The organism is Marivita lacus (assembly GCF_014637725.1).
Classification (GTDB): Bacteria; Pseudomonadota; Alphaproteobacteria; order Rhodobacterales; family Rhodobacteraceae; genus Marivita; species Marivita lacus.
The window spans coordinates 1-56,409 of sequence record NZ_BMFC01000010.1 but is presented as its reverse complement, the minus strand read 5'-3'; the positions used below and the strand labels follow the sequence as shown (position 1 = coordinate 56,409).

55 protein-coding genes, 1 tRNA gene and 1 pseudogene (1 of these 57 only partly in view) are annotated in these 56,409 nt (G+C 62.8%); 27 read left to right on the top strand and 30 right to left on the bottom strand.

Annotated features, from left to right (window positions below; all coding sequences use genetic code 11):
• On the top strand, window positions 1–1,571 hold the 3' portion of the coding sequence (locus tag IEV82_RS16590) for an enoyl-CoA hydratase-related protein (RefSeq protein WP_188483145.1). Its footprint begins 403 nt before the window's first position; the window shows 1,571 of its 1,974 coding nt (coding positions 404–1,974); the start codon falls outside the window, past its left edge; the stop codon is at window positions 1,569–1,571.
• Window positions 1,572–1,573: 2 nt separating this feature from the next.
• Here the strand turns inward: IEV82_RS16590 and IEV82_RS16585 are convergent, their stop codons facing one another.
• The gene (locus IEV82_RS16585) at window positions 1,574–1,789 is read right to left on the bottom strand and encodes a hypothetical protein (protein WP_188483144.1); all 216 of its coding nucleotides are present in this window, start codon (window positions 1,787–1,789) and stop codon (window positions 1,574–1,576) included.
• Window positions 1,790–1,912: 123 nt separating this feature from the next.
• On the opposite strand from IEV82_RS16585, the gene IEV82_RS16580 reads away from it, so the two are divergent.
• The 5 genes from IEV82_RS16580 to IEV82_RS16560 all read left to right on the top strand — a co-directional run bounded on the left by IEV82_RS16580 (window position 1,913) and on the right by IEV82_RS16560 (window position 7,286).
• Complete coding sequence (locus tag IEV82_RS16580; protein WP_188483143.1) at window positions 1,913–2,173, top strand: DUF2312 domain-containing protein; 261 nt, start codon at window positions 1,913–1,915, stop codon at window positions 2,171–2,173.
• Window positions 2,174–2,904: 731 nt separating this feature from the next.
• A complete protein-coding gene (locus IEV82_RS16575) occupies window positions 2,905–3,597 on the top strand; it encodes a TetR/AcrR family transcriptional regulator (protein WP_188483142.1) in 693 nt (230 codons plus the stop codon).
• Between the two features lie 3 nt (window positions 3,598–3,600).
• Window positions 3,601–5,697: an alpha/beta hydrolase gene (locus IEV82_RS16570; RefSeq protein WP_188483141.1), complete on the top strand. Its 2,097-nt coding sequence runs from the start codon at window positions 3,601–3,603 to the stop codon at window positions 5,695–5,697.
• A 138-nt stretch (window positions 5,698–5,835) separates the two neighbouring features.
• Window positions 5,836–6,480 carry a DUF1326 domain-containing protein gene (locus IEV82_RS16565; protein WP_188483140.1) on the top strand — a complete coding sequence of 215 codons (645 nt, stop codon included), beginning with the start codon at window positions 5,836–5,838 and terminating at the stop codon, window positions 6,478–6,480.
• Complete coding sequence (locus IEV82_RS16560; protein ID WP_229747879.1) at window positions 6,480–7,286, top strand: DUF2182 domain-containing protein; 807 nt, start codon at window positions 6,480–6,482, stop codon at window positions 7,284–7,286. Before IEV82_RS16565 ends, IEV82_RS16560 begins: the two co-directional genes overlap by 1 nt.
• A 68-nt stretch (window positions 7,287–7,354) precedes the next feature.
• Here IEV82_RS16560 and IEV82_RS16555 read toward each other — a convergent pair whose 3' ends face one another.
• Window positions 7,355–8,290, bottom strand: coding sequence for a LysR family transcriptional regulator (locus tag IEV82_RS16555; RefSeq protein WP_188483139.1), 936 nt, complete (start codon window positions 8,288–8,290; stop codon window positions 7,355–7,357).
• Window positions 8,291–8,427: 137 nt separating this feature from the next.
• On the opposite strand from IEV82_RS16555, the gene IEV82_RS16550 reads away from it, so the two are divergent.
• Complete coding sequence (locus tag IEV82_RS16550; protein WP_188483138.1) at window positions 8,428–8,712, top strand: DUF4242 domain-containing protein; 285 nt, start codon at window positions 8,428–8,430, stop codon at window positions 8,710–8,712.
• A gap of 174 nt (window positions 8,713–8,886) precedes the next feature.
• On the opposite strand, the gene IEV82_RS16545 is transcribed toward IEV82_RS16550, so the two are convergent.
• On the bottom strand, window positions 8,887–9,798 hold the full coding sequence (locus IEV82_RS16545; protein ID WP_188483137.1) for a LysR substrate-binding domain-containing protein: 912 nt from the start codon (window positions 9,796–9,798) through the stop codon (window positions 8,887–8,889).
• Window positions 9,799–9,910: 112 nt separating this feature from the next.
• Between IEV82_RS16545 and IEV82_RS16540 the strand changes: the two genes are divergently transcribed.
• The gene (locus IEV82_RS16540; RefSeq protein ID WP_188483136.1) at window positions 9,911–10,450 is read left to right on the top strand and encodes a DUF6647 family protein; all 540 of its coding nucleotides are present in this window, start codon (window positions 9,911–9,913) and stop codon (window positions 10,448–10,450) included.
• A 22-nt stretch (window positions 10,451–10,472) separates the two neighbouring features.
• Here IEV82_RS16540 and IEV82_RS16535 read toward each other — a convergent pair.
• From IEV82_RS16535 to IEV82_RS16520, 4 genes and pseudogenes are all read right to left on the bottom strand, one after another.
• Window positions 10,473–10,795: pseudogene (locus tag IEV82_RS16535) on the bottom strand (transposase); the annotation flags it as partial.
• Window positions 10,792–11,361: an RNA 2'-phosphotransferase gene (locus IEV82_RS16530; protein ID WP_188483135.1), complete on the bottom strand. Its 570-nt coding sequence runs from the start codon at window positions 11,359–11,361 to the stop codon at window positions 10,792–10,794. The gene IEV82_RS16530 and the pseudogene IEV82_RS16535, both read right to left, overlap by 4 nt.
• The gene (locus tag IEV82_RS16525; protein ID WP_188483134.1) at window positions 11,259–11,735 is read right to left on the bottom strand and encodes a hypothetical protein; all 477 of its coding nucleotides are present in this window, start codon (window positions 11,733–11,735) and stop codon (window positions 11,259–11,261) included. The genes IEV82_RS16530 and IEV82_RS16525 overlap by 103 nt, the downstream gene beginning before the upstream one ends.
• Before the next feature lie 86 nt (window positions 11,736–11,821).
• Window positions 11,822–12,703 (bottom strand): hypothetical protein, encoded by an 882-nt coding sequence (locus tag IEV82_RS16520; RefSeq protein ID WP_188483133.1) that lies wholly within the window; start codon window positions 12,701–12,703, stop codon window positions 11,822–11,824.
• Window positions 12,704–12,849: 146 nt separating this feature from the next.
• On the opposite strand from IEV82_RS16520, the gene IEV82_RS16515 reads away from it, so the two are divergent.
• The 3 genes from IEV82_RS16515 (at window position 12,850) to IEV82_RS16505 (ending at window position 13,572) form a co-directional block, all read left to right on the top strand.
• A tRNA-Thr gene (locus IEV82_RS16515) sits at window positions 12,850–12,925 on the top strand.
• 61 nt (window positions 12,926–12,986) lie between these two features.
• On the top strand, window positions 12,987–13,238 hold the full coding sequence (locus tag IEV82_RS16510) for a DUF6538 domain-containing protein (RefSeq protein ID WP_229747877.1): 252 nt from the start codon (window positions 12,987–12,989) through the stop codon (window positions 13,236–13,238).
• A gap of 139 nt (window positions 13,239–13,377) precedes the next feature.
• Window positions 13,378–13,572 (top strand): hypothetical protein, encoded by a 195-nt coding sequence (locus IEV82_RS16505; RefSeq protein WP_188483132.1) that lies wholly within the window; start codon window positions 13,378–13,380, stop codon window positions 13,570–13,572.
• A 51-nt stretch (window positions 13,573–13,623) separates the two neighbouring features.
• Here IEV82_RS16505 and IEV82_RS16500 read toward each other — a convergent pair whose 3' ends face one another.
• From IEV82_RS16500 to IEV82_RS16470, 7 genes are all read right to left on the bottom strand, one after another.
• Window positions 13,624–16,665, bottom strand: a complete 3,042-nt coding sequence (locus IEV82_RS16500; protein WP_188483131.1) for an efflux RND transporter permease subunit — start codon at window positions 16,663–16,665, stop codon at window positions 13,624–13,626.
• A 10-nt stretch (window positions 16,666–16,675) separates the two neighbouring features.
• Entirely contained in the window at window positions 16,676–17,707 is a 1,032-nt protein-coding gene (locus IEV82_RS16495; protein WP_188483130.1) for an efflux RND transporter periplasmic adaptor subunit, read from the bottom strand.
• Between the two features lie 147 nt (window positions 17,708–17,854).
• A complete protein-coding gene (locus IEV82_RS16490; RefSeq protein ID WP_188483129.1) occupies window positions 17,855–19,351 on the bottom strand; it encodes a TRAP transporter large permease in 1,497 nt (498 codons plus the stop codon).
• On the bottom strand, window positions 19,348–19,932 hold the full coding sequence (locus IEV82_RS16485) for a TRAP transporter small permease (RefSeq protein ID WP_188483128.1): 585 nt from the start codon (window positions 19,930–19,932) through the stop codon (window positions 19,348–19,350). Before IEV82_RS16485 ends, IEV82_RS16490 begins: the two co-directional genes overlap by 4 nt.
• 62 nt (window positions 19,933–19,994) lie before the next feature.
• Entirely contained in the window at window positions 19,995–21,029 is a 1,035-nt protein-coding gene (locus tag IEV82_RS16480; RefSeq protein ID WP_188483127.1) for a TRAP transporter substrate-binding protein, read from the bottom strand.
• A 66-nt stretch (window positions 21,030–21,095) separates the two neighbouring features.
• Complete coding sequence (locus tag IEV82_RS16475; protein ID WP_188483126.1) at window positions 21,096–21,827, bottom strand: SDR family oxidoreductase; 732 nt, start codon at window positions 21,825–21,827, stop codon at window positions 21,096–21,098.
• An 83-nt stretch (window positions 21,828–21,910) separates the two neighbouring features.
• Window positions 21,911–23,692, bottom strand: coding sequence for an IlvD/Edd family dehydratase (locus IEV82_RS16470; RefSeq protein WP_188483125.1), 1,782 nt, complete (start codon window positions 23,690–23,692; stop codon window positions 21,911–21,913).
• Window positions 23,693–23,782: 90 nt separating this feature from the next.
• Between IEV82_RS16470 and IEV82_RS16465 the strand changes: the two genes are divergently transcribed.
• Window positions 23,783–24,124, top strand: a complete 342-nt coding sequence (locus IEV82_RS16465; protein ID WP_188483124.1) for a RidA family protein — start codon at window positions 23,783–23,785, stop codon at window positions 24,122–24,124.
• On the opposite strand, the gene IEV82_RS16460 is transcribed toward IEV82_RS16465, so the two are convergent.
• The 3 genes from IEV82_RS16460 to IEV82_RS23685 form a co-directional block, all read right to left on the bottom strand.
• Complete coding sequence (locus tag IEV82_RS16460; RefSeq protein WP_188483123.1) at window positions 24,115–25,095, bottom strand: 2-dehydropantoate 2-reductase; 981 nt, start codon at window positions 25,093–25,095, stop codon at window positions 24,115–24,117. The genes IEV82_RS16465 and IEV82_RS16460 overlap by 10 nt on opposite strands.
• Before the next feature lie 123 nt (window positions 25,096–25,218).
• Window positions 25,219–26,748, bottom strand: a complete 1,530-nt coding sequence (locus tag IEV82_RS16455; RefSeq protein ID WP_188483122.1) for an acyl--CoA ligase — start codon at window positions 26,746–26,748, stop codon at window positions 25,219–25,221.
• 35 nt (window positions 26,749–26,783) lie between these two features.
• A complete protein-coding gene (locus IEV82_RS23685; protein ID WP_229747876.1) occupies window positions 26,784–27,284 on the bottom strand; it encodes a hypothetical protein in 501 nt (166 codons plus the stop codon).
• On the opposite strand from IEV82_RS23685, the gene IEV82_RS24050 reads away from it, so the two are divergent.
• Window positions 27,171–27,452, top strand: coding sequence for a short-chain fatty acyl-CoA regulator family protein (locus IEV82_RS24050; protein ID WP_373285244.1), 282 nt, complete (start codon window positions 27,171–27,173; stop codon window positions 27,450–27,452). The genes IEV82_RS23685 and IEV82_RS24050 overlap by 114 nt on opposite strands.
• A gap of 237 nt (window positions 27,453–27,689) precedes the next feature.
• Window positions 27,690–29,858, top strand: a complete 2,169-nt coding sequence (locus tag IEV82_RS16440; RefSeq protein ID WP_188483120.1) for a selenide, water dikinase SelD — start codon at window positions 27,690–27,692, stop codon at window positions 29,856–29,858.
• On the opposite strand, the gene mnmH is transcribed toward IEV82_RS16440, so the two are convergent.
• The 8 genes from mnmH to betI all read right to left on the bottom strand — a co-directional run bounded on the left by mnmH (window position 29,840) and on the right by betI (window position 39,175).
• A complete protein-coding gene (gene mnmH / locus IEV82_RS16435) occupies window positions 29,840–30,895 on the bottom strand; it encodes a tRNA 2-selenouridine(34) synthase MnmH (RefSeq protein WP_188483119.1) in 1,056 nt (351 codons plus the stop codon). The genes IEV82_RS16440 and mnmH overlap by 19 nt on opposite strands.
• Window positions 30,896–30,900: 5 nt before the next feature.
• Window positions 30,901–31,473 carry a PqiC family protein gene (locus IEV82_RS16430; protein WP_229747874.1) on the bottom strand — a complete coding sequence of 191 codons (573 nt, stop codon included), beginning with the start codon at window positions 31,471–31,473 and terminating at the stop codon, window positions 30,901–30,903.
• 15 nt (window positions 31,474–31,488) lie between these two features.
• Complete coding sequence (locus IEV82_RS16425; protein WP_188483118.1) at window positions 31,489–33,942, bottom strand: MlaD family protein; 2,454 nt, start codon at window positions 33,940–33,942, stop codon at window positions 31,489–31,491.
• On the bottom strand, window positions 33,939–34,571 hold the full coding sequence (locus IEV82_RS16420; protein ID WP_188483117.1) for a paraquat-inducible protein A: 633 nt from the start codon (window positions 34,569–34,571) through the stop codon (window positions 33,939–33,941). Before IEV82_RS16420 ends, IEV82_RS16425 begins: the two co-directional genes overlap by 4 nt.
• Complete coding sequence (locus IEV82_RS16415) at window positions 34,538–35,161, bottom strand: paraquat-inducible protein A (protein WP_188483116.1); 624 nt, start codon at window positions 35,159–35,161, stop codon at window positions 34,538–34,540. The genes IEV82_RS16420 and IEV82_RS16415 overlap by 34 nt, the downstream gene beginning before the upstream one ends.
• 310 nt (window positions 35,162–35,471) lie before the next feature.
• Window positions 35,472–37,130, bottom strand: a complete 1,659-nt coding sequence (betA, locus tag IEV82_RS16410; RefSeq protein ID WP_188483115.1) for a choline dehydrogenase — start codon at window positions 37,128–37,130, stop codon at window positions 35,472–35,474.
• A 9-nt stretch (window positions 37,131–37,139) separates the two neighbouring features.
• Complete coding sequence (betB, locus tag IEV82_RS16405; RefSeq protein ID WP_188483114.1) at window positions 37,140–38,597, bottom strand: betaine-aldehyde dehydrogenase; 1,458 nt, start codon at window positions 38,595–38,597, stop codon at window positions 37,140–37,142.
• Window positions 38,594–39,175, bottom strand: coding sequence for a choline-binding transcriptional repressor BetI (gene betI, locus IEV82_RS16400; protein ID WP_188483260.1), 582 nt, complete (start codon window positions 39,173–39,175; stop codon window positions 38,594–38,596). Before betI ends, betB begins: the two co-directional genes overlap by 4 nt.
• Window positions 39,176–39,299: 124 nt before the next feature.
• On the opposite strand from betI, the gene choX reads away from it, so the two are divergent.
• The 7 genes from choX (at window position 39,300) to IEV82_RS16365 (ending at window position 44,430) form a co-directional block, all read left to right on the top strand.
• Entirely contained in the window at window positions 39,300–40,214 is a 915-nt protein-coding gene (gene choX / locus IEV82_RS16395) for a choline ABC transporter substrate-binding protein (RefSeq protein ID WP_188483259.1), read from the top strand.
• Between the two features lie 53 nt (window positions 40,215–40,267).
• Window positions 40,268–41,104 (top strand): choline ABC transporter permease subunit, encoded by an 837-nt coding sequence (gene choW, locus IEV82_RS16390; RefSeq protein ID WP_188483113.1) that lies wholly within the window; start codon window positions 40,268–40,270, stop codon window positions 41,102–41,104.
• On the top strand, window positions 41,101–42,153 hold the full coding sequence (gene choV, locus IEV82_RS16385; protein WP_188483112.1) for a choline ABC transporter ATP-binding protein: 1,053 nt from the start codon (window positions 41,101–41,103) through the stop codon (window positions 42,151–42,153). The genes choW and choV overlap by 4 nt, the downstream gene beginning before the upstream one ends.
• Before the next feature lie 108 nt (window positions 42,154–42,261).
• Window positions 42,262–43,125, top strand: a complete 864-nt coding sequence (locus tag IEV82_RS16380; RefSeq protein WP_188483111.1) for an MBL fold metallo-hydrolase — start codon at window positions 42,262–42,264, stop codon at window positions 43,123–43,125.
• Between the two features lie 4 nt (window positions 43,126–43,129).
• On the top strand, window positions 43,130–43,555 hold the full coding sequence (locus tag IEV82_RS16375; RefSeq protein ID WP_188483110.1) for a YeeE/YedE family protein: 426 nt from the start codon (window positions 43,130–43,132) through the stop codon (window positions 43,553–43,555).
• Window positions 43,555–43,989 (top strand): DUF6691 family protein, encoded by a 435-nt coding sequence (locus IEV82_RS16370; protein WP_188483109.1) that lies wholly within the window; start codon window positions 43,555–43,557, stop codon window positions 43,987–43,989. Before IEV82_RS16375 ends, IEV82_RS16370 begins: the two co-directional genes overlap by 1 nt.
• A gap of 9 nt (window positions 43,990–43,998) precedes the next feature.
• Window positions 43,999–44,430 (top strand): protein tyrosine phosphatase family protein, encoded by a 432-nt coding sequence (locus IEV82_RS16365; RefSeq protein ID WP_188483108.1) that lies wholly within the window; start codon window positions 43,999–44,001, stop codon window positions 44,428–44,430.
• Here the strand turns inward: IEV82_RS16365 and IEV82_RS16360 are convergent.
• From IEV82_RS16360 to IEV82_RS16340, 5 genes are all read right to left on the bottom strand, one after another.
• Entirely contained in the window at window positions 44,427–45,458 is a 1,032-nt protein-coding gene (locus tag IEV82_RS16360; protein ID WP_188483107.1) for a flagellar motor switch protein FliM, read from the bottom strand. The genes IEV82_RS16365 and IEV82_RS16360 overlap by 4 nt on opposite strands.
• A gap of 84 nt (window positions 45,459–45,542) precedes the next feature.
• Window positions 45,543–48,230: a sensor histidine kinase gene (locus IEV82_RS16355; protein ID WP_188483106.1), complete on the bottom strand. Its 2,688-nt coding sequence runs from the start codon at window positions 48,228–48,230 to the stop codon at window positions 45,543–45,545.
• Window positions 48,227–48,508: a hypothetical protein gene (locus IEV82_RS16350; protein WP_188483105.1), complete on the bottom strand. Its 282-nt coding sequence runs from the start codon at window positions 48,506–48,508 to the stop codon at window positions 48,227–48,229. The genes IEV82_RS16355 and IEV82_RS16350 overlap by 4 nt, the downstream gene beginning before the upstream one ends.
• A complete protein-coding gene (locus tag IEV82_RS16345) occupies window positions 48,505–48,873 on the bottom strand; it encodes a response regulator transcription factor (RefSeq protein ID WP_188483104.1) in 369 nt (122 codons plus the stop codon). Before IEV82_RS16345 ends, IEV82_RS16350 begins: the two co-directional genes overlap by 4 nt.
• A gap of 92 nt (window positions 48,874–48,965) precedes the next feature.
• Complete coding sequence (locus IEV82_RS16340; protein ID WP_188483103.1) at window positions 48,966–50,282, bottom strand: helix-turn-helix domain-containing protein; 1,317 nt, start codon at window positions 50,280–50,282, stop codon at window positions 48,966–48,968.
• Between the two features lie 219 nt (window positions 50,283–50,501).
• Here IEV82_RS16340 and IEV82_RS16335 point away from each other — a divergent pair, with 219 nt between their 5' ends.
• The 6 genes from IEV82_RS16335 to IEV82_RS16310 all read left to right on the top strand — a co-directional run.
• The gene (locus IEV82_RS16335; protein WP_188483102.1) at window positions 50,502–51,881 is read left to right on the top strand and encodes a substrate-binding protein; all 1,380 of its coding nucleotides are present in this window, start codon (window positions 50,502–50,504) and stop codon (window positions 51,879–51,881) included.
• A gap of 108 nt (window positions 51,882–51,989) precedes the next feature.
• Entirely contained in the window at window positions 51,990–53,021 is a 1,032-nt protein-coding gene (locus tag IEV82_RS16330) for a branched-chain amino acid ABC transporter permease (RefSeq protein ID WP_188483101.1), read from the top strand.
• A 3-nt stretch (window positions 53,022–53,024) separates the two neighbouring features.
• A complete protein-coding gene (locus IEV82_RS16325; RefSeq protein ID WP_188483100.1) occupies window positions 53,025–54,224 on the top strand; it encodes a branched-chain amino acid ABC transporter permease in 1,200 nt (399 codons plus the stop codon).
• Window positions 54,225–54,236: 12 nt separating this feature from the next.
• The gene (locus tag IEV82_RS16320; protein WP_188483099.1) at window positions 54,237–54,992 is read left to right on the top strand and encodes an ABC transporter ATP-binding protein; all 756 of its coding nucleotides are present in this window, start codon (window positions 54,237–54,239) and stop codon (window positions 54,990–54,992) included.
• A gap of 52 nt (window positions 54,993–55,044) precedes the next feature.
• The gene (locus IEV82_RS16315; protein WP_188483098.1) at window positions 55,045–55,800 is read left to right on the top strand and encodes an ABC transporter ATP-binding protein; all 756 of its coding nucleotides are present in this window, start codon (window positions 55,045–55,047) and stop codon (window positions 55,798–55,800) included.
• 86 nt (window positions 55,801–55,886) lie between these two features.
• On the top strand, window positions 55,887–56,409 hold a 523-nt coding region (locus IEV82_RS16310), incomplete at its 3' end, for an AMP-binding protein (RefSeq protein WP_188483097.1).

Genomic DNA, 56,409 nt, shown 5'->3' with positions numbered 1-56,409 from the left:
GAGCCACGCAGCGCCTTCCCCGCCTGATCGGCGCCCAGGTGGCGCTTGATCTGCTGATCGGTGGCGCGCTCATGCCGGTATCAGCGCCCAGACTCGCCCCGCTGGCGGACATGCTCTTTGACGACGCGCCCAACGACGCGCTCAACCGCTTTGTCACCGACCTGCGCAGCACCGATGCCAGGCCCAGACCCACCGCCGATCTGCGCACAGGCTTTGCCGACGCCAGCGCCTATCAGGCCACCATCCACCGCATGCGCACAGCCATCGACGCCTCCCCCGAAATCGCGCCGCGCAAAATCCTTGCGGCGATCGAGGCGGCCATCCTCCTGCCCATCGACGCCGGGCTCGCCTTCGAAGCGGCCGCCGCCGAGGATTGCGCCGATACTGAACAATCCAAGGCGCTGTCCCACCTCTTTCACGCCGAACAACAGGTCACCGCGCAGATACGGCGCAACGACCTGCCCGACATCTCGGCCATCGGCGTTCTGGGCGGCAGCGCAATCGCCAGCCAGATCGTGCTGGCAGCGATCGAAGCCGGAGTGGCGGTGCGGTGGTTCATCAAGGATCCGGCACAGCAGCGCGATGCGGTGGGCCATGTACGCAGCGTGCTGCAACAGGCGGTCCAGACCGGGCGGATGAACAGCGAACGCGCCCAGCGCGGTCTTCAGACCCTGCGCCACGGCGACGCGCCGGATGTGCTGGAGGATGTGCAGATTGTCCTGCGGGCAACACGGGGCCAACGCGGCGCGCCGGTGCCCGAGGGCATCACCGTGGCGCATTGCCTGCCCGACGCCGATCCGCGCCTGTCGCTGCAATTCGCGGCCCCCGCCGCCACGTCCCGGCTGGTCGAGGTGATCCTCGGCCCGGAGGCCACAGAGGATCACCGGCGCCTCGGCCTAGCCCTTGCCCGGAAGCTGAACAAGCTGGCCGTGGTGCAGACTACCCCCGGCACGGGGCTGCACGACCGGCTGCTCCAGACGCTCTGGCGCGCGGCCGATGCGCTGGTCGATCTGGGGCAATCGCCCTACACCATCGACACCGCCCTGCGAGACTGGGGCATGGTCCACCCGCCGTTTGAACTGGCCGACATGGCCGGTCTCGACGTGGTCTCGCGCCATGCCCGTGCCGACGGTGCGCAGAACTGGTCCGGGCTGCTCTTGCAACTGGGGCGGCAAGGCCGGGCCACCGGGCGCGGGTTCTACCACCACGCAGGCACTGACCCCACGCGCGATGCCGAGATCGAACACAAGATCAACGAACGCCGCGCCCCGCAATCGACTCTTCCCGCGGCTCAGGTCGCACGGCTGGTGATCGGCGCACTGGCCAACGAAGGTGCCAAGGCGCTGCGCGACGGCGTTGTGCCCCGCGCTGCCGAGATCGACGTGCTGTCGGTCTTTGCCCATCTCGTCCCCAACTGGCGCGGCGGCGTGATGCACGCAGCAGCCAAAGGCGGTCTGCTAGGCACCACCCGCGCCATGCACGCGCTGGAGCACCCCGATCACGATCTCTGGACACCGGATCCGGTCTTTGCCGAACTGATCAAATACGGGCGGACATTCGACGATCTGTAGGCTCAGCCGAGGAAGATCCCCACGATCACCAGCATCAGCCCCAGCACCGACACGAAGAGCGACCCGAGGTTGATCGGCATCACCTTTTTGACCTCGTCCCGCAGCGCCTCGTCGCTCAATCCGGCCTTGCGCGACTTGTTGACCCGAAGGATGCAATAGACCAGCCCGCACAATCCCGCCAAGGACAGGGCTGCGCCCGACCAGATCAGTATGTCCATGATGTGCTCCCGTGATGGTCTTTGCCCAAGGGCGCGGTAATTCATCCCCCGCCCTCTGACAAGCCCTTGAAGGCACGCGCCGCCCTCGCTACGACGACGCACAAACCGGACAGGAGACCCAACATGGACGACAGCGCACTCGAAGCCAACTACCGCGTCACCGCTGATGAGCTGCGCCAGTTCATCGAACGGATCGAACGGCTGGACGCGGAAAAGAAAGACATCGCCGAGCAGCAGAAAGAGGTCATGGCCGAAGCAAAGGGCCGTGGTTACGACACCAAGGTCATGCGCAAGGTCATCGCGCTGCGCAAGCGCGAACCCGATGACATCGCCGAGGAAGAAGCGATTCTGGAGATGTACAAAGAGGCTCTGGGGATGAGCTGAATTTACCCTAACATTCTGATATATAAAAAAATAATTCCGGCATCTTGTGATGCCCGAATTTTCTTTTGTGAAGACCCACGAAAAAACGGTGTCAAAGTCGAACAATCCAGCGCTAAGAAGTTACAAGAGGCAGTGAGCCGTGCTTTCTAGCTCCAAAGGCGCACTGACCAGATAACAAATTGTTATTATTGTATTTTTCTTGATTTCAGACGCGCCTTCTCTATGTCAATGACACGATTTTCCTGATTTTTTATATATGTTTCAATAAGTTATCTAATGTCTCGTCTTGTGCCATCGCGTGTGCCAAGCCGTAATTTTCCGTGCCATGCTTCAGTGTGCAAACAACTTTGTTTTGCACACTGAAGGATGATTCGATGGAACAGATTAAATACTTGATATCATTCAATAAATCTTCCATCGCGCCAACACGCCTTTGCCGAAGGTCAAGGGCGTTTTTAGCGACCATTCACTGTTCATATGATCGTCACCTGCGCGAGATTGCCCGACATGTGCTGGGGTGAAGACGCGCGTCGCGCGTTGCTTCTGAGCCCCGGGTTCCGGAAAATTCGCATCCCGGCGGTCAACGCTGGTACGTTGAGCGTCCTGTGAGCGATCGCATCTTCAAATCAAATCGTAGTATTGCAGCTCAGTCCGTCAGGGGGGTGCCAGGCATGCGTGGCCCTACTCCCGACAAGCGCGACCCCTGCGATAGCAGGCTTTGAAAATTTACAATGTTGTGGTATCATTCGTTCGAACGAATTAGAATCATTGTCCACCAATTTGGTGCCTGCGCCAGCTTCGAGAGACTGTTCATGCAAACCGTCGTGCAACATCGTCGAGACCCGAAGGTTGATTTATTGGACGCAGCCAAGCGTGTTCTTATGGCGGAAGGATACGCCGGACTGTCGACCCGGGCGGTTGCAACTGAAGCCGGCACGCAAATGAGTCAGATCCGCTATCATTTCGGATCCAAGAAAGGGATGGTCCTCGCCCTTTTCGAATACATGAACGATGCGTTGATCGCGCGTCAGGCCGAAACCTTTCACCGGACCGACCTTAGCGTTTCGCAAAAATGGGCGCGTGCCTGCGACTATCTGGAGGAGGATCTGGCCTCTGGCTATGTGCGCGTGTTGCAGGAGTTGATGGCGGTGGGCTGGTCCAACCCGGCGGTCGGCGATGCCGTGCGCCGCGCCATCGCGCAATGGCAGGGGCTGATCCTGGAACTGGTCCGCGACGTGGAACGGCAGACTGGCTCGCTTGGCCCCTTCCGCGCCGAGGAAATCGCCACTCTGATCGGCGCGGCCTTCATCGGGTCTGAATCCCTCATCCTGCTGGGCTTTGACGATGCCCAACATCCCATGCGTGCGGCCCTGCGTCGCGTTGGAGACCTGATCGCCCTTGCGGAGACTCAACAGGAGGATTGAAAGATGCGCGCGGCACAGCCCCAAAAAACAGGCCGGATCGACCGCGACGGGGTCGGGTTGTATTACGAGGTCTACGGCGAGGGCGACCGCACGATCCTTTTCGTGCCGACCTGGGCGATCATCCATTCGCGCTGCTGGAAGGCGCAGGTCCCCTATTTTGCGGAACATTTCCGCGTGATCGTGTTTGATCCGCGTGGCAACGGCAAGTCTGATCGCCCCGACGCGCCCGACGCCTACAGCTTCGATGCGGTGATTGAAGATATCACTGCGGTCATGGATGCAACGGGAACAGATGCTGCGACGCTGGTCGGATTTTCGTTCGGCAGCGCGGTGGCTTTCGCCGCGGCCGCCCTATGGCCAGACCGGGTCGATGCAGTGGTGTCCACGGGGGCCTGGGCACCGATTGTACCGCCCTACCCGGAACGCGGCGCCCATTGGGAGGCCGAGGTGGAGGCTCCCGAGGGTTGGCAGAAATACAACCGCCGCCATTGGCGGCGCAACTATGCCGATTTTCTGCGGTTCTTTTTCGACAAGGTCCACAACGAGCTTCATTCGACCAAGCAACAGGACGACGCGCTGGCTTGGGCGCTTGAAGGCGACGGCGAAATGCTTGCCATGACACTGGACAGTCGAGCAGAAGGCGCAGCCCTTATCGACGAGGCGATGTATGCCCGCGTCCAGTGCCCGAGCCTGATCCTGGTCGGTGATGCCGACGCGATAACACCACCCGAATGCTCATATCGCATTGCGCAAATCACCGGAGGGGAATTGCAAATCCGTTCCGGCGGTGGGCATGCCGTCCACGCGAGGTATCCGGCGTGGTTCAACGTGACGATGCGCGATTTTCTCGCCCGACACCTGGGAACCTACGCGCCCGCGCCGAAACCGCGGCCAAGGCGTCAGAAGCGCGCCCTTTACATGTCGTCCCCTATCGGGCTGGGACATGCCCGTCGCGATCTGGCGGTGACGCGGGAGTTGCGCAAACTGCATCCTGATCTTCAGGTAGACTGGCTGGCGCAAGACCCTGTCACGCCGTTTCTTGCCGCAAATGACGAAGCGCTGCACCCGGCAAGCCGCCTGCTCGCCAATGAATCCGCGCATATCGAGGCTGAAGCCGGCGAGCACGACCTGAACGCCTTTCAGGCGATCCGCAACATGGACGAAATCCTTATCAAGAACTTCATGGTCTTCCAGGATATTCTGGAAGCGGACCGCTACGACCTCGTGATCGCCGACGAGGCCTGGGACGTCGATCACTACTGGCACGAACATCCCGACCTCAAACGCAGCCAGATCGCCTGGTTCACCGATTTCGTAGGCTGGGTGCCGTTCGCCGGGAACGGCCCGCGCGAGGCGTTCCTGACCAGAGACTACAATGCCGAAATGATCGGGCATGTCGAACGGAACCCGCTGGTGCGGGACCGTGCGATCTTCGTGGGTGGGAAGGAAGATATTGCCGATCTGACCTTCGGCGACGGCCTGCCGCACATGCGTGACTGGGTCCCTCGGCACTACGAGTTTTCCGACTACATCATAGGCACGCACCCCGCCGACTTTGGCGCGCGCGCCGACCTGCGCGCCGAGTTCGGCTATGACGATGGCCGCAAGACCTGCATTGTCGCCGTGGGCGGGTCAGGCGTCGGGGCGCAGTTGATCCGGCGGATTCTGGCCGCTTATCCGTTTGCCCGCGCCCGCATCCCCGAGTTGCGCATGATCGTCGTCACCGGCCCCCGGCTCGACCCCGCCGGTTTCGACTGGCCCGAGGGGGTGGAGGCGCGCGCCTTCGTGCCGGACCTCGACCGCCATCTGGCCGCCTGCGACCTCGCACTGGTGCAGGGGGGCTTGACCACCTGCATGGAACTGGCCGCCGCCGGCACCCCGTTCCTCTATTTTCCGCTGCGCAATCACTTCGAACAAAACTTCCATGTCGCCGCCCGGCTCGACCGCTACAACGCTGGCCGTCGCATGAGTTATGCCGAGAGCAGCCCCGAGCGGATTGCCGAGGCGATGCAGGATGAACTGCTCAACCCCCGCATCCCGCACCCGGTCGCGCGGGACGGTGCCGCCCGCGCAGCCTCGATGCTGGGGGAGCTGTTGTGAACTGTCAGGACACTTCCTGCGGCATCGATTTCAGGCTTCTTTCCAGAGCTGAAAACAATGAACAACCCGCGTCAAGCGGGCAAAGAAGACGACACCGACGAAGCATTTCAACATCACAAAATTTAGGAGGAACACGAGATGACACCTTGGGAAATTCACGGTCTGGAACTGGCCAATTGCAACTGCAATTTCGGCTGCCCCTGTCAGTTCGGTGTCCTGCCGAACCGCGGAAATTGCGAGGCGGCCATCGTTTTTGACATCGAGAGCGGCCATCACGGAGACACCGGCCTGGCAGGTCTGCGCGCAGCCGGGATCTATCATTGGCCCGGCGCGATCCACGAGGGCAACGGCCAGATGCAACTGGTGATCGATACCGCCGCGACCGAGGCGCAGGCCGCCGCGCTGGAGCGGATCATGACCGGGCAGGACACCGACGAGATGAAGACGATGTGGTTCGTCTATGCAAAGATGAGCCCGACGAAGTATCCTACCCTGCGAAAGCCCATCGACCTCACACTCGACATGGATGCGCGTACCGGCCGGATCAGGATCGATGGCATCGCCGACATCGATGTGCAGCCCGTTCCCAATATCGTCACCGGCGAACCGCACCGTGCGCTCCTGAAGCTGCCCAATGGGTTCGAGTTCCGCGAGGCTGAAGTCGCCAGCGGGCGCACGACATTGACCGGAGGAGAGATCGCCTTCGACCCCCTTGTGGACACCCACACCCATTTTGCACGCCTGCACATGTCCCAGGCCGGGGTGATCGAAGGCGCGGCCTGATGCAGGGCGGCGGCTGGCTGATTGCAGCACTTCGGCAAGATCGGTGGCTGTTTCTGGGTGGCCTCGCCATGATCGAGCTTGCGGCGGTGATCTACACCGTCGCGGGCATCGGCATGGACATGAGCGCGCTCGACATGACGCGCATGGCACGCCTGCCGGGTCAACCGATGGAGATGGGGCATGCAATGGCATGGACGCTGCCCTATGCCGCGCTGATGTTCCTGATGTGGTGGATCATGATGATCGCCATGATGGTGCCGAGTGCCGCACCGACGATCCTGCTGCACCACAGCCTGACGCGCAGGCCGGAGGCGCCACAAGAACTCCGGTCAACATGGGCTTTCGTCGCCGGTTATCTGGTGGTTTGGGCGTTCTTTTCTGCCCTCACCGCCACCCTGCAATGGGCGATGCAGCCGCTTGGTCTGATTGCACCCGGAATGATGAGCCTGCGGGGTGGCTGGCTTGCCGGCGCCGTCCTGATCCTTGCCGGGCTTTACCAGTTTACACCGCTCAAACGTGCCTGCCTGAGCCACTGTCAGGCTCCCGCGGTCTTTCTGTCAAACCATTGGCAGCCCGGCGCTCGCGGCGCTTGGTCAATGGGGCTGCGGCACGGAGTTTTCTGCCTTGGCTGCTGCTGGGCACTCATGCTGCTGCTTTTCGTGGGTGGTGTGATGAACCTCTACTGGATTGCAGGGCTGGCACTTCTTGTTGCAGCAGAAAAATTGGCAGTCTTCGGGAAAGCGACAGTGGCCGTCACTGGCGGAATGCTGATCCTGTCCGGCATTGCCGTGCTCCTGCCAACATGAGAAACGATCCAAAAAACGCAATGCCTGTCAGCAAGCATGAAGTCCTTGATACGAAATTGGAGATCGCATCACTCTTGCTTCGGCTTTGCGCCGGCTGTTCTGCTAATCCACTCCTGTGATTCCCGCGCCTGTTCCATCAACCAGTCTGCAAACCGCCGCACCTGTGCCGTCATCCGGGTTTCGTTGCGTAGAAACATCCTGAAGGGTGCCACCTCCGATAGGTGCCGGTCAGCCGGATACACGAGAACGACGTTGCCGGCTTCGATATCCTGTCGGGCAAGGCACAGCCCGCAGATGAGGAACCCCACGTTTTCACGCACTGCTGCCAAAGCCTGTCTCAGATGGCGGTAGTTGACGCCCCGGTCAGCACCTTCGCGCCGCATTCCATGCTGTGCGACCCATTCCGGCCATCCCGGCAGGCAGGACTCTTTCTGATCCGGATCGATATGCAACAACGGCAATCCTTCGAGTTCAAAGTCACGATCCCAATCTCCCAAGCGGCGAAGATTGTCGGGCCCCGTGATCGCGACATGCAGATCACGGAACAGGATGTCGCCCTTGGCATCCTCTGAACGGCTTATGCGAATGTCCGGAGCGCCGAGTCGCACCGGGACATCGCCCTCTCCGTTGATGCAAAAACAGATGTAGGGATGCGCTTCCCGGAAGGCAGGCAAGCGTGGCAACAGCCAGAGTTCGGTCCAGTCGGGATCAGCGACCAGGTGGATTTCAGAGATGCGCTGGAAATCCAGGGTCTCGCTGACCCGGTCCAATGCGGCGAAGGCGCTGCGCAGGTCTGGCAGTGCATGTTCGAGCGCGGGCGTCGGATGCAGCCCTGACCGTCCGCGCAGCAACAGGTCAGTTCCCAGATAATCCTCCAACGCGCGAATGCGTTGCCCGGCTGCTGCGGGTGTGATCGCCAATTCCTCGGCCGCACGCCGGATCGAACCGTGACGAACCGCAAGTTCAAGCGCCTGAAGGGCGCGGAGGTGCTGGGTTCCAGCCATTGCTAAAGATTACCTTAAGTCAGCATCAAATTCATCTGTTTTGCGAAGGTCAGGTTTTCCGATGCAAAGAAAATCTCGTTAGGGAATCCGCGATGTGACGCGCAAGCTTGACGGGTCAGTCACAGGAGGAACCAGACATGGCACAGATGAAACGCTTCATGATCGAAAGAAGCATTCCCGGGATCGGCAGCTTTTCGATGACCGAACTTTGCGGTGCGGCCCGCGCCTCGAACCAGGCGCTGGAAACACTTGGCCCGGACATTCAATGGCAACACAGCTATCTGGCAGGCGACAAGTCGTTCTGCGTCTACCTGGCCAAGGACGAGGATGCCGTGAAGAAACACTCCGAACTCAGCGGCATTCCGGTCTCGTCGATCACCGAGATCCCTCAGATCATCGATCCGTTGACCGCGAACAACTGAAATGTTGCCCGCCGGCACACAGCGGGTGCTGGCGGGGCTTCGATCTCGTCGGTGTGCTGCCGGCTGTTTTCGGAAGACAGACAAACCTTTGGCTATGCGCTTTTCGCGAAACACTCCAACGACCGCCGCCTTGCGGTCTGGTCCGAACTTCCTTGTGCGGCGTCGAAGCTTTATTTATTCGGCCGCTGCCCGGTATCTTTGGGGCAGCACCCCCTCCATCTCCGCCTCGGCCCTGAGCCACTGGCGAAATGCGGTGATCCGCGGCTCGTCGGAGCGGGTCTCCAGGCAAGCCACCGAATAGATCGCCATCGGCAAGGTCACGGCCTCAAAGAGCCGTTCCAGCCGGCCCGACGCCAACGTGCCCCGAACCACCGCATCATAGGCGAGCGACACGCCCTGTCCCTGCTCCACCATCGTCGTCGAAAGCTCGCAATTCGGAAAAGTCGGCCCTTGCGGCAGCTGCACCCCGGCAAGGCCGACCGCGTCGAACCACTGCGGCCACGCATCATCGGTTTCATCGTAGCAAAGCGTCAGCCGCAAGAGGTCCTCGGGACGTGTCACGTTCTCGCGCGCCTTGAGCGCGGGCGAGATTACCGGATAGCGCGTCGACGCCATCAACGGCTCGACCAGAAGACCCGGCCTCGGCTGGTCGGCCCACTGGATCACCACGTCAGCGTCGTTCGTTGCGAAATCCAGGGAAGGTGCCCCGTTCGACACGCGCAGCCGGACGTCCTGCGCGAATTCGAGCCGCGAAAGCCTCGGCACAAGCCAACGCGCGGCAAAGCCCGGAGTAGACAAGACGCGCAGGCGTCGCGGCGCTGCATGGATCGCCTCCGTCTCGTCCAGAAAGCTGTCAAGAAGATGGGTCAGTTTGCCTGCATAAGCCTCGCCCGTCAGTGTCAACGCCAGCCGATTTCCGAAGCGCTCGAAAAGTTGGGTGTCGAGAAACCCCTCAAGTGCCTTGATCTGGTGACTGACGGCCGACGGTGTCAGGCAAAGCTCATCAGCCGCGGCCTTGACCGACATGTGCCGTGCTGCCGCTTCAAAAGCGCGGACGGCTGCGAAGGGGGGTAACTTTCGTCCCATGTCTCTGCCTGAATTCAGTTCATGCGAGGCTGAAAAGCGATCGTTCGGCGCGTATCCATTCGGATTGTAACATCGGACCACGAAATCTCAAAATCCAACGTCGGAGGGTCCCATGCCCCGCATCCGCATTGCCGTGGCGCTCGCCACGGCCCTTGTCGCTCTTTGTCCATCACAACTGCCTGCAGAAACCGAAATCCGGTTCGACCCTGCGCCACAATGGCGCGCCGCTGCAAACATGTCCGCGCTGGTGGACACGCTTGACGACTGGCTTGACGTCAACAGTGACTGGCAGCGACGGAAGACATCCCCACGCATCCGAGTGGTCAGCGAATGGGTTGCAGCAGAGCGACAAGGCACGACATCAAGCTTTCAGAGAGGTCGCCTTCGTGGCCTATATGATCCCGAGCGGCAGGAAATCCTGTTGGTCCAACCGTGGAACGCCCGATCCGCACAGGACGTGAGCGTTCTGCTGCACGAATTGGTGCATCACCGTCAATCGACGCATCACTGGTATTGTCCCGCAGCGCAGGAACTGCCTGCTTACCGGCTTCAGGACGCCTGGCTCGCTGAACGGGGCCTGGACGCAGAGGTCAACTGGGTGGCTGTCGTTCTCGACGCAGGCTGTACCCCGCGCGACATTCATCCGGACTGATCAGTTGGATCAGTCGATTTGAGAAGGTCGTCTGAATGGCCAGGGTCTTTTGCCTGCGGCACAGGGTGGACAAGTCAGGAGCCGGCCAGTCCAGCCCCGCCAGCTTCAGCAGGCTCGCCACCCGCCCGGCGGTCTGTCGCAAGGGAGGGTTGAACAGCACTTTGGTTGACAGGCAGAACTGGAGGGCCGCATCGGAAAAGCCGGCGGATGTCCGGGCCGGCCGTCACGCGGCGCGCCAGGTCATGTCCTTGTCGACCAAATCAGCCGAGACCCCCGCTTGCGCAGCGATGCGTTGCAACTGGGCCCGTTCGTCATACGATAGCAGGCGGGAGATGGTTTGCTCATGGAGTGCGTCTTACCGCATGGATTCGCGAAGTGACCGCTCCGTCGTCAGACTTTTGCAACAACGCCCGTAATGGGTCATCGACGCGCACCCAGCCCTGTGGATCGAGCTTGAGGCCAAGCGCCTCCGGTTCATGCCGAAGGATACGGGCGAGGGACTTACAGTAGCGGCTCAGTGTACTTGGTTTTTCCCGCCTGTGCTGTTTGGCAACAGCCCTCGTTGCTTCGAGTTCGAATGCAGGCCGTTCACAAGCTTCGTCAACTGAACAAACAGGCAAATTCTCTAAGTATCTGTTTTTGCTTGTAGCGTGGGCTGCGGCAAACCTCAATATCACATGGAGCAGAGGTTCTTGAGATGTACAAGGAAGCGCTCGGCATGAACTGAGCGACCCGGCGGCGCATCGCTTCAGGTGTGCCGCCACTCCAATTCCGGGCCTGGCGTGGGTCCGGCGGTGCCAGATCGCGCTCAGTCGCCCAGCAGCCCGCCGAACACCCCCCCGAACGTGTCGCGCAGGGCGTACAAGACGCCCACGAGCACCACCCCGCCGACAATCATCCCGATTGTCCATGCAAAGAATTGCACCGCCATCGCAAGGCCGCCCAGCGCAATGCCCGACATCGCGGCGCGCTTCTGTTCGTGCCGGACAAACGCGGCAACGCCGATCAGGATGGCGAACCCCGACAGCACACCCACAGCAATCTCCAGATATTTGTCGATGGTCCACGGCACCGCGACCGGTGCAGGTTGCTCCTGCCCCGCCACCGACCGCGCTGCTGCCTTGGCAATGTCGGCCGCAAGCTCCCCCAGCGTGACGCCCGCAGCCTGTTGCGGCGCAAACGGCCCCGCCCAGAAGGTGACAAGCGTCAAGACAAGCGCTGCCGCGCCAACGGCAAAGCCGATCCAGCCAAAGGTTGCGTCTTGTGTCGGTGCCGTTTCAGCCATGTCTGACCCTCCGGTTGCGTCGTCCCCCGGTTAATCCACCTCTTTGGCCTAAGTTGGGCACAAATGTGCAGCCCTGCCCGCGCGGTTCAGGGCGCGATCAGCGTGACGCCGGGAATCCGGCCCAGATCGAACAGGTCTTCCTCGTATTGCTCGGTCAGATCCTGCACCAGATGCGCATCCCAACCGGGCAGATCGAACACGTCATCCACTTTCGACGCATCGGCGTATTTGTCGAGAAACGCCACCATCACGCGTCGGATTTGCACCTCGGTCAGCTCAGGCTTTTCGGCCAGGTAGGCGCGGAACCGGGTCATGCCCTCCTGCGAGGTGATGTCGGCCATGCGGGAATAGGCTCCGATGATCGGATAGGTCGGTTCGACCCCGGCGAATTCGCGGATCAGCTCGCCCCAGATCAGCGGACTGTCCTCGTCACACCACACCGTCACCGGCACACCGGGCAGCGCCGCCGTGATCCGTGCGATCAGGTCCGACCAGCGGATCTGCGCCGGATCAAGCCCGTGCAGAAGCTGCGCGATATCGCCATGCGGCGTCGCCTTGAGAAGCGCCGGCAAAAAACTCGCCGGATTGCGAAGCCCGATGAAGACCTCGAAAGAATCCTGCATGAAAATATTGCGCAGGGTCCGCAGGCGCTGTTCCGCCTTGCGATAGACCGCCCCCCCCTGGAATGCGATCTTTGGCACCGAAAACAGATGCTCATGCGACAGGATCAACCGGTCAACATGCCCCGTCGCATCGTCGAGGATGCTGTCGAGCAGGATCTCCCGCGTGTCGGGCGCAGGCGGCGCATCCCCCAGCGTGTTCAGCATCTCCGAAATCAGCTGCCGGTACTTGCCTGGTCCGGGAATCGCGACCCCCTCACCGCGCAGCGCCTCGCGGTTGCGCAACAATGTCTTGAACAGCCGGTCGCTGTCGGTCTCGTGAAGGCCCGTGTGAAGGACAAGCTGCATGTGTTTTCAATGGTCTCGCTGTCTGGCTGCAGTATACGCCCGCTCCCGCCGATGGAAACCGTGTTTGAGCGCCGGTTGCAATTCGCAAATTTTCCCCAGATTGCCTCTTGCACAGCCGCGCGACACTCAGTAATCACGCCTCCGGAGCCCCTATAGCTCAGCTGGTAGAGCAACTGATTTGTAATCAGTAGGTCCGCGGTTCGAGTCCGTGTGGGGGCACCATTTCTTCAGTTAACCCATTGGTATCACTCCAGCTTTTAGCCACTGCTAGGAGCCGTAGACCATGTCGGAGACCATTTCACGCCCGTTCACTTTCACCAAAGACGGGGTTTTCTACTTCAGCCGACGCATCCCGAAAGAGCTGAAGCACCACTATTCCTCCCCTCGGATCGCATATTCTCTGCGCACCAAATCACCTAAGGTAGCTGAAGCGCGGGCAAGAAAAGCTGCTGAACAGCTCGACGAGTACTGGTATCTGTTGCGTTCCCGTGACGCTGACCCTGACGCCGCAGGATCTTTCGACGGGGTGCAATGAGTGGTCTCGAGGACGTCCGATGACGTGCCTCCAGATTAGGCAACTGCAATTTGAAGCCATCCAACAGGACGTTTACCTTAGGTAAGTCATTTGTCGCTGTGTTATCCTGACCATGCTTTTCAACGCTTCGGAATTTCCCATGCTTTTCAAATTGAATGCTCGTTTTGCCCTTTCGGTCGCAGTCGGCTCTTTGGTCCTGTCTGGCTTTCTCACACCAGTCGCCGCGTTCCCGAACATGCCGATCCTCGAATTCCCCCCGTCAGGCCCGTCGGAAGAGGCCGATGTGACCCGCACATGTTCGGGGGTCACTCAGGTGTGCCCCGAGGAAAGCTGACAGCCGGTTTCTTCGATCTGCTGGTCCGGCATGGCCAGCGGCCCACCTCCTTTATCCCGGCACGGCGTTCTGCCGGGCCTCCCGTTTGAAGAACGCGTAGTAGAACACAGGCGCCGCGACCAGCGTGAGGATCGACGCAAAGGCGAGACCGCCCATGATCGTCACCGCCATCGACCGGAAGAAAGCGTCCCAGATCAGCGGAAGCATCCCGAGGATCGTCGTCGCCGCTGCCAGAACCACCGGGCGCAGACGTGACGTGGACGCCTCCACGATCGACTCGGTCAGCGACTGTTCGGGCTTTTCGGCCCGAACAAGGTCAATCTCCTCGACCAGGACGATCCCGTTCTTGATCAGCATGCCCGACAGCGACAGAAGCCCCAGAAGCGCCGTGAACGTGAACGGAAAGCCCGTGCCCAGCAGCGTAAGGCTCACCCCGTTGACCGACATCGGCACCAGCAGCCAGATGATCAGCGGCTGCCGCAACGCGTTGAACAGCAATACGGAAATCACCACCATGATGATCAGGCTCATCGGCAATTGCCGCCCGAGGCTGGCCTGTGCTTCGGACGAGCTTTCCAGTTCCCCGCCCCATTCCATCTTGTAGCCGCGGGGCAGATCCATCGCCTCGATGGTCTCGGTCACCTCGGCCTGAACCTGTGCAGCGGTCAGCCCCTTGACCACATCCGCGCCCACGGTGATCGTCAGCAGCCTGTCGCGCCGCATCAGCAGCGTGTTCTGGGCCTCGAAGGTCAGGCCGTCCGTGACCTGTTCCAGCGGCACAAAGGCCTGTGCGTTCTGCGAATAGACCACGTGATCGGTCAGCGCCATGTCCGCCTCCGGATCGGCGCGCAGCACGATGGGAATCTGCCGGTCGCCTTCGCGGTACACCCCGGCGTCGATGCCCGTGGTCGCAAAGCGCAGGATCGTCGTGATCTCATCGCGGGTGATCCCCGCCTCCTGCGCGCGGTCGGTGGCATAGACGGGCTTGAGCACGAGTTCCTGTTCCCGCCAGTCGATGCGCGGAGCCACGATATTGTCGGACGCGTCGATCAGCCGTTGCATCGCCTCATCCGCCAGATTCCGCAGCACCTCGGGGTCCGACCCCGAGAACCGCACCTGAATCGGATCACCGCCACCGGGGCCAAAGGCCAGACGCTTGGCGCGGAACTCGCCCTGCGGCAGGGTCTGCGCGGCGAACGCCTCCAACTCGGCGATCAGCGGCGCGATCTCGTCGATGGTGTTTGTCCGAACGATGATGTGCCCATAGCTCGGGTTCGGATCCTCGGCCTGATAGGTCAGCATGAACCGGTCCGCACCGCGCCCGACAAAGGCGGTGGCGGACACCACGTCCTCCTGCCCGGCCAACCAGTCTTCGAACACCACCAGATCGCGCGAGGTTTCCTCGATCGAAGCGCCCTGCTCCAGCTTGTAATGCACAAAGAACAGCGGCGTGTTGCTGTCGGGAAAGAACTGCTGCTTGATCTGCCCGAACAGCATCAGACAGACCACGGTGATCGCCGCCAGACCGACAATCACCAGCCACCACACCCGCAACGCACCGCGCAGGATGCTGCCATACATCCGGAACAGGACCCCGCCATAGGCGTCGTCTTCGCCCCCGGTGCCGCGCTTGAAAAAGTAATGCCCCAGAAGCGGCGTTGCCGTCAGCGCCAGCACCCACGACAACAGCAGCGAGATCCCGATCACCGCAAAGAGCGAAAACAGGAATTCCCCCGTCGCATCCGGGCTGAGCCCGATCCCGGCAAAGGCCATGATGCCGATCACCGTGGCCCCCAACAGCGGGATCTGTGTCTTGCTTGCCGCCTCGTCCGCCGCCGCGCGTGAATCCTTGCCGCGTCGCATGGCGATCTGCATACCCTCGGCCACGACAATGGCGTTGTCCACCAGCATTCCCATGGCGATGATCAACGCGCCCAGGGAAATCCGCTCCATCTCAATGGAAAAGATCGCCATGAAGAACAGCGTGCCCACGACCGTCAGCAGCAGCGTCACCCCCACCACGACAGCCGCACGCCAGCCCATGAACAGCGCCAGCACGATCACCACGATACTGACCGACATGGCAAGGTTGATCAGGAACGCGTTCGACGCTTCCTCGACCACCACGTGCTGCTGGTAGATCGGCTGCAACTCGACCCCCACGGGGATCTGCGACGACAGCTCCGCCAGCTTGGCATCGGCGCGTTTGCCCACATCGACGATGTTTTCCGACCCGATCCCCGCGATGCCGAGCGTGAACGCCTCAACCCCGTTGTGGCGGATGATCAGGTCCGGCGTGTCCTCGCGGGCGCGCCGCACCTCGGCGAAATCGAACAGGTTGAGGATCTCTCCGCCAACCCCCACGGTCAGACCAGCGATCTCCTGCACCGTGTCATAGCCGTCGGGCCCCTGAATGAGCGTGCGCCCGTCCACGTCCTGCAAGGACCCGCCATCCACAACCGAATTGGCGTTCGCCAGCGCGCTCTGGATCGCGGCGGGCGGGATGTTGAGGTTTGTGCTCAGAACAAGGCTCGGCTCGACATAGATCACCTCGTCGGGCACGCCAGACAGCGCCACATCCGCCACGCCCTCCACCGTCAGCAATTCGCGCCGCAGGAAGGTGGACAGCTCGTAGATCTCGGCATCCGAAAATCCCGGCGCGGTCACGGCATAGTAAATACCGTAGACATCGCCGAACCCGTCATTGACAAAGGGACGCCCGACCCCGCCGGGCAGCCGCGCCGCCGTCACACGGTTGCGCAGCTTGGTCCAGATCTCGGGCAGTTCCTCGCCATCATACTGGTCCTTCATGTCGACGGTGATCCGCGACAGGCCGGGCTGGTTGACCGACCGGACCTCCTTGACCTCGGACATCTTCTGGATCTCGGATTCCAGCGGTTCGGACACTTCGCGCGCCACCTGCTGTGCGCTGGCACCGGGATATTCGGTGACCACCACGGCGGTCTTGATGGTAAAGGCCGGGTCTTCCAACCGGCCAAGGCTGAAGAACCCCCAGATGCCGCCCAGCAGGGCCGCCAGCATGATCAGCCATGTGAGGATCGGGCGGTCGATGGACGCTTTTGCGATGTTCATGATGCGCGGCTCAGTTCGAGAAGCCGGTGAACCGCCTGACGCGATCCCCGTCATCAAGCTGGCTGGTGCCGCTGGCGACGATCTCTTCGCCACGCTCCAACCCGTCGGTCACCCGCACGTCGCCACGACTGGTCGGCTCCACCGTCACCGAACGGTGCGCCACCGTGCCCTCGTCCGCGCCGGTAGGGGTAAAGACCATGACGTTCGGACTGCCATCATTGGACGTGCTGACCGCAGAGGCCGGAATCACGATGACCTCGGCCCCGCCGTTCAGCGTCGCGTAGACCGTCACCGACGACCCCGGCAGGATCGTCTGACCCTCGGGCGGAGCCATGCCCAGCGTGATCTGGTAGGTCTGGCCGACCTGTGATGTCTCGGCGTTGAATTCGCGCGGCGTCACCTGATAGCGTGTCTCGTCGGTGGGGAACTGCGCCAAAAGCGCGATATCCGGATCGGTTCCGGCACGCTGGAACAAGACCTCGGGCACCTCGATCTCGATCCGCAATTCGGACATGTCGTGCAACCGCGCCACCGATGTGCCCGCCGAAATGGTCGAGAAATTGGCCACGTTCCGCGACGCGACCAGAGCGTCGAAGGGCGCCAACAGCGTGGCATTCTTCAACTCGCGCGTCGCATTGCGCACCGCGATCTCCGCCAGTTGCAACGCCGTTTCGGCATCGTCCACCGACACCTGGCTCACCGTACTGCCCTGCAATCGCTGCAAGCGTTCCAGAGTGCGTTCCGCCTGATCCTTGCGCACCCGCGCCTGGTCCAGCGCCAATTGGAACGGCTCGAGGTCAAGCTGCGCCACCACCGTGCCTTCGGCGATCCGTTCGCCCTCGATCAACGGCAACTCGACAATCTGGCCGCCCACCTGGAACGCAAGACCCACGGTCTCCTTGGCCACCACATGGCCGAAAAACTGCCGCGTCACGTCGCCATCCGCCGATTGCACCGCAATGATCTTGGCCAGCGGCACGTCCTGCGCAACCACCATCACCGGGGCAAACATCACCAAAAAGACTGCAACAAGACGGCGCATCACGACACTCCACAACTGGCTCCGGGCGGACAGGGGAATCGCCTTCAAAAGACAATCCCCCGCCTGATGCGTGCAATCTAAACTGATCGGTTCAGTTTTCCAGACCAAATCTTGTGCATTTGCACAGACCCCGCTGTGCGGTGCCCGTCAATACAGCCAGAACAACGTGATCGCCGGGAAAAGCACCAGCAAAACAACGCGCACCAGATCGGAGGCCACGAACCAGATCACCGCCTTGTACGTCTCCATCATCGGGGTGTTGCGATCCATCGAGTTGATGATGAACAGGTTCATCCCCACGGGCGGCGTGATCAGCCCCACCTCGACCACGATCAGCACGAGGATGCCGAACCAGATCGCCACCCATTCCGCCTCGATCCGGTTCGCCATGCCCTGCGTCACGCGAATGTCCAGCGCGCGCATCTGGTCGCGGGTCAACTCGATCCCGCTGGCAATCGCGGCCTCGATCGACGCCAGCATGTCTTGCGTCATGCCCTCGGGAATACCCGCCGCCAGCACGGCGCGCGCCGCATCCGCCTGCATCACTGCCAGATCGACAAAGCCGAAATCCATGACCGAGATCACCGGGAAAAAGATCGGGATGGTCAACAGGATCATCGACAGGCTGTCCATCAGGCAGCCGAACACAAGGTAGAAGAGCAGGATCAGCGACAGCACCATGAACGGGCTGAGGCCCATCTCGACCACCCAGTTCGACAATTCCTGCGGCACCTGCGTCAGCGCCAGAAACCCGTTGTAGAACGCCGCCCCCAGCACGATGAAAAAGATCATCGCCGTGCTCACGGCGGTCTGGATGATGCTCTGCTTGAACATGGACCAAGTCAGGTTGCCCGACACCAACGCGATCAACCCGGTGCCCGCTGCACCCACAGCCGCGCCCTCAGTGGGTGTGAACCAACCAAGATAGATGCCGCCCACGACCAGCCCGAAGACCAGAAGCACCGGCCACACGTCGATCAGCGCGCGCACCCGTTCGGCATGGGGCACAGGGTCACGATGCCCCGCCGATTCGGGATAGCGCCGCACGTACAGCGAAATCGTGATCATGTAGCCAATGGCGGCCAAAACGCCCGGAATGAACGCCGCCAGAAACAGCTTGGCGATGTTCTGCTCCGTCAGGATCGCGTAGATCACAAGGATCACCGATGGCGGAATAAGAATGCCCAGCGTGCCGCCCGCCGCCAGGGTCGCTGTCGAAAACCCACCGGAATAGCCCGCGCGCCGCAACTCGGGAAGCGCCACCCGGCTCATCGTCGCTGCGGTGGCCAAGGACGACCCGCAGATCGCCCCGAACCCCGCACAGGCACCCACCGACGCCATGGCAACCCCACCCCGGCGATGGCCCAGACAGGATTCCGCCGCCCGGAACAGCGCCTGCGACATGCCCGACAGGGTCGCGAACTGGCCCATCAGCAGGAAGATCGGAATGATCGACAGGGAATAGCTGGAAAACGTTGAATAGGTCTCGGATTTCAACCGCGCGAGGATCACGTCCGGGCTGCCCAGCGCCAGCCACAGCCCGCCGATCCCACAGAGCATCATCGCAAGCCCGATGGGCGCGCGCAGAAAGATCAGCACCAACAGGACCGGAAAGGACCAGATGCCCAGCTCGAGCATGCTCATGCCGCATCAGCCCCCGGCACCGGAAGGATCGACCGCCCGGTCGCGGCCTGGCCCAGCCGCCCGACCGAGCAGTACAGCGCCGTCACCGACGCCACGAGCGCGGCCACAAAACTGGCCGCATAGGCCCACCAGATCGGGAATTGCAGCAGGAACGATGTCTCGCCATTGGCGAACTTGTCCGTGAGCCCCGCGAACAACCGCCACGTGATCAGCCAGATCACCAGCGTCAGCACCACGTCCCAGAACGCCACCAGCCAGGCATTGGCCCGATCCGACAGGCGCGACGTGAACACATCCACCGTCGCATGACCCGCATAAAGCTGACAGATCGGCAGGAAGGCAAAGATCGCAAAGGCGATGCCTGCCTCCACCAGTTCGAAATCGCCCGTCACCGGCCCCACGCCCGACGCGATCAGCCCGTCGGCCAGGTTTTGCGACAGCCCGGTCAGCCACGCGCTATGGCCGATGGAATTGAGCCCCCGGCCCAGAACCGACACGCAGGTCAGCAGCACAAGCCCGGTCAGGACCAGACCGCCAAGAATGGCCATCGCCCGCGCAAGGCGCTCAATCGCCGTGGTCATGCCGCTCTGCCCCCTGCTCTGGTCGCGCCGCCCGGATCATGACCCGGACGACGCGCCACGCTTTACTGCGTGTTGTGCTTTTCCAAAAGCGCATTCGCGCGCGACAGCAGCGCCGCGCCATCAATGCCGCTGGCATCCATCTCGGCGATCCATTCGGCGGTGGTCGCTTCGGCCGCGACGCGCCACGGTGCGGCATCCGCCTCGGAAATCGTGATCACGTTGTTGCCCATGTCCAGCGCCAGATCGCGCGATGGCCCGTCATCCGCCTGCATCTGGGTGCCCGCCAACCGGCTGAACGCCGCGCCCGACTGCGAATCGATGACCGCCTTGAGGTCATCCGGCAGGCTGTCGTATTTCGCCTTGTTCATCGCGAAGATGAAGGTCGTGGTGTAGATCGCGTTGCCGTCGAACTCGGTGTGGTTCTCGACCAGCTCGGCCACCTTGAGCGCGCCCGTCACCTCCCAGGGGATCACCGCACCGTCCACGACCCCTTTCGACAGCGACTCCGGAATAGCCGGAACCGGCATCCCCACCGTGGTCGCGCCCAGATTGGTGAACAGCTTGTTGGTCACCCGCGTCGGCGCGCGCAGCTTGACCCCGTTCAGGTCCTCCGGCGCAGTGATCGGATCGGCGGAATGGATCACGCCGGGGCCATGCACCCAGACGCCCAGAACCTTGAAATCGGCAAAGTCCTGATCCATCATCTGTTCTTCGACCAGTTCCCAATAGGCGGCCGACATGTCGCCCGCATCGGTCATCAGGAACGGCAGTTCGAACACCTCCGCGCGCGGGAAGCGCCCCGGCGTATAACCCGCCACGGTCCAGATGATATCGGCCACGCCATCAATCGCCTGGTCAATGAGCTGCGGCGGCGTGCCGCCCAGCTGCATCGACGGGAAATGCTGGATCTCGATCCGGCCTCCCGAGGCCTCCATCACCCGCTCCGCCCAGGGGACCAGCACGTTCTTGGGCACATTGGCCTGCGCGGGCAGGAACTGGTGCATCCGCAGCGTGACCTCCTGCGCAAAAGCGCCCGTGGCCAGCGTTGCCGCCAGCGCCGTGGTTCCGGCGAGCTTGAGAAAGGCGCGCTTGATCATGGTAAAATCCTCCCTGATTTTATCCCGCCATAAACGCACAAAGCGCCTGCCGAATCCAAGGAGTTTCTAGCCGCGCCCGATATAGGGCATCGCGCTTGCCATCACCGTCAGGAACTGCACATTCGCATCAAGCGGCAGGCTGGCCATGTGCAGCACCGATGACGCGACATGCGCCACATCCATGACCGGCTCCACCTCTTTGCCCGCCTCTTCGGCCTGCTTGCGCAACCCGTGCACGATCTCGGTTTCCGCATTGCCGATGTCGATCTGACCGCAGGCGATGTTGAACGGCCGCCCGTCCAGAGAGATCGTCCGCGTCAGCCCGGTGACGCCATGTTTCGACGCCGTGTAAGGTGCCGACCCCCAGCGCGGGACATGCGCCGACACCGAGCCATTGTTGATGATGCGCCCGCCCTGCGGGTCCTGTGCCCGCATCCGGGCAAAAGCCGCCTGCGCACAGAGAAAACTGCCCGTCAGGTTCACGTCGATGCAGCGTTTCCAATCCTCCAGCGGGATCTCGTCGATGGTCGCGCCGAACACACCCGCGCCGGCGTTGTTGAACAGCGCATCCAGCCGCCCCCAGCGCTCCATCACCACGCCGAAGGCCGCCGCCACCTGCGCCTCGTCAGTCACATCGCACGGGAGGGGCAGCGCGTTTGCCGACGCCGCCGCAATCTCCTCGAGCGGCGCCGCCCGGCGGCCGATCAGCCCGACGCGCCAGCCCGCGTCCAGAAACGCCTCCGCGCAGGCCTTGCCGATCCCGCTGCCCGCCCCGGTGATGATGATGCTCTGTGTCATGTCGCTGTCCCGTGCTTCTCTGGTTTCCAAATACCGCGGGGGAGTCCGCCGCAGGCGGGCGGGGGCAGAGCCCCCTGGCCCTCTCAATGATTGTCGCGCGGCAAATCCTTGGCGATCCGCCGATACGCCGTCGCCAGTTCCAGACAGCCCCCATCGGCCAATTGTCCGACATGCTGGCGGTACATCTCCTGCCAGGGCGTCTGGTTGACGATCTCGGGCGGCTCCCACGCCGCCTTGCGCGCCTCCCATTCGGCCTCCTCCACCAGCGCGTTCAGGGTCGAGGCATTCAGATCCAGTCGCACCCGGTCACCCGTCCGCAGATAGGCCAGACCGCCGCCAACCACAGCCTCGGGCGACGCGTTCAGGATCGACGGGCTCTCCGACGTGCCCGATTGCCGTCCATCGCCGACGGTGGGCAAATGGTTGATCCCCGCTTTCACCAGCGCATCGGGCGGCTGCATGTTCACCACTTCGGCGGAACCGGGATATCCGACACAGCCCACGTTGCGGATGAACAGCATGCACCCCTCGTCGATCCCCAACTCGGGATCGTTGATCCGGTCGTGATAATCTTCCGGACCTTCAAAGACGATCGCCCGCGCCTCGAACACGCCCTCGGCGCCGGGCGTCGACAGGAACCGCGCCCGGAAATCCGGCGAAATCACCGAGGTTTTCATCAGCGCCGAGTCAAAGAGGTTCCCCGACAACACCTTGAACCCCGCCTTCTCGCGCAGCGGTTCGTCATGGGTGGTGATCACAAACCGGTCAAGGCTCTCCCACGACGCCAGAACATCGCCAAGCGTCTGCCCCGACGCGGTCATCACCCCCTCGTGCAACTTGCGCGCTTTCAGCAATTCGCCCATCACCGCGGGCACCCCACCCGCACGAAAGAAACTCTCGCCCAGGAATTCGCCCGCAGGCTGCATGTTCACCATCAAGGGCACATCGAACCCGATTTTCTCCCAATCGGTCACGTCCAGCTCGACCCCCGCATGCCGCGCGATCGCCTGCAGATGCGGCGGCGCGTTGGTCGATCCGCCAATGGCCGAGTTGACCACAATCGCGTTCTCGAACGCCTCGCGGGTCAGGATGTCCGACGGCTTCAGATCATCGAGCACCATCTGCACGCAGCGCTTGCCGGTCTCATAGGCCATCGCCATGCGTTCGCGGAACGGCGCCGGGATCGCGGCATTGCCCGGCAAGGACATGCCCAGCGCCTCGGCCATGGCGTTCATCGTGCTCGCCGTGCCCATCGTGTTGCAATGCCCCAAGGACGGCGAGGACGCACAGGCGAGCTCCATGAACTCGGCGTACCCGATCTCGCCGCGCGCCATCAGCCGCCGCCCTTCCCAGATCACCGTGCCGGACCCCGCACGCTTGCCCTTGTACCACCCGTCCAGCATCGGCCCGCCATTCAGCGCAATCGCCGGAATATCCACCGTCGCCGCCCCCATGAGCTGCGCCGGCGTGGTCTTGTCACAGCCCGTGGTCAGGACCACCCCGTCGATGGGATAGCCGTGCAGCACCTCGACAAGGCTCAGATAGGCCAGATTTCGGTCCAGCGCCGCCGTCGGCCGCTTGCCGGTCTCCTGGATCGGATGCACCGGAAACTCCATCGGAATGCCCCCGCCATCGCGGATGCCCGCCTTGATCCGGTCCATCAGGAACACGTGGATCTTGTTGCAGGGCGCCAGATCCGACCCGGTATTGGCAATCCCGATGATCGGCTTTTCCGCCTGCAACTCCCCTTGGGTGAAGCTCTGGTTCTGATAGCGCTCAAGATAAAGCGCGGTCATGCCGGGATTGTTCGGGTTGTCGAACCATTCCTGTGACCGGAACCGCTTGTTCGCGCGCGTGTCGGACATCTGATCTCTCCCCTCATCTGTCCCAAGCGTTCTGGACAATCCGCGCGGCAACAGCAAGTGTCAGCGCAAACATTGAACAGGAGAGACCCCATGATCGAACGCCAGGAAACCGCCCAGCGGATGAGCAAGATCGTCAAACACAACGGCACCGTCTATCTCTGCGGTCAGGTCGGCAGCGGCGACACCGTGACCGAACAGACGCAGGATTGCCTCGCCCGTGTCGATGCGCTGCTAAACCAGGCCGGGTCGTCGCGCGACCAGATCCTGCAAGCGATCATCTGGGTCGCAGACATGGCCGATTTCGCCGAGATGAACGCGGTCTGGGATGCCTGGGTGCCCGCAGGCCATGCCCCCGCCCGCGCCTGCGGGGAGGCCAAGCTGGCCCGCCCCGAGCTCAAGGTCGAAGTGATCGTGACCGCCGCCTACGCATAAAGCCCGGCGGTCCGCGCCCGAAGCTGCACCAGCGCCAGCACCGTGTCGATCGTCGGTGTTGGCACATTCACCACGCGGCCCAGCTCCTGCACCGATCCGACCAGCGCGTCGATCTCCATCGGACGGCCCTGATCCAGATCCTGCAACATCGACGTCCGGTGCGCGCCCACGGCCGCACCGCCGTCGATCCGCCGCTCCACGTCGATGGGGAACTTCACGCCCAGCGCCTCGGCAATCTCCTGCGCCTCGAGCATCATGCCGCGTGCCACCGCCCGCGTGCCGGGATCGGTACAAAGCACATCCAGCGTCGCATGGGTCAGCGCCGAGATCGGGTTGAACGACAGGTTCCCCCACAGCTTCACCCAGATCTCGTCCCGCAAGCGCGGCCGAACCGGTGCCTTGAGCCCCGCCGAGGACAAGGCCTGCGACAGCGCCGTGGCGCGCTCCGATTTCGACCCGTCTGGCTCGCCCAAAGAGAAGCGGTTGCCCTCGATATGCTTGACCACACCGGGCGCGATCACCTCCGCCGCCGGATAGACGACGCAGCCCAGCACCCGGTCCGGCCCGAACCCGTCCCATTGCGCATTGCCCGGGTCCACGCTCTCAAGCCGCGTGCCTTCATGCGCGCCACCGATCTTGTGGAAATACCACCACGGCACGCCGTTCACGCCCGACACGATCGTCGTGTTCGGCCCGATCAGCGGCGCCATCTTGTCCACGATGGGCGGCACCGAATGCGCCTTGAGCGTGACGATGATGTAATCCTGCACACCCAGATCCGCTGGATTGTCAGACGCGGTCACCGAAACCACGGTCTCTTCGCCGCCCTCTTCGATCAGCTTCAAACCGTTGGATTTCATCGCCGCCAGATGCGGCCCGCGCGCGACAAGGCTCACATCCGCCCCCGCCTGCGCCAGTTTCACACCCATATAGCCGCCGATGGCGCCCGCTCCGAATACACAGATTTTCATGATGTCTCCCCGATGCGCCCGACCCGGTCAGCGCGCATCCCCTGCTTCTTCTTGTTCCAAATACTCGAAATCGACGGTGCCACCCAAGGCACCGTCGATCATGGGCACCCGCCCGGCGTGCATTTACGCAGGCTCCACCAGCCCCAGCTTTTCAGCCAGACCGATCCGCTGCATCTTGCCGGTCGCCCCTTTGGGGATCTCGTCAAGGATGATCACCTTGCGCGGCACCTTGAAATCGGCCATCCGCGCGGCAGCGAAATCGCGGATCTCGCGCTCGGTCACTTCCGACCCTTCGATCAGGACCACCGCAGCCGCCACTTCCTCGCCCAGCTTGGGATGGGGCACCGCAAAGGTCACCACCTGCGCAATCGCCGGGTGATCCAGAAGCACGCCATCCACCTCGAGCGGCGAGACCTTCTCGCCGCCGCGATTGATGATCTCCTTCAATCGTCCCGTCAGATGCAGGAACCCGTCCTCGTCGAACGCGCCCTGATCGCCGGTCCGGAACCAGCGCTGGCCATCCGCCTCGAAGAAGTTCTTGGCATTGGCCTCCGGGTTGCTCTCGTAGCCCGGTGTCACGTTGGGACCGGAGATGACAACTTCGCCGGTGCCGTCGATCAGGTGGTTCTCGGTCTCATGCGCGATCTTCACGTCCGGTCCTGCCGCGATGCCCACCGCACCCGGCTTCTGCCGGTCGAACGGGTTGCAGCACATCTGGTGCGCGGCTTCGGTCATGCCGTAGGCCTCGATCACCGGGACGTTGAAGGTCTCGCGCAGCGCTTCCATCACCTGCGCGGGCAGCGATGCCGACGAGGATCGCAGGAACCGCAGGGGCACCTCTGTGATCACATCCGCATTGCGCCCGGCCCGGCTCAGGATCGCCTGGTGCATGGTCGGCACGGCGGTGTACCAGGTCGGCTGCGCATCGCGCATCCAGCCAAAGAACCGCAGCGCGTCAAAGCCCGGCGCGCACCAGATCGACGCGCCCACCGACAGCGATGCGGAGACCGCCGCAATCAGGCCATGGATGTGGAACAGCGGCATCACGTTCAGGCAGCGGTCATCCGACGACAGCTTGAGCGACGCGGCGATATTATGCGCCGACGCGGCCACGTTCGATTGCAAGAGCGGCACGATCTTGGGCCGCGACGTGGTCCCCGACGTGTGCAGAATCAGCGCCACGTCGTCGTCCGTCGGATCGCTGGCGGGCAACGCCTCTCCCGTCGCCCCATCAGCGATCAGGGTGAACGATCCCGCAGGCGCGCCCTCGGCCACAACGGTGCGCAGCACCAGAAGCCCAAGCGTGTTGGCAGCCGCCAGCGCGGGGCCGTCATAGCCTTCCGCCAGCACCACCGCCTTGGCCCCCAGATCGTCGAGATAGAACGCGTATTCATCCTCGCGGTAGGCCGGGTTCAGCGGGGCGGTGGTTGCCGCCTGCGCGATCGTGACAAACGCCGCCGCCATTTCCGGACCGTTCGGCAGCACGATGGCCACCCGGTCCGCTGCCCCGATGCCGAAGCCGCGCAAGCTCGCGCTCACCTCGGTCGACAGATCCCGCAGCCCACCATAGCTGAGCCAGTCCCGTCCCGGTGCGCCCAATGCCTGTGCATCCGACGCGTGTCCCTCCAGCAGTGACTTGACGTTTGTAGCCATTGCCCTGTCCCCTTCTTCAGTCAGTGTTGTTCAGTTCATTCCGCCGGAGCGACGCTCCGGGGACCACCCTTGTGCAGATACTTAACCAAAGGGAGGACAAAGAAAAGCGCTGCAATGGCAATAAATGTCTCCGAGAGCGGTCTTTCGACATAGGCAAAGACGTTTCCCTGCTCCGAACTTTGCGTCTGCCCAAGGCTCCGGATCAACACGCCACCCGCCAACAGCAGCATGACCCGCGACAGCCAGACCGCGAACGCACCGCCTCCCGGCCCACCCGTCATGCCGTTCCACCCGATCTGACAGAAGTGCGCGGCGCGCTCGATCATGCACCCACGCTGGTCGAGCGATTCCTGCACCGGCACCAGACGCACCGCGCGATGGTCGACCAGTTCCGCCGCATTGCCGCGCAGACCATGAGTGGCATCCCGTTCTTCTTCCTGCGGGTAGACCGCGCCGGCAACATATCCAAACGCTTCGACGCCACCACCATCACGCTGGCCGAAGAGGGCGGCGCCTGCGCCGTCTGGGACATCCAAGGCGCGTTTCAGGTACCCAGCCCGCTGCTGCCGCAATTCGTCAAAATGCCCGATGACGGGCGCTTCTACACCGTCTCTCGCACCTCCGACCGTCCGTCTTGGGCGCGCGCCTGCAGGACCGCTGCCGTGTCGTCGCCATCGGCTCCGACATCGACCAGGCGCACCTGATCGGCTATGCCCAGCGCTTCAACATGGACGACACCAGCCTGATCGCCCAGATCGGCACAGGGTGCCATGTCTGGCCCGCACCGCCTGCCCGCAACGCGCGCACCAACTCCTGCACGCGACCCTGCCTGTCGACGCCAACCGGCGCGGACAGACACGTTACGAAAGTTGATCACGCGCCGCATGGGCGCGCCCGCCCGACCATGCTAAGCCCGGTCCGACCACCAAAGGACCACCCCAATGCGCCAGATGCCGCTACCCCTGACCCGCGACCTCGTTCTGATCGGCGGCGGCCACACCCACGCGCTGGTGCTGCGCAAATGGGCGATGAACCCGCTGCCCGGCGCGCGCCTGACGCTCATCAACCCCGGCCCGACCGCGCCCTATTCCGGCATGCTGCCCGGCTTTGTCGCCGGACACTACAGCCGCGATCAGCTGGACATCGACCTTGTCCGCCTCGCGCATTCCGCGAATGCCCGCCTCATCATCGGGTCCGCCACCGGCATCGATCCGGACAGCAGCACGATCCAGATCGACACGCACCCGCCCGTGGGTTTCGACATTTGCTCGGTCGATGTCGGCATCACCTCCGACATGCCCGCGCTTCCCGGCTTCACAGACCACGCAGTGCCCGCCAAACCGCTTGGCCCCTTTGCCGCGAAATGGGACGCGTTCCGCAATGGAGGCGGCCCGGCCAGCGTCGCGATCATCGGCGGCGGTGTCGCCGGGGTCGAACTGGCCATGGCGATGTCGCACGCCCTGCAAAAACGCAACCGCCCCGCCACGATCCATCTGATCGACAACGCCACCGCCCTGTCGGCCCTGCCCACCAAAAGCGCACATGCCCTGCGCAAAGCGATGACGGCGCAGAACGTCACCTTGCACGAACAGACCGCGATCACACACCTGAGCGCCAACACGATCCACCTGCAAGACGGCACAACCATAAAGGCCGATTTCATCACCGGGGCTGCAGGCGCGCGGCCCTACCCGTGGCTTGCCGACACGGGCCTCAAAACGCAAGACGGCTTTCTCACGGTCAATGACCATCTTCAAACCAGCGATCCGCGCCTCTTTGCCGTAGGCGATTGCGCGCACATGACCCACGCCCCCCGGCCCAAGGCGGGCGTCTATGCCGTGCGTCAGGCGCCTGTGCTAACCCATAACCTCGTCTCCTCTCTCTCCGGTGGCCCGCTCAAAGCCTACATCCCACAAAAAGATTACCTGAAGCTTATCTCGCTCGGAAAAAAATCCGCCCTCGGGGATCGCTTTGGCCTGACCTTCACCGGCCCCTGGGTCTGGGACTGGAAAGACCGGATCGATCGCAAATTCATGTGGCAATTCAACGATTTGCCCAAGATGCCTGCACCCGCACTGCCCTATCCGCGGGCCAAGGGCGTCACTCAGGCGATGGGCCCCAAGCCGCTTTGCGGTGGCTGCGGCGCGAAACTGGGCCGCGATGCGCTCTCGAACGCGCTCGCCACGCTGAAACCGGCACAACGCACCGACATCACGCCCCTGCCCGGCGACGATGCGGCACTGCTGCACACGGGCGGCGCGCGGCAGGTCTTCACCACCGATCACCTGCGCAGCTTCTGGTCCGATCCCGCGGTCATGGCCCGCATCGCCACCCATCATGCGTTGGGCGACATCTGGGCGATGGGCGCCGATCCGCAGGCCGCGACCCTGTCGATCACCCTGCCCCGCCTGTCGGACCCGCTTGCCCAACGCACCCTGACCGAGATCCTGACCGCCGTCCAAACCATCCTGCAGGATGCTGGTGCGGATATCGTCGGCGGCCACAGCACCCTGGGCGATGAACTGACCATCGGGCTGGCCGTCACCGGCCTTTGCGACCGCGATCCCATCACACTGAACGGTGCCAAACCGGGCAACGCGCTGATCCTCACCAAACCCATCGGCACCGGCGTGATCATGGCAGCGCTCATGTCGGGCAAGGCGCGCGGGGCAGATGTGGCAGGCGCGCTGGACGCGATGCAGCACGGCCAGAAAACCGCAGCCGGACTCCTGCGCGATGCTGCGCAGGCGATGACGGACCTGACCGGCTTCGGCATTGCCGGGCACACGCAGAACATCTGCACCGCCTCGGGTCTCTCGGCCAGCCTGATCCTTGATGCGATCCCGCTGCTGCCCGGCGCGCTGGACCTGTCGGAAAGCGGCCAACATTCTTCGCTTTATGCAAACAATCGGGCCGGATTTTCGCACATCCCCGATACTCCGCAGACGCGTCTGCTCTTCGATCCGCAAACCGGCGGCGGTCTTCTCGCGGCGGTTCCCGCGGACGCGGCGGAACACCTGGTCAAGACCCTCCGCCAGAACGGACATCCGCACTCCGCCATCATCGGCCATCTGCACGCAGGCCCGGTCGGTCAGGTCTCCATCACCTGAAGCGCCGCCTCGATCTGAGCGGCCACCCGCTCCAGATGCGCGGGCGACAGACCATCCGTCTCGACCCGGGCCATCACCTTGGGCGACATCGCCTTCATCGACTTGGCATAGGCTGGATCGTAGTGATCCTCCATCAAGGACCGCGTCAACGCCCGCTTGTCGCCCGCCGCACTCAGGCCAGTCCACCGGGCAACCAACGCCTCACCGCGATGCGCCTTCAACGGAGCCAGCTTGGCCTCAAGCGACGCCGTGTCCGACAGGATGTCACCATAGGCCCGCACAAGATACTCGGTGCGCGCCTCCAACGGGGCACTCACCTCGATCCACGGTGCGACCTTCATCCCTTCCCAAACCGAGGGCGGCACAAGGACCTGCCCGATCTTGCTGCTTTCAGCCTCCACCAGAACCGGCCGCGCGGGATCAAGACGGCACAAAACCCCGGCCACGGCCGTTTCAAACGCCTTTTGCGAGGGCTGCTCCCCCATCGCGCCCAGAAGCGAGCCGCGATGGTTCGCCAACCCCTCGAGGTCGATCACCTGCACACCCCGCGCCGCCAGAAGCGGCAGCACTTCCGTCTTGGCCGTGCCGGTATAGCCGCCCAGTTGCACGAACCGATGGGGCAACGGACGGTCATGCAGCATGTCAACGACCAACCGCCGATAGGTCTTGTACCCGCCCGAGATGACATCAGACCGCCAGCCGATCTCCTTGAGCAGCCAGGCAAACGACCCCGACCTTTGCCCGCCGCGCCAGCAATAGACCAGGGGCCGCCACCCGCCCTCATGATGGGACAAGGAGGTTTCGATATGGTTAGCGGCATTGCGAAACACGAGCGCCGCACCCAGCTTGCGCGCATCGAACGGGCTCACCTGCTTGTAGATCGTGCCCACCCGCGCGCGTTCCTCGTTGTCGAGAACCGGCAGGTTGATCGCTCCCGGCACGTGGTCCTCGGCATATTCCGCCGGGCTGCGCACGTCGATCACGGTATCGAACCCGTGATCCAGAAGGTCGGGCAGCGTGTTCGGACTGATGGGCATAGGGGCTAGCGCAACAGCCCGATCAACGCGTCGGACAGTTCCACCAAGGCGCGGCCCTGCGCCTCTGTCACACCCGCGGCGCTCATTTCGGTGATCGGCACGGAAATGGCGAACCGCTCGACCCGTTCGCGCGGGCGCCCGTCAACCGCGCTGACCGCCACCTGCCCGGTGATGTCGAACACACCCGACGCCTCGGCAAGCATCTTGTCGACGCGCACATCCAGCCGTGCGGTCGGCCCATCCCGCAAGGGCCAGGGCTCTGCCGACACGGTCGCGCTGCTGCGCGCGTCCAGCAATTGCGCCAGCGTGCCGGTGACCGCGCGCTCGGGATCATCCGCCCATTCTGCGTTGCCCAAGGGGCGCAACCCGCCATCCGCCTCGCGCAGGAAAATCGACGTTCCGGACGCATGGGTGGGCAGGGACACGTCGCGCAGTTCGACGGTCTGCACCGACACCCGCGTTTGCGCATCCGCCACTGCGGGCGCGTCGATCAGGTAGCGCGCGCTGTCCGTGCCGCTGCAGGCCGCAAGCGGCAACGCCATTACAAAAGCCGCGCCGCGCCAGTTCAATCCCGTCATCGTCCTTGTCCTTCCTCAGCGCCCGAAGATCAGCGAATTCGGGCTGCGCTCGATCGCGCGCGCCAGTTCCGAGATCGCCTTGGCCGCATTCTGTACATCGCGCAGCGCCGACAGCGTCTGCGTATTGAAATCCGACCGCGCGCCATACGACGTGATCACGGTCTCCGTCTCTGCCACGAGCCGCTCCAGCCGGGCAGTCAGCTGCGGCAGGTCCTCCACCGACTCCGCCACGGATCCGGCGGCATCCGACGCCGATTGCAGAGTCGCGTTCAGGTTCTCGACCACGCCACCCTCGCGCAGTTCGACCAGCGCCAGCCGCATCTCGGTCAGTGCGTCGTTCAGCGTGCCCGGCAGTTCCAGCGTCTCTTCCGACCCCACCAAGGCATCGACCCGGTTGAGCGTGCTGGTCGCACTGTCGACCAGCGCCTGCAACTCCAGGTCCTTCGCCGTGCGCGCCACTGACTCGATCTCGGCCAGCAGCTCCGGAATGTCGGTCTCGGTGATCTGACGCAGGTTCGCGGTCAGCGCGGGCGCATCCTGCGAGGCCACGCTGATATCCGCCATCGCCCGGTCGAGGTTGCGCAGCGACGATCCCAGCGCCTCGACCGCACCCTCCTCGCGCACCTCCGCCACGATCGACCGCACGTCCTCGATCGCCGCGGTCACCGCCGCAGGAATGCCCTGCACCGCCTCCTGCGCGATCAGCGCATCGACGCTGTTGAGCGTTGCCGTGGCGCTCGCCACCAGCTCGTCCAGCTTCAGATCCTGCGCGGTCTGCGCCACCCCCTGCAATTCCGCGAGCACCGCCGGGATGTCTTCCTCGGTCAATCTTGCAAGGTTCCGCGTCAGGGCCGGCGCCGTTTTCGACGCCTCGTTGATTCCCACCATCGCCTCGTCAAGGCTGGCAAGCGCGCTGTTGAGCGAGGCCACCGCACCGCCTTCACGCACCTCGGCCACCAGCGCCGTCAGGTCGTTCACGGCCGTCTCGATCTGCGCCGGAATCGCCTGGATCGCCTCGTTGCCCACCAGCGCGCGGGTGTCCTCCAGCAGCGCCACCGTCGATCCGGGCACGCGCTGCAAATCCTCGTTGCGCGCCAATTGCTCGACCGCGTTCATCAGGTTGATCGCCTGCTGCATCACCTCTTCGATGGGCAGCGCGTTGATCCGTTCCAGCACGCCTTCCGCGGTCGCGGTGAAATCCGACAGGTTCGATTCAACACTCGGCAGACGCGGCGGCTCACCCTCGACCTCGCGCAGCGTTGTCGGAACCGCATCGTCCAGCACCACCAGTTCGACCCGCAGATCGCTGCTCAAAAGGCTTTCCGTGGCCAATCGCGCACGCATCCCGCTCTCGACCGCAAACCGGAAGAATTCGACCGTTTCCTCGGCGCCCGCATCCGTCGGAAGCCCCATGCGCTGCGGGTCGATCGACACGCCGACCAGCAGCAAAAGCTCAGGCCCCGACTGTGTCTCCAAGATTCGTGACCGGATGTCGGTGACCACGCCGACCTCCAGCCCCTGGTAGGTCACGTCATCGCCGGCCTCGAGCCCCTCCACGGATTCAGAGAACTGGATCGTGAACGGCACGCCCTGCGACGGGCCCCGCACGAGGGTGTTGCGACGTGCGACGCTCTCCTCGTCGTAAAGCGTGAAGACATAGCCGGGCGGCAAGGGCTCCCCGTTTTCGTAGACATTGTCGAACGACACGCCCCCGGTGACCAATGACGCAAGCGAGTCGAAATCCACCGAAAATCCCGATGCCCCGAACGAAAGCTCGAATCCCGATGTGTCCCAGAACCGCGTCGCCATGGTCAGCCGCGAGTCATGCGGCGCGTCGATGAACGCATCCACCAGAACGGTCCGGCCATCCGCCGACAGGCGCGGCGTCTCCAGCCGACCCACCTCGACCCCCCGGAACAACACCGGCGATCCATAGGAAATCGTCGTGCCATCATCGGTGGCCAGCGTGATCCGCTGCCCCGGGCGCCCCGGCTGGTTCAGCGGCGGCGTGTCCGACCCGACGAAACTCTGCGCAGGATCGCCCGGCACATTGTCCCATGCGCCTTCGATATAAACGCCCGAAAGCACGGTCGACAGCCCGCTGATCCCGCGCGCCGACACCTCGGGCCGCACCACCCAGAACATCGCCTCGGCGTCGATATAGGGCGCGACATCATTGTCCACACGCACCGCCACGACGACCCGGTTCAAATCCTCGGTAAAGCGTACGTCTTCCACCGTGCCCACGACAACTTCACGGTAGCGCACCGTCGTTTCCCCGGCGACAACACCCGACGCATTCTCGAACGACACCTCGATCAACGCGCCGCGATCCGCAAAGCTTTGCCACGCGATCCCGAGAGACACCGCCAGCGCCAGAAACGGCACAACCCAGACGAAGGACAGGTTGCGCCAGATCGACGTCTTGCGCGGGGTGACTTTCATGTCGCCAGGGGTCGGATCACTCAAACCGGGTTTCCTTCAGGCGCGTCCCAGATCAGCCTGGGGTCAAAGCTATTTGCCGAAATCATGGTGAATGCAACCGAAAGCGCAAAGCTCACGGCGGCGATCCCGGGATTGATCGACGCCACGAAATTCAGCTGCACAAGCGCAGACAGGATCGCCACGACGAACACGTCGATCATCGACCAACGTCCAATGAATTCCACAAATTCATACAGGTGGAAATGGGTCGACGTTCCCGGTTTTCCACGTTGAACCCGCAGGGCAAGATACGCAATCGCGATAAACTTGCTCACCGGGATGATGACAGAGGCCACGAAAACGATCAGAGCGACACCGATCGACCCGTGGTCGACGAGGTCGATCACGCCGCCGACGATCGTGCTTTCCTGTGTCGCCCCGAATGTCGTGGTGCGCAGCATCGGATAGACGTTGGCCGGGATGTAGATGACCATCCCGGCGATCAGCCACGCCCAGACCCGTTGCAGGCTGGCAGAGTCGCGGCTGGCCAGACCGCTGCCGCAGACCGAACAGGTCGGCGTTCCCTTCGGGTGGACGTGACCGCATTCGGCACATCCCACCAGACCGGCCTTGCGGGCGGTCAGGACGGGCTGCGCGCGTTCAGCGTTTGCCATACCGTCACCCGACACATGAAATTATCCTTGAGGACGGTGATGATCACCAATCCCACGAACGCCCAGAATGCCGGGCCCAGCGTCACCTGTGCCAGCCCCGCCACCTTGACCAGGGCCACCGCTACGCCGATGATGAAAATCTCGGCCATCGCCCAGGGCCGGACGGATTCCGCGAGCTTGAACACCGTTTTTGCCCGAGGCGCAGGCGTCCATCCCAGGGCCATCGGCGCGAACACGTAGATCAGCGCGACAAAGCGAAACACCGGCAGCACCACGATCAGTGCCGCCACCGCGACCGAAAGCGGCAACATCAACCCGTCCGAGAACGCGAGCACTGCGTCAAAGACCGAGCTTTTGCGCCCCAGCCCCTGCACGCTCAGTTCCAGGAACGGAAAGAACACTGCCGCCACCATCAGGATCAGCGCCGTGACCGACAGCATCACGATCCGTGTCATCGCCCCGTCCTTGGGTGCCATCAGCACCGTGCCGCAGCGCACACAGCGCGCCTGCGCCCCGATATCCACGTCTGGCACGCGGTGGAGCGCATCGCATTTCGGACACGCGATCAAGTCGGACAGTGAGTCGGTCATCCCGCCGTAATACGCCATCCTCGAGCAAGGTTACAGGAGGTAGCCGCGATACCCCCGCTGCCGCCAGGGAAGCTTCTGAACACCAATCTCCCGATCCTGACCCGAAGCACCGTTCCCCAAACCCGTTGGGCCATAAGGTTGAGGGCACGATGCCTTGCGTAGATGAATAGCCGGAATGGATTAAGAAATCGTTTCGGGTTTCGTTCTACTTTATCGAATGACCTTTATTTTTTATGCTATTTAAAAGAAGGATTGGTGCGCCCGAACTCCCAATGCGCCCTGTACGAATGCCCCGTACGATCCGTACGGCTCAACGCTGCGACGTGGTCCAGTCGGGGTGAATCCACGGCTCCCGATTGTCCGACGCCAACGGCGCCTTGCCCAGAATGTGGTCCGACGCCTTTTCCCCTACCAGAATCGACGGCGCATTCAGGTTGCCATTGGTGATGCGCGGAAAGATCGAACTGTCCGCAACCCTCAGATTTTGCACACCAATTACCCGTGTTTCCGGGTCCACAACCGCCATCGGATCCTCCCTCGATCCCATCTTGCAGGTGCCGCAGGGGTGATACGCGCTCTCGGCGTGCTCGCGGATGAAATTGTCAAGCATTTCATCACTTTGCGCGGTCTCTCCCGGTTGGATTTCATGTTTGAAATAGGGTTTGAACGCGTCCTGCTCAAAGATCTCGCGCACCAGCCGGATGCCTTGCCGAAAGTCGGCCCAGTCTTTCAAGTGGCTCATATAATTGAAGAAAATCCTCGGCTCGTCCTTCGGATCACCCGACCGCAAGGTGATCTGCCCGCGTGACGGCGACCGCATCGGCCCGACATGCGCCTGAAACCCGTGCCCTTCAGCCGCAATCTTCCCATCATACCGCACGGCAATGGGCAGGAAATGGATCTGCAAATCAGGATACTCGACACCCGCCTTTGACCGAATAAATCCAGCACTTTCAAACTGGTTAGACGCTCCAGGCCCGGTTTTCGTGAACAGCCACCGTGCGCCGACATAGGCCTTGCCCAGCAGGTTCCAGTACTTGAACAGGCTCACCTTCTGGCTCGCCGCCGCCTGCACATAGACCTCGAGGTGATCCTGAAGATTTTGCCCCACGCCGGGCCGATCCGCGACCACGTCGATGCCGTTGTCCTGCAGGTGTCTTGCCGGCCCAATCCCGGAAAGCATGAGCAATTTCGGTGAGTTGATGGCCGATGCCGCAAGGATCACTTCAACATCCGCCCGGATCACCTTGATGTCGCCGCCTTGTTCGATCTCAACCCCTTTGGCGCATCCGTCCTCGATCACGACTCTTCGCGCGAACCCCCTGACAAGATTGCAGTTTTCACGCTTGAGTGCCGGGCGCAGATAGGCCTTGGCTGCAGACCAGCGCTCTCCCTGCCAGACTGTCATGTCGAACGGCCCGACCCCTTCCTGCCGGTGTCCGTTGTAGTCGCCGGTCACCCCGTAACCCGCCTGCGCCCCCGCCTCGACAAAGGCGCGGGTCAGCGGGTTCGCACGCGCTCCGCGCGTCACATGCACCGGACCGTCGCCGCCCCGCCACTCCGGATCGCCACCGTGCCCGCCGGAATGCCAGCTCTCAAGCCGCTGAAAATACGGCAAAACATCTGGGTACCCCCAACCGCTGGCGCCCTGATCACGCCAATGGTCATAGTCCCGCGCGTGGCCACGGACGTAGATCATGCCGTTGATAGACGACGACCCACCGATCACCTTGCCGCGCGGACAGGCCAGCCGACGCCCCCCCAGATGTGGTTCCGGTTCGGTGCGAAACCCCCAGTCATAGCGCTTCATGTTCATCGGATAGCTGAGCGCACCGGGCATCTGGATGAACGGCCCCGCATCGGAGCCGCCATGTTCGATGACGATCACCGACCGCCCGGCCTCAGACAAACGATAGGCCATCGCGCAGCCCGCAGAGCCTGCGCCCACTATGACATAATCAGCTTTCATAACAGTGCCTTAGTACGGAGCCTCGACATCGCCCATGCGAACGAAGACGGATTTCAATTCGCTGTAGTGATGGATGGCTTCCCTGGAGTTTTCGCGCCCGACACCCGACATTTTCGTGCCGCCGAACGGGGCTTCTACAGGCGCGTCATTGTAGGAATTGATGTAGCACGACCCTGCCTCGAGCTGCGCGATGACGCGGTGCGCGCGCGACAGGTCGCGGGTAAACACACCGGCGGACAGGCCAAATTCGGTGGCATTGGCGCGGGTTATCGCTTCATCTTCATCCTCGAAATCAAGAACCGCCATGACGGGGCCGAAGATCTCTTCTCGCGCGATGGTCATGTCGTCGGTAACGTCTGCGAAAACAGTAGGTTGCAGGTAGAAGCCATCCCGATCAAGACGCGCGCCGCCCGCCACCAGACGCGCGCCTTCAGCCTTGCCTTTTTCGATATACTCAAGAACGATCTTCATCTGGTTTTCGGACACCATCGGCCCGAAATTGGTGGCCTCGTCCAGCGGATCGCCAATCACCGCGTTTGAAAGTCGTTCAGCGAGGCGAGAAAGAAACTTTTCCTTAATCCCTTTCTGCACAAATACCCGTGTCCCGTTCGAACACACCTGACCAGAGGAGTAGAAATTACCCAGGATGGCGCCACCCACAGCATTGTCCAGATCGGCATCTTCAAAGATCAGAAGCGGAGATTTTCCACCCAACTCCATCGTGACGTGCTTCATCTGCGCTGCCGCTGCCGCGTAGACTTTCTTTCCGGTCGGGACTGACCCGGTGAGCGACACCTTTGCCACCCGGGGATCGGTGACAAGCGAGGCACCGACCTCGCCCATACCCTGCACCACGTTGTAAACCCCGGCAGGCAAGCCCGCCTCGTGCAGGATTTCGGCAACTTTCAGGGCACAAAGCGGTGTTGTCTCGGATGGTTTGAAGACCATGGAATTGCCACAGGCCAAAGCAGGCGCGCCTTTCCAGCAGGCGATCTGGGTCGGGTAGTTCCACGCGCCGATTCCGACACAGACGCCCAAGGGTTCGCGACGGGTATAGACCCAGTTCTCGCCCAGCTGGATATGTTCTCCGGTCAGGCTGCCGGCGAGACCGCCGAAATATTCCAGCGCATCCGCGCCGCTGGTGGCATCGACCGCGATGGTCTCCTGGTACGGCTTGCCGGTGTCATGGGTTTCGAGAATTGACAGGTCATGATTGCGCTCGCGCATGATGTCGGCGGCACGGCGCAGGATGCGTCCGCGTTCCGTGCCGGACATGGCGGCCCATTGCTTTTGCGCGCGCTGCGCGGCGGCAAGCGCCTTGTCCACAATCGCAGGGGTCGCAGCATGGACCGTTGCGATCCGTTCACCGGTGGCAGGATAGATCACCGGGATCGGCACGCCAGCGGTGTCTTCGACATAGGCACCGTCGATGAAATGGCTGGCTTTCGGCTGGGTGTCGTAGCTCATGATTTCGGCTCCCTGTCGGCAAATCTGAGTTCATGGTCGAGCATCGTCAGCACCTTGAGCGTGGCCCCCTCGCCTGAGGGTGCGCCCCTGCTCAGGGCTTCGCGCAGATAAAGCCCGTCGATGAGGCCCGCAATGCGCAGCGCGACGTCGACCGCCTGTCCCCCGATCAAGGGGCGAAGATTGTAAACGAGGTTCGAATGCAAACGGCGCTGATACACCGCCAGAAGGCGCCGCGCCTGATCGTCGGACTGGGCAAGAACATAGAAGTTCAGCCATGATGCAACGACTTCGCGGCGGAAGTTCGAGTTGGTGAACCCCGCGCGGATAATCGCCTCGGTTCGCTCGCGCGGTCTCTTGGCCATGGCAAGTGCGCCGCGCACCTCGGCGCCGTAAAGGCTGAGCGTATGGCGCATCGCGGCGAGAAACATCTGATCCTTGCCGCCGAAATAGTGGTGCGCCAGCGCCGACGACATGCCCGCCCGCCGCGCGATCTGCGCCACGGTCACGTCGAGCGACCCGGTTTGACCGATCTCGGCAATCGTCGCTTTTACCAGCGCCTCGCGGCGTATAGGCTCCATCCCGAGTTTCGGCACGATCAACCCCGAAGAAATAAGTGTTTGACGTACGGGACCGTATGGCGTTTTTAATTGACTCGTCAATCAACAAAAACAAACGACCTCTGTCAGGGAGACTTGAGACATGATGAAATCTTCACTTTCCATCCTCGCGATCTGTGCCGCAGGTGCGGCCGCAGCCGATTGCGAAACAATCGTCTTTTCCGATGTGGGCTGGACCGACATCACCGCGACCACGGCGGCGACCACCGTCGTTCTGGATGCTCTGGGATATGACACCGACATCAAGGTGCTGTCGGTTCCGGTGACCTATACCGCGCTGGCGGGCGGCGATGTGGACGTGTTCCTCGGAAACTGGATGCCGACGATGGAAGCCGACATCGCCCCCTACCGCGATGCGGGCACGGTCGACACGGTGCGCGCGAACCTCGAAGGCGCGAAATATACGCTGGCCACCAACAAGGCCGGCGCCGATCTGGGCATCACCAGCTTTGAGGCCATTGCCGCGCAGCGCGATGCGCTGGACGGCGAAATCTACGGGATCGAGCCGGGCAATGACGGCAACCGCCTGATCATCGACATGATTGCTGCCAATGCGTTCGACCTTGAGGGCTTCGACGTGGTCGAAAGCTCGGAACAGGGGATGCTGGCACAGGTGGCGCGCGCAGACGAGCGTGGCGAACCGGTTGTGTTCCTTGGCTGGGAACCGCACCCGATGAACGCGAATTTCGACATGACATACCTGACCGGCGGCGATGACTGGTTCGGCCCTAACCTTGGCGGTGCAACGGTCTACACCAACACCACCGCCGGGTTTGTCGAAGCCTGCCCGAATGTCGGCACGCTGTTGACCAACCTCGAATTCACGCTGGCCATGGAAAACGAGATCATGGGCGCGATCCTGAACGACGGCACCGAGGCGCGCGATGCTGCGACCGCTTGGCTTCAGGCCAACCCCGACGCCTATGTGGCATGGCTTGACGGCGTGACCACCAAGGATGGCGGCGATGCCGTCGCGGCGGTCAAGGCCGCGCTTCAGTAACCGGATCAGGGCGGCATCAGGCCGCCCTTCCTTTTTGATCACAGGACCTTTTCATGGACTGGTTGACAGAGAACAAGATCCCGGTGGGACAGGTTGCCGGGACAGCGATGTCGTGGCTCGAACGCAATGGCGCGTTCTTTTTCGATGGCGTCGCAGATGCGTTGGAAGCCATGATCGACGGCTTTTTGTGGCTGCTGCAAACGCCGCATCCGCTGGTGATCGTGGGGCTGTTCGTGGCGCTGACCTGGTACCTGCAACGCAGTTGGAAGGTCGCACTGTTCGTTGTGCTGGGGTTCTTGTTCATCATCAACCAGGGCTATTGGGAGGAAACGACCGAGAGCCTGACGCTTGTCCTGTCGGCCTGCGTGGTCTGCATGGGCGTCGGTGTGCCCATCGGCATCGCGGTGGCGCACCGGCCCAGGCTTTACGCGTGGATGCGGCCGGTTCTGGACCTCATGCAGACCTTGCCAACCTTCGTCTACCTTATTCCGGCGATCGTGTTTTTCGGCATCGGCATGGTGCCGGGGTTGATCGCCACGGTGATCTTCGTGCTGCCTGCGCCGATCCGGCTGACCCATCTGGGAGTCAGTTCGACCCCCCTGCACCTGATCGAAGCGGCCGAAGCGTTCGGGGCCACGAAATCGCAATTGCTGTGGAAGGTCGAGCTGCCCTCGGCCCTGCCGCAGATCATGACCGGGCTGAACCAGACGATCATGCTGTCGCTGTCGATGGTGGTGATCGCGGCGCTGGTTGGGGCCGACGGTTTGGGCGTGCCCGTGGTCCGCGCGCTCAACCAAGTGAACACCGCACGCGGGTTCGAAAGCGGGTTTGTGATCGTCGTGGTGGCGATCATTCTTGACCGGATGCTGCGGATGGAGCGGAGCAAATGAGCAACACGCGCGTAGAGTTCGACAATGTGTCCATCGTGTTCGGCGACAAACCCAAGGCCGCCCTGCCGCTGATGGATGGCGGACAGGATCGAGGCCAGATCCAGCGCGACACCGGGCAGGTTCTGGGCGTGCATGATTGTTCGCTGACCGTGGCCGAAGGCGAGATCCTCGTTTTGATGGGGCTTTCCGGGTCCGGCAAATCAACCTTGTTGCGGGCGGTGAACGGGCTGAACCCGGTCGTGCGCGGCTGTGTGCGGGTGCATGACGGCACCGGGATGGTCGATGTCACGCATGCCAGCGCCGAGGTTCTGCGCACCTTGCGGCTGCGGCACGTGGCGATGGTGTTCCAGCAATTCGGCCTGTTGCCCTGGCGGTCCGTGCGCGAGAACGTGGGGCTGGGCCTTGAGCTTGGCGGTCAGTCAAAGGCCGAGCGCAACGGACAGGTTGAAAAACAGCTTGCCCTTGTCGGGCTGACCGATTGGGCCGACCGCAAGGTGGGCGAACTGTCGGGCGGAATGCAGCAACGGGTCGGGCTGGCCCGTGCCTTTGCCACGGATGCGCCGATCCTGCTGATGGACGAGCCGTTCTCGGCGCTTGATCCGCTCATTCGCACAAAGTTGCAGGACGAGTTGCTGGAGTTGCAGCAACGGCTGAAACGAACGATCATCTTCGTGAGCCACGATCTCGACGAGGCGTTCAAGATTGGCAACCGCATCGCCATCATGGAAGGCGGCCGGATCGTGCAATGTGGGACACCACAGGAGATCTTCCGCAACCCCTCGAACGATTACGTGGCTGATTTCGTCAAGCATATGAACCCCTTGGGTGTGTTGCGCGCCCGCGACGTGATGCGCGTGGGCACCCCCGTTGACGGCGCCCTGCCGGTGGATGCGGATGCGCGGGTGCAAGAGGTGATGACGACTCTGGTCAGCAGCGACGCCGACCTGGCGGTGGTCGATGGCGGCACGGCGATCGGGGTGATCGGCAAAAACGATGTGCTGGCTTATCTGTCCAACCCGTCTGGCGGCGCTGTTGCCCCACAGGCCTAGGACCGGCTGCCGCCGAAAACTTGCGTGTGCCATGCGTTTTTTCGCGGCACCCCCTTGCTACGTATTCAGCTTTCTTTATATGTTTGGCAAGACAAGGAGGGCCGCGACATGACACCCAACGTCACTGGTTTTTTCGACGACGCCACCAACACGATCTCTTACGTGGTGCAAGACCCCGAGGGCAGCGCCTGCGCGATTGTAGATAGCGTGCTGGATTTCGACTACGCCTCGGGTCGCACCGACACCAAATCAGCCGACGCGATCATTGATTTCGTCAAGGCCAATGGCCTCGAGGTTCAATGGCTGCTGGAGACCCATGTGCATGCCGACCACCTGAGCGCCGCACCCTATCTGCAGGATGCGCTTGGCGGCAAGGTGGGCATCGGCGACCGCATACAGGTCGTGCAGGACACGTTCGGCAAGGTGTTCAACGAAGGCACCGAGTTTCAGCGCGATGGCAGCCAGTTCGACCAGCTGTTCGACGAAGGCGACAGTTTCCATATCGGCCAGATGCGCGCCGATGTGCTGCACACGCCGGGGCACACGCCCGCCTGCCTGACCTACGTGATCGGCGACGCGGCCTTTGTGGGCGACACGCTCTTCATGCCCGATTTCGGCACTGCGCGCTGCGACTTTCCCGGCGGATCCTCCGAGGTGCTGTACGACTCGGTGCAGAAAATCCTTGCCCTGCCCGAAGCCACCCGCATTTTCGTGGGTCACGATTACAAGGCGCCGGGGCGCGAGGACTATGCTTGGGAAACCACCGTGGGCGAACAGAAAGCACGAAACGTGCATGTCGGCGGCGGTGCCACCAAGGACAGCTTTGTCGAGATGCGCAACGCGCGCGATGCCACGCTGGCCATGCCCAAACTCATTATCCCGTCGCTGCAGGTCAACATGCGCGCCGGGCAAATGCCGCCCGCGGACAAGGACGGCAAGGTCTTCCTCAAGGTCCCAGTGAACGGATTGTAAGAACATGAACCCGGATTGGATTTACGGACTGGTCGGCGGCATGCTGATCGGCACTGGCGGCGCGGTGTACCTGCTTGCCAATGGCCGCATCATGGGTGCGAGCGGCATCATCGGCGGGCTGGTCGATGGCAGCGGGCGCAACACGATGTGGGAACGCCTCAGCTTTCTCGCCGGGCTCACGCTGATCCCGGTGGCGCTGCTGGTCGTCCTTGGCCCCAAGGACACCCATGCCACGAGCAATTTTGCCCTGCTGGTTGCGGCAGGCTTGCTTGTCGGGATCGGCACACGGCTGGCCAATGGCTGTACCTCGGGGCACGGGGTCTGCGGTATTTCACGGATGTCTCTGCGCGGCATGGTTGCCACCGTGTTCTACATCCTCGCCGGCGGTCTGACCGTCGTGCTGTTCCGTCACCTGCTGGGGATCATCTGATGCGCAATCTGTTCGCTTTCGTGGCCGGCGGCCTGTTCGGTGCCGGGCTGTTCATTTCGGGCATGACCGACACCCGCAAGGTGCAGGGCTGGCTGGACATCTTCGGCGATTGGGATCCGACGCTGGCCTTTGTCATGGGCGGTGCGATTCTGCCGATGGCGATTGCCTGGCGCATCGCGGAAAAGCGCCGCTTTGCCCTGACCGGCGACGCCATGCCGCCGCGTCCCGAAGCACGCCTTGGCAAGAACCTTGTCGTGGGCTCTGTGCTCTTCGGCATGGGCTGGGGGCTGGTCGGGCTGTGCCCCGGGCCTGCGATTGCCTCGCTCAGCTATGGCGGGATCGAGGGGTTGGTCTTCCTTGGCGCAATGGTCGCCGGAATGAGCGCCATGCCAAGCCTGCGGGCGTGGCTGGACAGACCCGCAACCGCGCAGTAGGTCTTGATCATGGATATTCGCACCATCACCGACCGCTACAGCGTGTCCCCGCAAATCGACCCCGAAGACGCCGCAGCCATCAAGGCAGCGGGGATCACCACCGTGATCTGCAACCGCCCGGATGCCGAAGTGCCGCCATCGCACCAGGCCGACACGATACGCGCCGCGATCGAGGCTCAAGGCCTGCGGTTCGAGGTGTTGCCGATCACGCATCAGACCCTGACACCAGACCGGATCGCGCAGCAGGCCGCGCTGGTCGACGCGTCGGATGGTCCGGTTCTGGCCTATTGCGCCTCTGGCACGCGCAGTTCGATCCTCTGGGCGCTCGGCCAGGCGGGTCAGCAAAGCGCGGATGACATCCTCGGGGCTGTGGCGCGGGCGGGCTATGACCTGTCGGGCCTGCGTCCGACGCTGGAAGCGGCCGCAGAGGCGCAGGGCTAAAGTTCGAACGCGTCAGAGACGACCGGAAGACTGGCAGAAATGTCACTCAACGCCATCTCCAGCGATCCGCCATGGTCAAACGCCGATTTGCCGGACGGGATAGGCACCAGTGCCGTGGACGATTGCGGCGGTTCGGGCTGTGCCGCGCGCTGATCCGGTGTGTGCAGCGCGGTGTCCCCTGCCCCGACGCGAATGGCCCGAAAGCCGTTCATCTGCCCCAGCTTTCCGCGCGCGACGACATGGCCCCCCGACAGAACAAGCGAGGCCGACGATGCCGCCCGCGATGAAATCGGGAGCACGTCACCGGGACGGAGGGCTTGTGCGCGGTCCAGCGAGATGTGGATGCGCGCCAGAACCGCCTGCATCCGGACCGGGGCGAGTTTGAGCACGGCCTCGTGCCTGCCAGGCAGCGCCGCCTTGCCCGTGTCTGTCGCGCGGGATGGTTCGGGAAACAGGAACAGGACGCGCCCGCTGCGCATGTCCTGCGCAAGGCTCACATCAAGCGCGGTGAGGTGATAGGTTTCGGCGTCGAGCGCAAGGCTGGCGGCCTGAGCACCCTCGACCAGCGCGCCGAACCTGTAGTTCTGCAGATGCGCCATGTCCGGCTGGGCCGACAGCATCGACGCGAAGCGGGGCAAGGCCGCATCGACAAGGGGGGCGGTCATGGCGGCATCGGTTGGCGTGTAGGCGCGGGCGTCGCTGGGAAACCGCGTCACCCGTCCCAGCGTCTGCACGTCGATCAGCCCCGTCAGGATCTCCCGGTCAAACGCCACCAACCCACGCGGCCCGCTGTCATGTTCGAGGATCACCAGAAGCCGGTCGCCCCCGATGCGACTGGCCGCCCGTTCCGCCGACAGGGTTTCATCGTCGGTTGTCCGCGCCACCAGCGTCAGGCCCCAGAGCGCATCCGCCGCGATCGACAAGGCCCGGCCCAGCGCGCGAGGCAGTGACCATGCGCCACCGCCCAGCGCCCTGCGCTGCGCATGTGCCTTGCGCTGCAATACCGTTTCTGTCGCGTCCTCGGTCATGTCTGCGCGGCTGCCCCCTTGGCCGTTTGTCCGGTTATCGCCGGAATTGGTTACCAAGGGTTTAGCGAAATCGCCCTTACCGCTTTATTGCGCGGCCATCGCGGTGCGATAGGGCAGAACCACGCGGAAAGTCGCGCCGCGTGCGGCGGGCAGGTAATCGACAGACCCGCCCAGCCGCGTCATCACCTGCCGACAGATCGCGAGGCCAAGTCCGGCCCCACCAGCCTTCTGGTCGCTGACCCGGGCGAATTTCTCGAAGATCATGTCAACCGCGTCGGGTGCAATTCCCGACCCGTTGTCTTGAAAATCAATCACCACGCGGTCGGCTTCCTGCATCACGCGAATGACAAGGCGGGGGGCCTTGGCATCGCAATATTTGCGCGCATTGGCGATCAGGTTGATGAACACCTGGCTCAACCGGTCAAGATCGGTGTGCAGCACGATCCCCTCCCTGGACGGATCGCGGTCGATGTCCAACAGCACCCCGTCTTCGCCGATGCCCGCCGACGACACCGCACGATCCAGCGCGTCACGCAGCGTGCCGTCGCGCAGGTTGAGGTTCACCTGCCCGTTTTCCACCACGCTCAGATCCAGAAGATCATCCAGAAGGCGCGTCAGGCGTTGCGCCTCGTCATGGATGATGGAGGCATAGCGCGACTGCTCTGCAGGCGTCATCTGGTCGGTATCGCGCAGGATTTCCGAAAACGCCCGGATCGAGGTCATGGGCGTGCGCAGCTCGTGGCTGATCTGGCTCAGAAACGCGTCCTTCTGGATCGAAAGGCGCGTCAGCTTCTGGTTGGCGTTGCGCAATTCCAGTGCGGTGCGGCTCAACTCCTGAGACTGTTCCTTGAGCCGGGCCGAGTATTCGAGCATCTGCGCGGTTTCATCCGCCACCGCCATCAGGTCTTCGACCGAGATCGCCATGCCCCCGGTGATCTGCCCCACCATCGCATGCGCCGTTGCAGCGCCCACGGAACTGCCCAGCTCGCGCTCCAGCGCTTCGAGGAAATCCGGTGTCGGCGCAGGCAGGTTGCCGCGCGCGCCCTGCCGCCTTGCGTGACGCAGAAACAGCGCCTGCGCTTCTCCGGCGCCCAGGATCCGCTGCGCCATGACCATCAGGTCTTCGGTCTGTGCCGTACCCCCCGACCAGCTGCGGGCGCTGGTGGAATGGTCGAAAATGTTGACGAATTGCGCCGCCTGAAGCCGTTCCAGCGGCGAGGGGAATGTCACCAGCGACACGCTGACAAAGCAGACGACGTTGAACAGCATGCTCCAGAGCAGGGCGTGCATGAGCTGGTCCAGACCGGTGATGCCGAAAAGCGCGTCGGGCTTCAGCCAGGCCCAACCGAACAGCCCGTTGTCGATGATCGACATGGGCAGGATCGTGCCCACCCCAAAGCTGGGCAGATAGAGCGTATAGAGCCAGATCACGAACCCGGCGGTCAGCCCGGCAAACGCGCCCAGCCGTGTGGCTCCGCGCCAGAACATGCCGCCCAGCATCGCGGGCAGCACCTGCGCCAGACCGCAGAAGGCCACCAGACCGATCGAGGCCAGCGCCGCGCCACCGCTCGACATGCGGAAATAGAGATAGCCCAGCATGACCACCGCGACGATGGAGATGCGCCGCGCCATCAAGACCGCCGCGCGCACATCGCCCGACACGCTGGCCCCGCTTGGGCTCAAGTGCAGCCAGATCGGCATGACGATGTGGTTCGACACCATTGTCGACAGCGCAATCGCCGCCACGATCACCATTGATGTGGCGGAACTGAACCCGCCAAGAAAGGACAGCATCGCCAGCCCGTTCTCGCCCAGCGCCAGCGGCACCGTCAGAACGAAGAGATCCGGGTTCGACCCTTCCGGCATGATGTCGAGCCCGACCACCGCGATGGGTACGACGAAAAGGCTGATGAGGCACAGATAGAGCGGAAAGGCCCAGCTGGCCGTGCGCAGATGGCTTTCGTCATCGTTCTCGACCACCAGCACCTGAAAGGTGCGCGGCAGACACAGGAACGCCGCCGCCGACAGAAAGATCAGCCCTGCCCAGCGGCTGCGGTCGGTGTGCCATTCGCCAAATTCAGAGGCGTCGATCCGGTGCAGCGCTTCGGTCAGACCACCGGACACGCCCCAAACGACGAAGATGCCGACTGACAAAAGGGCGACCAGCTTGACCACCGCCTCCACCGCGATGGCCATGACGACGCCGTCATGCCGTTCCTTTGCGTCAAGGTTCCGGGTGCCGAACAACACCGTGAACAGCGCCAGACCCAGCGACAGCCACAGCGCCACCTGCGCCTGATCCTGCGCCGCCAGCCCGTCGGATTGCGCGGCAAAGACCGAAAAGGACAGGGTCACGGATTGCAGTTGCAGCGCGATATAGGGCGTCGTGCCGATCACCGCGAGGATCGTCACACCCGCCGCCAGCAGGCTGGACTTGCCGTAGCGCGACGAGATCAGGTCGGCGATGGAGGTGATCTTCTGCGTGCGCCCGATGCGGATGAGCTTGCGCAACAGCCACCACCAGCTGACCATGACGAGCGTCGGGCCGAGATAGATCGTCAGGTATTCGAACCCGTTGCGCGCCGCCGATCCGACTGCGCCGTAGAAGGTCCAGGCGGTGCAGTAGATCGACAGCGACAGCGTGTAGATCAGCGGTGACCGCAGCCATGCCCTCTTGCCCTGCAGGGCCAGCCGGTCGGCCGCGAAGGCGACGAAGAACAGGAAGAACACGTAGGCCGTGCAGACCGCGACCAGCAGGTTGAGCGTGCTCATGACTCGTCATCCGACGGCTCGTCCGCCTCATCGGCCAGCAGGCGCGACAGCCCCCATGTCAACAGGATCACCCCCGCCCAGACCGCGAAGATGTAGATCAGTGCGGTTGCGCTGCTGACGGTGCCTTCGCCGGTCTGCGGCCAGACCATCGGCAGCGCCCACAGGATCAAGGCCAACCCGGGGGCGACCCGCGCGGCATCCATGACGCGTCGGCGGCGGTAGGTGCGTCGTTCGTGAAAGACGGTTGGCGATCCGGGCCTGTCCGTCGTGCGTTTCATTTCGCGGCAAGGGCTCGCACGGTTTCGAGCACATCCGCATTGGAAAACGGTTTGGTCATGAATGCGTCACAGCCCGCACGTTCCGCGATCTCGCGATCCTTGGTCTGACCCCGCGCGGTGAGCATCAGGACCGGCAATCCGTTGATGTCCGGGTCGTCCCGCAATTCCCGCAGGATATCATAGCCGCTTTTCCCCGGCAGCATCACGTCAAGGATCAGCACGTCGGGTCTTCGTTCTTTCACCATTTCCACGGCATCGGCCCCGTTGGAATGGGTTTTGACGCTCCAACCGTCCCGCGACAGGATAAAGCTGATTGCCTCGATGATATTGGGTTCGTCTTCGATCAACAGAACCTGTTTGGACATGCGCGCCTCCCCCGTGCCGCAAGGTGCTGGTCGGCTTTTTGCCGTTATTTTGGGCCAGCGTGGATGAACTATTACGAAGTGCAGGCAGTGTGTCAAAGCTTCCTAGGGGCCGAGGCCACCATGATCGACGGTTCGCGTCGCGCATCGCAATCGGGATGCGGGCAAATCCGGCAGGTCAACCCGACCCGGCGGACAGTTTCCGAGGTGTCGCGCTTGGGTTCGGGCACGATCAGCATGTGGCTTTCAAACAGCACATCCTCTCCTGCAACAGCCTGTCCGATGGGTTGCGAAATGGCAAATCCCCGGTGTCGCGCGGCGGCACGGGCCGACTGTTGCATCACGGCAACATGCACCATCATCGGCCGCGCCAGCGCCCGGTAGAGCGGCCAGAGCGCACAGCCCGCCCCAAGGCGCGGCAAGGGAAATTCCGGCAGCGGCTTGCGGAAGGTCGTCACGCCGGACCCGTCGCAGATGGCCAGCCCGACCGGATCGGGCAGAATGTCCTCTGGCAGATGCGCAAGCCGGCGCATGGCACTGGCCAGATCGCAACCGAACCGCGCGGCCAGCGCAAACGGATCGCTGCCCGATGCGGCCACCGCATCGGCGCAGTCCGACAGCGGCATCCGTCGGGCATCGGTGCGATAGCGCACCAACGTGCGCTGCAAGAGCCACTTGGCGGCTTGCGACAACCCCTGCCCCAGATCTGCCGCCACTGTATCGACATCGGCCTGCGGCGTTTCCAGAGCGGGCAGATGAAACCCCACCTTCTGGAACACCGCATCCAGTTCATCCTGCGGCGCATTGGTTTCGGAGGCTTCGGAGTCCGACTCCTCGAGATATTGCGCAAGGCTGCGGCTGGTGTCGGCGAGGCGGGCGCTGTCTTCGTAGATGTTGCGATTGAAGCGCCGCTGCCATTCCGGTTCGATAACGCCAGGTTCGGCAAGGATCGACGCGGCCGAGCGGATCGCGGTCACGGTGGACAGCATCTCGTGCAGCGATGCTGCAAGATGAGGGTCATGGGTCAGGCGGTCGGTCAGAGCCTCGACGCTGTGCTGCAGCGTTTCGATCTTGCGCTGGCTGTCGGCCAGAAGCCCGGCCCATCCCGGGAACCGGCCTGCGAATTCCTCGACCCGCGCCAGTTCGGCCTCTGGCATCTCGGCACTGGTTGCGGCCTCGCGCAGATTGGCCAGCAGAGCGGTCTCGGCCCCTTCGGTCAGGGAACCCGGTTCGACCCCCAGCGCATGGGCGATATCGACCAGCAGTTTCCCGCCGATTCTGCGGCGGTTGTGTTCGATCAGATTGAGGTAGGAAGGCGAAATATCGGCCCGTTTTGCCAGTTCGGACTGCTTGAGCCCGGTCATGACCCTGCGCTCGCGGATGCGGCTTCCTGTCAGTGTGTCGCGGGGCATCTGGAATTCCCGTGCTGAATCAATCCGTTTCTGCAGTGCCGAAAAAATTAATTTACAGATTTCTGCACTGCATTGTTCATTTATTGACAGAAAAAGCGTTTAACTCAAAGCGCTTATTGCTATGTTTTCCATGCATAGCCGATAATCAATTTGCACATATGTGCGGTCTTGGCGGGTGGAGGAACCCGTCGAACCCTATAAAGACATTGGGAGGATTATATGTCCAAAGGCAACCTGACACGTCGCGGCGTGCTCAAGACCGGTGCTGTGGCAGGCGCAGGCCTTGCTCTGCCCACCTATCTCTCGGCACAAGACAGTGGCTTCACGAACGCGCCGTCAGGCGCGACCGTCACCCTGGGTTTCAACGTACCCCAGTCCGGCCCCTACGCTGACGAGGGCGCGGACGAACTGCGCGCGTACGAACTTGCCGTCGACCATCTGAACGGGACCGGTGCCGACAACGGCATGCTGGAAACCTTCAAGTATGCCGATGGCTCGGGCACCGTGCTGAAAGGCAGCGGCGTTCTTGGCAAGAAGGTCGAATTCGTCACCGGCGACACGCAGACGAAATCCGACGCCGCACGCGCATCGGCCAAGTCGATGATCGAAAAAGACGGCGCGATCATGATCACCGGTGGTTCGTCCTCGGGTGTGGCCGTTGCTGTCCAGGCCCTGTGCCAGGAAGCGGGCGTCATCTTCATGGCTGGCCTGACCCATGCCAATGACACGACCGGCAAGGACAAGCGGGCCAATGGTTTCCGCCACTTCTTCAACTCGTACATGTCTGGTGCGGCGCTCGCGCCGATCCTGGCGGCGCAATACGGGTCCGACCGCAAGGCCTATCACCTGACCGCCGACTACAACTGGGGCTACACCACAGAAGAAGCGATCCGGTCCTCTACCGAAGCGATGGGCTGGGAAACTGTCGGCACGGTTCTGACACCGCTGACACAGACCGACTTCTCGTCCTACATCACGCCGGTTCTGCAATCCGACGCAGACGTGCTGGTTCTGAACCATTACGGCGGAAACATGGTGAACTCGCTGACCAACGCGGTGCAGTTCGGCCTGCGCGACCGTATGGTCAATGGCAAGAAATTCGAGATCGTCGTGCCGCTTTACTCCGAGCTGATGGCACGCGGCGCGGGTTCGAACATCGCGGGCATCCTCGGTTCGCAGAACTGGGACTGGAAACTCGAAAACCAGCTCGGCGCGAAGTATTCGGGCACCAACGCCTTCGTGCAGTCCTTCGGCACCAAATACGGCTTCCCGCCGTCCCAGGCGGCGCATACTTGCTACGTGCAGACGCTGCTTTATGCGGACGCGGTCGAGCGGGCGGGATCGTTTGCCCCCTGCGCCGTGGTCGATGCGCTCGAAGGCTTCTCGTTCGATGGTATGGGCAATGGTCCGACGCTGTATCGCGGCGAAGACCATCAGTGCTTCAAGGACGTCATCGTGGTGCGCGGCAAGGAAAACCCCGAAAACGAATTCGATCTCGTGGAGATCGTCGAGGTTACGCCTGTCGAGCAAGTCACCTATGCGCCCGATCACCCGCAGTTCGCCGGTGGCGCGCTGGGGTCCTGCAACAACGGCGCTTAAGCCCTTGTTTCTTGAGGTGGGCCACACGGCCCACCTCATCTCTTCTCCAGCCCGTTGCTGTTACGGGCTGTCTGCACTTCCACACTTCTGACCGCAAAGGGTGGGGCAATGGACGCCATAATCCTGCAAATTCTCAACGGGCTCGACAAGGGCTCGGCCTACGCGCTGATCGCGTTGGGCCTGACACTCATCTTCGGCACGCTTGGCGTGGTGAACTTTGCGCATGGCGCTCTGTTCATGATCGGGGCGTTCTGCGCCGTGACGCTGTCGCGCCTGCTCAGCCTGAGCCACGAAGTCGCGGTTCCCGGATCCGTCGACTTTCTCGGCAATCCCCAGATGCGGGACGTGCCTTACATCTACGAAATCTTCGGCGAAAGCCTTGGGGCGGGGATCATCGATTGGGCGGTGCCGCTGTCGATCCTGTTCGCCATCCCGGTGATGATCGCGATTGGCGTGATCATGGAGCGCGGGCTGATCAAGCACTTCTACAAGCGCCCGCATGCCGACCAGATCCTCGTGACCTTCGGTTTGGCCATCGTGCTGCAAGAGATCATCAAGTACTACTACGGTGCCAACCCGATCCCGACACCGGCCCCTTCGGCCTTTATCGGATCGTTCGATTTCGGCGCGCTGATCGGGTTTGAGGCCGGACAGATCATCTATCCCTACTGGCGCCTAGTCTACTTTGCCTTTGCCGCGGTCATCATCGGTGCGGTGTTCGCCTTCCTGCAATTCACCACCTTCGGTATGGTGGTGCGCGCTGGCATGGCCGACCGCGAGACTGTGGGTCTGCTGGGCATCAACATCGACAAGCGGTTCACCATCATGTTCGGTCTGGCCGCGGCGGTCGCGGGTCTGGCAGGTGTGATGTACACCCCGATCAATTCGCCCAACTACCACATGGGCATGGACTTTCTGGTCCTGAGCTTCGTGGTGGTGGTTGTCGGCGGCATGGGATCGCTGCCGGGTGCGGTGCTTGCCGGGTTCCTTCTGGGTATCCTGGAAAGCTTTGCCTCGATGCGCGAAGTCATCGCCATAATCCCCGGCATCAACCAGGTGATCATCTACCTTGTTGCCATCATAATTCTGTTGACGCGTCCGCGTGGCCTGATGGGTCGCAAGGGCGTGATGGAGGACTGATCCATGTTCGGACTGGACAAAAAAGACGCATCCCTCCTGCTGATCGTGGCAGTGCTGGTGGCCTTTGCCCCCTTCTTCCTGAACCCCTTCCCCGAGGGCTCGGCGATGGCGCAGTTCAACGCGGGTTATCCCGACCTGATGCAGCGCTTCGTGATCTTCGGGATCTTCGCCATCGGCTTCAACATCCTGTTCGGCCTGACCGGCTATCTCAGCTTTGGTCACGCCGCCTTCCTCGGGGTGGGGTCCTACGCCGCGGTCTGGATGTTCAAGCTGCTCAGCATGAACGTGATCCCGGCCATCATCCTGGCTGTCATTGTCGCGGGCATCTTTGCCCTGATCATCGGCTATGTCAGCCTGCGGCGATCAGGCATCTACTTCTCGATCCTGACACTGGCCTTTGCGCAGATGTCCTTTGCGCTGGCCTACTCGGTTCTGACCCCGATCACGGGTGGTGAAACCGGCCTGCAACTGGCGCTGAACGACCCGCGCATCCTGAGCGCGGCAACCACCGGAGGCAACATTCCGGTGCCGGCCCTGTTCGGGTTCGAGATGCGGTCCAGCACGCAATGGGCGGTGGGCGACTGGCTGTTCACCTTCAACGTCGGCTACTATTTTGCCGCGATCATCATGCTGTGCTCGTTCTACCTGTCGATCCGCATCTTCCGCTCGCCGTTCGGCATGATGCTGCGAGCCATCAAGTCGAACCAGCAACGCCTGAACTACACCGGCCTGAACTCGCGCCCCTACACGCTGGCGGCCTTCGTGATCTCAGGCATGTATGCCGGTCTTGCCGGTGGCCTGATGGCGTCGATGGATCCGCTGGCCGGTGCCGAACGCATGTTCTGGACCGCATCGGGAGAAGTGGTCCTGATGACCATTCTCGGTGGTGTCGGCACGCTGATCGGCCCGGTTCTGGGCGCCGGTCTGATCAAATACATGGAAAACATCATTTCCAAGATCAACTCGGACATCCTGCACACCTGGTTCGCCTTCCTGCCCGACGGGCTGGAGGATGTGGTCGTCACCCTGATCTACCCGTTCATCGGCAAGGGCTGGCACCTGACGCTGGGCATCGTGTTCATGCTGGTGGTGATCTTCCTGCCGGGTGGCCTTGTCGAAGGTGGGCAACGCGTGTCCCGACTGTTTGGCCGCAAGAAGAAGGCGCACGACCCGAAGAACGCAACCACCGAACCTGCGGAATAAGGAGACGGACAGATGGGAATTCTCGAAGTCAAAGATGTCAACAAACGGTTCGGCGGCCTGCAGGCCCTTGGAAACGTGAACCTCAGCGTGGCGGAAAACACCTGCCACGCGATCATCGGGCCCAATGGCGCGGGCAAGTCCACGCTCCTCAATTGCCTCGTCGGCAAGCTGATCCCGGATACCGGGTCGGTCATGTTCGACGGGCAATCGGTGCTGGGTCGCACCCCGTTCGAAATCAACCAGATGGGCATTTCCCGCGTGTTCCAGACCCCCGAGATTTTCGGCGATCTGACCGTGATGGAAAACATGCTGATCCCCTGCTTCGCAAAACGGGACGGCTCATTCGCCCTGCACGGCATCCGGTCGGTGTTCAGCGAGACGGGACTGCGCGAGCAGGCAGAGCAGATGCTGGAGGAAGTCAACATGCTCGACAAGCGGCACATGCATGCCGCCTCCATGTCGCGCGGGGACAAGCGGCGTCTGGAAATGGCGATGTGTCTTGTTCAGAAGCCCAAGCTGCTGCTGCTGGACGAACCGACAGCGGGAATGGCGCGGGCGGACACGAACAACACCATCGACCTGCTCAAGGAGATCAAGGAAAAGCGCAACATCACGATCGCGATCATCGAGCATGACATGCACGTGGTGTTCTCTCTGGCCGAGCGGATCACCGTTCTGGCGCAGGGCACACCCTTGGTCGAGGATACGCCAGAGAACATCAAGGGGCATCCGAAGGTCAAGGAAGCCTATCTCGGCGAAGCCGCGTAACTTCATTCGGCGGGGGTTTCCCTGCCGCCCCTCCCACAGCGAGGACAGACATATGAACGTCAAACCCGACTTTTCAAAACACGCCAATCAGGCGCAAACAGCCCCTGCCTTCCTCTCCGTCTGGGACATGCACTCCTATTACGGCGAAAGCTATATCGTGCAGGGCATCTCCTTCAACGTCCACGAAGGCGAGATCCTCGCGCTTCTGGGGCGCAACGGCGCGGGCAAGACCACGACGCTCCGCTCCATCGCACGCATGGATAACCCGCAGGTCAATCACGGTGAAATCTGGCTCGACCACCAGCCCTTGCACAAGATGACCTCCTACGAGGCGGCGACGGTCGGTCTGGGACTCGTGCCCGAAGACCGCCGGATCATCCCTGGCCTTACCGTCGAGGAGAACCTGCAACTGGCCCAGATCGCCCCGCCCATCGGCTGGTCGATCGAACGTCTGTACGATCTGTTCCCGCGTCTGGGCGAACGCCGCAATCAGGATGGCGTGACCCTTTCGGGAGGTGAGCAGCAAATGCTGTCGATCGCGCGGGCCCTGGCCCGCGACCTCAAGGTGCTGCTGCTGGACGAACCCTACGAAGGCTTGGCGCCGGTGATCGTGGACGAGATCGAAAAGACCCTCCGCGTGATCAAGGAACAGGGGATGACGACAATCATTGTCGAACAGAACGCGGTACGCGCGCTGCAACTGGCCGATCGCGCGATCATCCTCGACACCGGCTCCATCGTATTCGATGGCTCGGCGGCAGAAGTTCTGGAAAACGCCACGCTGCGGGCAGAATACCTCGCGATCTGAAGCGGTATTTTTGCGTTTTGCGATGGAAACCGCCCTTGCCATTTCCCGGCGGGGCGGTTTTCTTTTGAACAAAGAGGAGGACTCCCATGACTGACACGACCTATCCCCCTTCCGAGGATCTGGCGAAGACCGCCCATATCGACGCGGCGCGGTACGAGGAGATGTATGCGCGGTCTGTGTCCGATCCGGAGGGGTTCTGGGCGGAGGCGGCGCAGCGTCTGGACTGGATGACCGCACCGACGCAGATCAAGGACGTGGATTTCACCCTTGGCCGGGTCAAGATCAACTGGTACGCCGATGGCACGCTGAACGTCGCCGCCAACTGTGTCGACCGGCATCTGGCGACGCGGGCTGACCAGACGGCCATCATCTTCGAGCCGGACGATCCCGATGAGCCGGCCAAGCACATCACCTACCGCGACCTGCACCGCAGCGTCTGCCGGATGGCCAACATCCTGGAAACGCTCGGCGTGCGGCGCGGTGACCGCGTGGTGATCTACATGCCGATGATCCCCGAGGCCGCCTATGCCATGCTGGCCTGCGCGCGCATCGGGGCCATCCACTCCATCGTCTTCGCGGGCTTTTCCCCCGACGCGCTGTCGGCCCGCA

Excerpts from the sequence above, each read along its gene's own strand:
- IEV82_RS16585 (WP_188483144.1), bottom strand. The coding sequence starts at position 1,789 with ATGGACATACTGATCTGGTCGGGCGCAGCCCTGTCCTTGGCGGGATTG.
- IEV82_RS16580 (WP_188483143.1), top strand. The coding sequence starts at position 1,913 with ATGGACGACAGCGCACTCGAAGCCAACTACCGCGTCACCGCTGATGAG.
- IEV82_RS16575 (WP_188483142.1), top strand. The coding sequence starts at position 2,905 with ATGTTGTGGTATCATTCGTTCGAACGAATTAGAATCATTGTCCACCAA.
- IEV82_RS16570 (WP_188483141.1), top strand. The coding sequence starts at position 3,601 with ATGCGCGCGGCACAGCCCCAAAAAACAGGCCGGATCGACCGCGACGGG.
- IEV82_RS16565 (WP_188483140.1), top strand. The coding sequence starts at position 5,836 with ATGACACCTTGGGAAATTCACGGTCTGGAACTGGCCAATTGCAACTGC.
- IEV82_RS16560 (WP_229747879.1), top strand. The coding sequence starts at position 6,480 with ATGCAGGGCGGCGGCTGGCTGATTGCAGCACTTCGGCAAGATCGGTGG.
- IEV82_RS16555 (WP_188483139.1), bottom strand. The coding sequence starts at position 8,290 with ATGGCTGGAACCCAGCACCTCCGCGCCCTTCAGGCGCTTGAACTTGCG.
- IEV82_RS16550 (WP_188483138.1), top strand. The coding sequence starts at position 8,428 with ATGGCACAGATGAAACGCTTCATGATCGAAAGAAGCATTCCCGGGATC.
- IEV82_RS16545 (WP_188483137.1), bottom strand. The coding sequence starts at position 9,798 with ATGGGACGAAAGTTACCCCCCTTCGCAGCCGTCCGCGCTTTTGAAGCG.
- IEV82_RS16540 (WP_188483136.1), top strand. The coding sequence starts at position 9,911 with ATGCCCCGCATCCGCATTGCCGTGGCGCTCGCCACGGCCCTTGTCGCT.
- IEV82_RS16530 (WP_188483135.1), bottom strand. The coding sequence starts at position 11,361 with ATGGACAATCGGGATGATTGTCGGCGGGGTGGTGCTCGTGGGCGTCTT.
- IEV82_RS16525 (WP_188483134.1), bottom strand. The coding sequence starts at position 11,735 with ATGGCTGAAACGGCACCGACACAAGACGCAACCTTTGGCTGGATCGGC.
- IEV82_RS16520 (WP_188483133.1), bottom strand. The coding sequence starts at position 12,703 with ATGCAGCTTGTCCTTCACACGGGCCTTCACGAGACCGACAGCGACCGG.
- IEV82_RS16510 (WP_229747877.1), top strand. The coding sequence starts at position 12,987 with ATGTCGGAGACCATTTCACGCCCGTTCACTTTCACCAAAGACGGGGTT.
- IEV82_RS16505 (WP_188483132.1), top strand. The coding sequence starts at position 13,378 with ATGCTTTTCAAATTGAATGCTCGTTTTGCCCTTTCGGTCGCAGTCGGC.
- IEV82_RS16500 (WP_188483131.1), bottom strand. The coding sequence starts at position 16,665 with ATGAACATCGCAAAAGCGTCCATCGACCGCCCGATCCTCACATGGCTG.
- IEV82_RS16495 (WP_188483130.1), bottom strand. The coding sequence starts at position 17,707 with ATGCGCCGTCTTGTTGCAGTCTTTTTGGTGATGTTTGCCCCGGTGATG.
- IEV82_RS16490 (WP_188483129.1), bottom strand. The coding sequence starts at position 19,351 with ATGAGCATGCTCGAGCTGGGCATCTGGTCCTTTCCGGTCCTGTTGGTG.
- IEV82_RS16485 (WP_188483128.1), bottom strand. The coding sequence starts at position 19,932 with ATGACCACGGCGATTGAGCGCCTTGCGCGGGCGATGGCCATTCTTGGC.
- IEV82_RS16480 (WP_188483127.1), bottom strand. The coding sequence starts at position 21,029 with ATGATCAAGCGCGCCTTTCTCAAGCTCGCCGGAACCACGGCGCTGGCG.
- IEV82_RS16475 (WP_188483126.1), bottom strand. The coding sequence starts at position 21,827 with ATGACACAGAGCATCATCATCACCGGGGCGGGCAGCGGGATCGGCAAG.
- IEV82_RS16470 (WP_188483125.1), bottom strand. The coding sequence starts at position 23,692 with ATGTCCGACACGCGCGCGAACAAGCGGTTCCGGTCACAGGAATGGTTC.
- IEV82_RS16465 (WP_188483124.1), top strand. The coding sequence starts at position 23,783 with ATGATCGAACGCCAGGAAACCGCCCAGCGGATGAGCAAGATCGTCAAA.
- IEV82_RS16460 (WP_188483123.1), bottom strand. The coding sequence starts at position 25,095 with ATGAAAATCTGTGTATTCGGAGCGGGCGCCATCGGCGGCTATATGGGT.
- IEV82_RS16455 (WP_188483122.1), bottom strand. The coding sequence starts at position 26,748 with ATGGCTACAAACGTCAAGTCACTGCTGGAGGGACACGCGTCGGATGCA.
- IEV82_RS16440 (WP_188483120.1), top strand. The coding sequence starts at position 27,690 with ATGCGCCAGATGCCGCTACCCCTGACCCGCGACCTCGTTCTGATCGGC.
- mnmH (WP_188483119.1), bottom strand. The coding sequence starts at position 30,895 with ATGCCCATCAGTCCGAACACGCTGCCCGACCTTCTGGATCACGGGTTC.
- IEV82_RS16430 (WP_229747874.1), bottom strand. The coding sequence starts at position 31,473 with ATGACGGGATTGAACTGGCGCGGCGCGGCTTTTGTAATGGCGTTGCCG.
- IEV82_RS16420 (WP_188483117.1), bottom strand. The coding sequence starts at position 34,571 with ATGGCAAACGCTGAACGCGCGCAGCCCGTCCTGACCGCCCGCAAGGCC.
- IEV82_RS16415 (WP_188483116.1), bottom strand. The coding sequence starts at position 35,161 with ATGACCGACTCACTGTCCGACTTGATCGCGTGTCCGAAATGCGATGCG.
- betA (WP_188483115.1), bottom strand. The coding sequence starts at position 37,130 with ATGAAAGCTGATTATGTCATAGTGGGCGCAGGCTCTGCGGGCTGCGCG.
- betB (WP_188483114.1), bottom strand. The coding sequence starts at position 38,597 with ATGAGCTACGACACCCAGCCGAAAGCCAGCCATTTCATCGACGGTGCC.
- betI (WP_188483260.1), bottom strand. The coding sequence starts at position 39,175 with ATGGAGCCTATACGCCGCGAGGCGCTGGTAAAAGCGACGATTGCCGAG.
- choX (WP_188483259.1), top strand. The coding sequence starts at position 39,300 with ATGAAATCTTCACTTTCCATCCTCGCGATCTGTGCCGCAGGTGCGGCC.
- choW (WP_188483113.1), top strand. The coding sequence starts at position 40,268 with ATGGACTGGTTGACAGAGAACAAGATCCCGGTGGGACAGGTTGCCGGG.
- choV (WP_188483112.1), top strand. The coding sequence starts at position 41,101 with ATGAGCAACACGCGCGTAGAGTTCGACAATGTGTCCATCGTGTTCGGC.
- IEV82_RS16380 (WP_188483111.1), top strand. The coding sequence starts at position 42,262 with ATGACACCCAACGTCACTGGTTTTTTCGACGACGCCACCAACACGATC.
- IEV82_RS16375 (WP_188483110.1), top strand. The coding sequence starts at position 43,130 with ATGAACCCGGATTGGATTTACGGACTGGTCGGCGGCATGCTGATCGGC.
- IEV82_RS16370 (WP_188483109.1), top strand. The coding sequence starts at position 43,555 with ATGCGCAATCTGTTCGCTTTCGTGGCCGGCGGCCTGTTCGGTGCCGGG.
- IEV82_RS16365 (WP_188483108.1), top strand. The coding sequence starts at position 43,999 with ATGGATATTCGCACCATCACCGACCGCTACAGCGTGTCCCCGCAAATC.
- IEV82_RS16360 (WP_188483107.1), bottom strand. The coding sequence starts at position 45,458 with ATGACCGAGGACGCGACAGAAACGGTATTGCAGCGCAAGGCACATGCG.
- IEV82_RS16355 (WP_188483106.1), bottom strand. The coding sequence starts at position 48,230 with ATGAGCACGCTCAACCTGCTGGTCGCGGTCTGCACGGCCTACGTGTTC.
- IEV82_RS16350 (WP_188483105.1), bottom strand. The coding sequence starts at position 48,508 with ATGAAACGCACGACGGACAGGCCCGGATCGCCAACCGTCTTTCACGAA.
- IEV82_RS16345 (WP_188483104.1), bottom strand. The coding sequence starts at position 48,873 with ATGTCCAAACAGGTTCTGTTGATCGAAGACGAACCCAATATCATCGAG.
- IEV82_RS16340 (WP_188483103.1), bottom strand. The coding sequence starts at position 50,282 with ATGCCCCGCGACACACTGACAGGAAGCCGCATCCGCGAGCGCAGGGTC.
- IEV82_RS16335 (WP_188483102.1), top strand. The coding sequence starts at position 50,502 with ATGTCCAAAGGCAACCTGACACGTCGCGGCGTGCTCAAGACCGGTGCT.
- IEV82_RS16330 (WP_188483101.1), top strand. The coding sequence starts at position 51,990 with ATGGACGCCATAATCCTGCAAATTCTCAACGGGCTCGACAAGGGCTCG.
- IEV82_RS16325 (WP_188483100.1), top strand. The coding sequence starts at position 53,025 with ATGTTCGGACTGGACAAAAAAGACGCATCCCTCCTGCTGATCGTGGCA.
- IEV82_RS16320 (WP_188483099.1), top strand. The coding sequence starts at position 54,237 with ATGGGAATTCTCGAAGTCAAAGATGTCAACAAACGGTTCGGCGGCCTG.
- IEV82_RS16315 (WP_188483098.1), top strand. The coding sequence starts at position 55,045 with ATGAACGTCAAACCCGACTTTTCAAAACACGCCAATCAGGCGCAAACA.